52 protein-coding genes (1 of these 52 cut by a window edge) are annotated in these 57,136 nt (G+C 71.8%); 33 read left to right on the top strand and 19 right to left on the bottom strand.

Going from position 1 to position 57,136, the window contains the following annotated elements; all coding sequences use genetic code 11:
• Nucleotides 1–186: 186 nt before the first annotated feature.
• From ACLIN4_RS01615 to ACLIN4_RS01600, 4 genes are read left to right on the top strand one after another with little or no spacing between them, the layout of a single operon-like run.
• Nucleotides 187–939, top strand: coding sequence for a methyltransferase (locus ACLIN4_RS01615; RefSeq protein WP_411575419.1), 753 nt, complete (start codon nt 187–189; stop codon nt 937–939).
• Nucleotides 936–1,745 carry a Rossmann-like domain-containing protein gene (locus tag ACLIN4_RS01610; RefSeq protein ID WP_107480279.1) on the top strand — a complete coding sequence of 270 codons (810 nt, stop codon included), beginning with the start codon at nt 936–938 and terminating at the stop codon, nt 1,743–1,745. The genes ACLIN4_RS01615 and ACLIN4_RS01610 overlap by 4 nt, the downstream gene beginning before the upstream one ends.
• Nucleotides 1,742–2,794 (top strand): GHMP kinase, encoded by a 1,053-nt coding sequence (locus ACLIN4_RS01605; RefSeq protein ID WP_411575418.1) that lies wholly within the window; start codon nt 1,742–1,744, stop codon nt 2,792–2,794. The genes ACLIN4_RS01610 and ACLIN4_RS01605 overlap by 4 nt, the downstream gene beginning before the upstream one ends.
• On the top strand, nt 2,715–3,728 hold the full coding sequence (locus tag ACLIN4_RS01600; RefSeq protein ID WP_307653367.1) for a pyridoxal-phosphate dependent enzyme: 1,014 nt from the start codon (nt 2,715–2,717) through the stop codon (nt 3,726–3,728). Before ACLIN4_RS01605 ends, ACLIN4_RS01600 begins: the two co-directional genes overlap by 80 nt.
• 54 nt (nt 3,729–3,782) lie before the next feature.
• Here ACLIN4_RS01600 and ACLIN4_RS01595 read toward each other — a convergent pair whose 3' ends face one another.
• Nucleotides 3,783–4,805, bottom strand: coding sequence for an NADP-dependent oxidoreductase (locus tag ACLIN4_RS01595; protein WP_411575417.1), 1,023 nt, complete (start codon nt 4,803–4,805; stop codon nt 3,783–3,785).
• A 171-nt stretch (nt 4,806–4,976) separates the two neighbouring features.
• Here ACLIN4_RS01595 and ACLIN4_RS01590 point away from each other — a divergent pair, with 171 nt between their 5' ends.
• The 5 genes from ACLIN4_RS01590 to ACLIN4_RS01570 all read left to right on the top strand — a co-directional run bounded on the left by ACLIN4_RS01590 (nt 4,977) and on the right by ACLIN4_RS01570 (nt 11,500).
• Complete coding sequence (locus ACLIN4_RS01590; protein WP_411575416.1) at nt 4,977–8,300, top strand: BTAD domain-containing putative transcriptional regulator; 3,324 nt, start codon at nt 4,977–4,979, stop codon at nt 8,298–8,300.
• A gap of 44 nt (nt 8,301–8,344) precedes the next feature.
• A complete protein-coding gene (locus ACLIN4_RS01585) occupies nt 8,345–8,932 on the top strand; it encodes a helix-turn-helix transcriptional regulator (protein WP_107479860.1) in 588 nt (195 codons plus the stop codon).
• Between the two features lie 157 nt (nt 8,933–9,089).
• Nucleotides 9,090–9,983: a class I SAM-dependent methyltransferase gene (locus ACLIN4_RS01580; protein ID WP_289907990.1), complete on the top strand. Its 894-nt coding sequence runs from the start codon at nt 9,090–9,092 to the stop codon at nt 9,981–9,983.
• 123 nt (nt 9,984–10,106) lie between these two features.
• Complete coding sequence (locus tag ACLIN4_RS01575) at nt 10,107–10,712, top strand: class I SAM-dependent methyltransferase (protein ID WP_411575415.1); 606 nt, start codon at nt 10,107–10,109, stop codon at nt 10,710–10,712.
• Nucleotides 10,713–11,038: 326 nt separating this feature from the next.
• On the top strand, nt 11,039–11,500 hold the full coding sequence (locus ACLIN4_RS01570; RefSeq protein WP_100045008.1) for an SRPBCC family protein: 462 nt from the start codon (nt 11,039–11,041) through the stop codon (nt 11,498–11,500).
• Between the two features lie 225 nt (nt 11,501–11,725).
• On the opposite strand, the gene ACLIN4_RS01565 is transcribed toward ACLIN4_RS01570, so the two are convergent.
• The 8 genes from ACLIN4_RS01565 to ACLIN4_RS01530 form a co-directional block, all read right to left on the bottom strand.
• Nucleotides 11,726–12,172: a TIGR03618 family F420-dependent PPOX class oxidoreductase gene (locus ACLIN4_RS01565; protein WP_107479854.1), complete on the bottom strand. Its 447-nt coding sequence runs from the start codon at nt 12,170–12,172 to the stop codon at nt 11,726–11,728.
• Between the two features lie 415 nt (nt 12,173–12,587).
• Nucleotides 12,588–13,451, bottom strand: a complete 864-nt coding sequence (locus tag ACLIN4_RS01560) for an alpha/beta hydrolase (protein ID WP_179342719.1) — start codon at nt 13,449–13,451, stop codon at nt 12,588–12,590.
• 381 nt (nt 13,452–13,832) lie between these two features.
• Nucleotides 13,833–14,267: a VOC family protein gene (locus ACLIN4_RS01555; RefSeq protein WP_107479852.1), complete on the bottom strand. Its 435-nt coding sequence runs from the start codon at nt 14,265–14,267 to the stop codon at nt 13,833–13,835.
• Between the two features lie 52 nt (nt 14,268–14,319).
• Entirely contained in the window at nt 14,320–15,060 is a 741-nt protein-coding gene (locus tag ACLIN4_RS01550; protein ID WP_107479851.1) for a class I SAM-dependent DNA methyltransferase, read from the bottom strand.
• A 132-nt stretch (nt 15,061–15,192) separates the two neighbouring features.
• A complete protein-coding gene (locus ACLIN4_RS01545) occupies nt 15,193–16,131 on the bottom strand; it encodes a sigma-70 family RNA polymerase sigma factor (RefSeq protein WP_289907996.1) in 939 nt (312 codons plus the stop codon).
• 10 nt (nt 16,132–16,141) lie between these two features.
• Nucleotides 16,142–17,335, bottom strand: a complete 1,194-nt coding sequence (locus ACLIN4_RS01540; protein ID WP_411575414.1) for an NAD(P)/FAD-dependent oxidoreductase — start codon at nt 17,333–17,335, stop codon at nt 16,142–16,144.
• 378 nt (nt 17,336–17,713) lie between these two features.
• Entirely contained in the window at nt 17,714–18,448 is a 735-nt protein-coding gene (locus ACLIN4_RS01535; protein ID WP_107477272.1) for a D-Ala-D-Ala carboxypeptidase family metallohydrolase, read from the bottom strand.
• 351 nt (nt 18,449–18,799) lie between these two features.
• Nucleotides 18,800–19,681 (bottom strand): NAD(P)-dependent oxidoreductase, encoded by an 882-nt coding sequence (locus tag ACLIN4_RS01530; protein WP_289907999.1) that lies wholly within the window; start codon nt 19,679–19,681, stop codon nt 18,800–18,802.
• A gap of 97 nt (nt 19,682–19,778) precedes the next feature.
• On the opposite strand from ACLIN4_RS01530, the gene ACLIN4_RS01525 reads away from it, so the two are divergent.
• Both ACLIN4_RS01525 and ACLIN4_RS01520 read left to right on the top strand, forming a co-directional pair.
• Nucleotides 19,779–20,153, top strand: coding sequence for a winged helix-turn-helix transcriptional regulator (locus ACLIN4_RS01525; RefSeq protein ID WP_100045014.1), 375 nt, complete (start codon nt 19,779–19,781; stop codon nt 20,151–20,153).
• 208 nt (nt 20,154–20,361) lie between these two features.
• Nucleotides 20,362–20,892 carry an SRPBCC family protein gene (locus tag ACLIN4_RS01520; RefSeq protein ID WP_381913786.1) on the top strand — a complete coding sequence of 177 codons (531 nt, stop codon included), beginning with the start codon at nt 20,362–20,364 and terminating at the stop codon, nt 20,890–20,892.
• Nucleotides 20,893–20,957: 65 nt separating this feature from the next.
• On the opposite strand, the gene ACLIN4_RS01515 is transcribed toward ACLIN4_RS01520, so the two are convergent.
• The gene (locus tag ACLIN4_RS01515) at nt 20,958–21,863 is read right to left on the bottom strand and encodes a helix-turn-helix transcriptional regulator (RefSeq protein ID WP_107477273.1); all 906 of its coding nucleotides are present in this window, start codon (nt 21,861–21,863) and stop codon (nt 20,958–20,960) included.
• 233 nt (nt 21,864–22,096) lie between these two features.
• On the opposite strand from ACLIN4_RS01515, the gene ACLIN4_RS01510 reads away from it, so the two are divergent.
• The 9 genes from ACLIN4_RS01510 to ACLIN4_RS01470 all read left to right on the top strand — a co-directional run bounded on the left by ACLIN4_RS01510 (nt 22,097) and on the right by ACLIN4_RS01470 (nt 31,937).
• Nucleotides 22,097–22,657 (top strand): quercetin 2,3-dioxygenase, encoded by a 561-nt coding sequence (locus tag ACLIN4_RS01510; protein ID WP_107477274.1) that lies wholly within the window; start codon nt 22,097–22,099, stop codon nt 22,655–22,657.
• 48 nt (nt 22,658–22,705) lie between these two features.
• A complete protein-coding gene (locus ACLIN4_RS01505) occupies nt 22,706–23,671 on the top strand; it encodes an amidohydrolase family protein (protein ID WP_289908003.1) in 966 nt (321 codons plus the stop codon).
• A gap of 297 nt (nt 23,672–23,968) precedes the next feature.
• Nucleotides 23,969–25,312, top strand: coding sequence for a PP2C family protein-serine/threonine phosphatase (locus ACLIN4_RS01500; protein ID WP_289908004.1), 1,344 nt, complete (start codon nt 23,969–23,971; stop codon nt 25,310–25,312).
• A 204-nt stretch (nt 25,313–25,516) separates the two neighbouring features.
• Nucleotides 25,517–27,220: an amidohydrolase gene (locus ACLIN4_RS01495; RefSeq protein WP_411575413.1), complete on the top strand. Its 1,704-nt coding sequence runs from the start codon at nt 25,517–25,519 to the stop codon at nt 27,218–27,220.
• Between the two features lie 31 nt (nt 27,221–27,251).
• Nucleotides 27,252–28,025 (top strand): helix-turn-helix transcriptional regulator, encoded by a 774-nt coding sequence (locus ACLIN4_RS01490; RefSeq protein WP_107477278.1) that lies wholly within the window; start codon nt 27,252–27,254, stop codon nt 28,023–28,025.
• 238 nt (nt 28,026–28,263) lie between these two features.
• Nucleotides 28,264–28,869, top strand: coding sequence for an SMI1/KNR4 family protein (locus ACLIN4_RS01485; RefSeq protein WP_411575412.1), 606 nt, complete (start codon nt 28,264–28,266; stop codon nt 28,867–28,869).
• Between the two features lie 360 nt (nt 28,870–29,229).
• Nucleotides 29,230–29,733 carry a M15 family metallopeptidase gene (locus tag ACLIN4_RS01480; protein ID WP_411575411.1) on the top strand — a complete coding sequence of 168 codons (504 nt, stop codon included), beginning with the start codon at nt 29,230–29,232 and terminating at the stop codon, nt 29,731–29,733.
• A gap of 116 nt (nt 29,734–29,849) precedes the next feature.
• On the top strand, nt 29,850–30,833 hold the full coding sequence (locus ACLIN4_RS01475) for an endonuclease/exonuclease/phosphatase family protein (RefSeq protein ID WP_373420286.1): 984 nt from the start codon (nt 29,850–29,852) through the stop codon (nt 30,831–30,833).
• A 330-nt stretch (nt 30,834–31,163) separates the two neighbouring features.
• Nucleotides 31,164–31,937, top strand: a complete 774-nt coding sequence (locus ACLIN4_RS01470; RefSeq protein WP_290012155.1) for a polysaccharide deacetylase family protein — start codon at nt 31,164–31,166, stop codon at nt 31,935–31,937.
• 59 nt (nt 31,938–31,996) lie between these two features.
• On the opposite strand, the gene ACLIN4_RS01465 is transcribed toward ACLIN4_RS01470, so the two are convergent.
• The 5 genes from ACLIN4_RS01465 to ACLIN4_RS01445 form a co-directional block, all read right to left on the bottom strand.
• Nucleotides 31,997–33,595, bottom strand: a complete 1,599-nt coding sequence (locus ACLIN4_RS01465) for a polyamine aminopropyltransferase (protein ID WP_107477282.1) — start codon at nt 33,593–33,595, stop codon at nt 31,997–31,999.
• 10 nt (nt 33,596–33,605) lie between these two features.
• Nucleotides 33,606–34,043, bottom strand: a complete 438-nt coding sequence (locus ACLIN4_RS01460) for a DUF350 domain-containing protein (protein WP_100045025.1) — start codon at nt 34,041–34,043, stop codon at nt 33,606–33,608.
• 64 nt (nt 34,044–34,107) lie between these two features.
• Nucleotides 34,108–34,512, bottom strand: a complete 405-nt coding sequence (locus ACLIN4_RS01455) for a DUF4247 domain-containing protein (protein ID WP_411575410.1) — start codon at nt 34,510–34,512, stop codon at nt 34,108–34,110.
• A complete protein-coding gene (locus ACLIN4_RS01450; protein WP_107477284.1) occupies nt 34,509–35,015 on the bottom strand; it encodes a DUF2617 family protein in 507 nt (168 codons plus the stop codon). Before ACLIN4_RS01450 ends, ACLIN4_RS01455 begins: the two co-directional genes overlap by 4 nt.
• Before the next feature lie 227 nt (nt 35,016–35,242).
• Nucleotides 35,243–35,794, bottom strand: coding sequence for an AAA family ATPase (locus ACLIN4_RS01445; RefSeq protein ID WP_411575409.1), 552 nt, complete (start codon nt 35,792–35,794; stop codon nt 35,243–35,245).
• A 279-nt stretch (nt 35,795–36,073) separates the two neighbouring features.
• Here ACLIN4_RS01445 and ACLIN4_RS01440 point away from each other — a divergent pair, with 279 nt between their 5' ends.
• The 7 genes from ACLIN4_RS01440 to ACLIN4_RS01410 all read left to right on the top strand — a co-directional run bounded on the left by ACLIN4_RS01440 (nt 36,074) and on the right by ACLIN4_RS01410 (nt 44,617).
• Nucleotides 36,074–36,670, top strand: a complete 597-nt coding sequence (locus ACLIN4_RS01440; RefSeq protein WP_107477285.1) for a dihydrofolate reductase family protein — start codon at nt 36,074–36,076, stop codon at nt 36,668–36,670.
• A 350-nt stretch (nt 36,671–37,020) separates the two neighbouring features.
• Nucleotides 37,021–37,956: an ADP-ribosylglycohydrolase family protein gene (locus tag ACLIN4_RS01435; protein WP_107477286.1), complete on the top strand. Its 936-nt coding sequence runs from the start codon at nt 37,021–37,023 to the stop codon at nt 37,954–37,956.
• Between the two features lie 244 nt (nt 37,957–38,200).
• Entirely contained in the window at nt 38,201–38,362 is a 162-nt protein-coding gene (gene lanA / locus ACLIN4_RS01430) for an SCO0268 family class II lanthipeptide (RefSeq protein ID WP_063484126.1), read from the top strand.
• Between the two features lie 85 nt (nt 38,363–38,447).
• Nucleotides 38,448–41,585, top strand: coding sequence for a lantibiotic dehydratase (locus ACLIN4_RS01425; protein WP_290012157.1), 3,138 nt, complete (start codon nt 38,448–38,450; stop codon nt 41,583–41,585).
• A 20-nt stretch (nt 41,586–41,605) separates the two neighbouring features.
• A complete protein-coding gene (locus ACLIN4_RS01420) occupies nt 41,606–43,006 on the top strand; it encodes a lanthionine synthetase C family protein (RefSeq protein ID WP_411576721.1) in 1,401 nt (466 codons plus the stop codon).
• Nucleotides 43,007–43,117: 111 nt separating this feature from the next.
• Nucleotides 43,118–43,867: a hypothetical protein gene (locus ACLIN4_RS01415; RefSeq protein WP_411575408.1), complete on the top strand. Its 750-nt coding sequence runs from the start codon at nt 43,118–43,120 to the stop codon at nt 43,865–43,867.
• 3 nt (nt 43,868–43,870) lie between these two features.
• A complete protein-coding gene (locus tag ACLIN4_RS01410; RefSeq protein ID WP_289908010.1) occupies nt 43,871–44,617 on the top strand; it encodes a phosphotransferase family protein in 747 nt (248 codons plus the stop codon).
• A gap of 70 nt (nt 44,618–44,687) precedes the next feature.
• Here the strand turns inward: ACLIN4_RS01410 and ACLIN4_RS01405 are convergent, their stop codons facing one another.
• Nucleotides 44,688–45,266 (bottom strand): dienelactone hydrolase family protein, encoded by a 579-nt coding sequence (locus tag ACLIN4_RS01405; protein WP_290012158.1) that lies wholly within the window; start codon nt 45,264–45,266, stop codon nt 44,688–44,690.
• Between the two features lie 433 nt (nt 45,267–45,699).
• Here ACLIN4_RS01405 and ACLIN4_RS01400 point away from each other — a divergent pair, with 433 nt between their 5' ends.
• Both ACLIN4_RS01400 and ACLIN4_RS01395 read left to right on the top strand, forming a co-directional pair.
• On the top strand, nt 45,700–46,521 hold the full coding sequence (locus ACLIN4_RS01400) for a hypothetical protein (RefSeq protein WP_411575407.1): 822 nt from the start codon (nt 45,700–45,702) through the stop codon (nt 46,519–46,521).
• A gap of 250 nt (nt 46,522–46,771) precedes the next feature.
• Nucleotides 46,772–47,365 (top strand): hypothetical protein, encoded by a 594-nt coding sequence (locus tag ACLIN4_RS01395; RefSeq protein ID WP_290012160.1) that lies wholly within the window; start codon nt 46,772–46,774, stop codon nt 47,363–47,365.
• Nucleotides 47,366–47,411: 46 nt separating this feature from the next.
• Here the strand turns inward: ACLIN4_RS01395 and ACLIN4_RS01390 are convergent, their stop codons facing one another.
• Complete coding sequence (locus ACLIN4_RS01390; protein WP_100046140.1) at nt 47,412–47,801, bottom strand: VOC family protein; 390 nt, start codon at nt 47,799–47,801, stop codon at nt 47,412–47,414.
• Between the two features lie 132 nt (nt 47,802–47,933).
• Between ACLIN4_RS01390 and ACLIN4_RS01385 the strand changes: the two genes are divergently transcribed.
• Nucleotides 47,934–48,827 (top strand): LysR family transcriptional regulator, encoded by an 894-nt coding sequence (locus ACLIN4_RS01385; RefSeq protein WP_107477289.1) that lies wholly within the window; start codon nt 47,934–47,936, stop codon nt 48,825–48,827.
• A gap of 20 nt (nt 48,828–48,847) precedes the next feature.
• Here ACLIN4_RS01385 and ACLIN4_RS01380 read toward each other — a convergent pair whose 3' ends face one another.
• Complete coding sequence (locus ACLIN4_RS01380; RefSeq protein ID WP_107477290.1) at nt 48,848–49,033, bottom strand: DUF1737 domain-containing protein; 186 nt, start codon at nt 49,031–49,033, stop codon at nt 48,848–48,850.
• Nucleotides 49,034–49,081: 48 nt separating this feature from the next.
• Nucleotides 49,082–50,323 (bottom strand): wax ester/triacylglycerol synthase domain-containing protein, encoded by a 1,242-nt coding sequence (locus ACLIN4_RS01375; protein WP_411575406.1) that lies wholly within the window; start codon nt 50,321–50,323, stop codon nt 49,082–49,084.
• A 431-nt stretch (nt 50,324–50,754) separates the two neighbouring features.
• On the opposite strand from ACLIN4_RS01375, the gene ACLIN4_RS01370 reads away from it, so the two are divergent.
• From ACLIN4_RS01370 to ACLIN4_RS01360, 3 genes are all read left to right on the top strand, one after another.
• On the top strand, nt 50,755–51,888 hold the full coding sequence (locus tag ACLIN4_RS01370; RefSeq protein WP_411575405.1) for an SDR family oxidoreductase: 1,134 nt from the start codon (nt 50,755–50,757) through the stop codon (nt 51,886–51,888).
• Between the two features lie 62 nt (nt 51,889–51,950).
• A complete protein-coding gene (locus ACLIN4_RS01365; RefSeq protein ID WP_411575404.1) occupies nt 51,951–53,534 on the top strand; it encodes a PfaD family polyunsaturated fatty acid/polyketide biosynthesis protein in 1,584 nt (527 codons plus the stop codon).
• A 44-nt stretch (nt 53,535–53,578) separates the two neighbouring features.
• On the top strand, nt 53,579–57,136 hold the 5' portion of the coding sequence (locus ACLIN4_RS01360) for an SDR family oxidoreductase (protein ID WP_411575403.1). 2,436 nt of this gene lie beyond the right edge of the window; the window shows 3,558 of its 5,994 coding nt (coding positions 1–3,558); its start codon is at nt 53,579–53,581; its stop codon lies beyond the right edge, outside the window.

The raw sequence follows: 57,136 nt of genomic DNA, 5'->3' as shown, positions 1-57,136 counted from the left end.
TCCTCGTCGGCCGTGGAGCCCGCCGACTCCTCCGGGCGGGCGGACGCGCGACGACCGTGACGGGGCCGCCGCCGGCTCCTCCGGGCGGGCGGCAGGCGGACGGCCACCCGTCACCGGCCCGGCCGGAGGGGACCTGACCACCCCGCACACCCGACGATCCGTCACTGACCAGGAAGGAACCCACGAATGGACCGGAACACGACCGGCCCCGCTCTTCTCGAGCAGTTGCCCCCACCGCTGCCCGCGGACCGGATCATCGCCCTGAACCAGCCGAAGGGCGACCTGCACACCACCCGCTCCTACGAATGGAACGGATGGACCTTCGACGTTCCGCCAGGCGTCTTCATACCCGGCTGGACCAGCCGCCTGATCCACGAACGGCTGCTCGACGGCCGCATCGAGACCCGCGGCCGCCGTTACGCCGCCATGGGCGTCGGCCTCGGCGTCGAGGCCGTGACAGCGGGCATCCGGGGCGCCCGCGAGATCCACGCGATCGACGTCCACCCGGAGAGCGTGGCCGCGACCACCGGCCACTACCGGCGCCTCGTCGGAGAGCGCCCGGACACCGCGTTCCTCCCCGTCGTGAGCGACGTCTTCGACGCCCTCCCGGACGGAGTCCGGCTGGACGTCGTCACCTTCAACCCGCCCGCCGTCAGCCAGACCGTCAGCGACGACCCCGACGTCGTACGCAACGTCTGTGTGGGCGCACCGCTGATCGCGAAGTTCTTCGCCCAGATCGCGGAGAAGGACCTCCTCGCGCCCGGCGGCGAGATCCACCTCATCGCCTCCAACACCGCGGACCTGCGTGCCCTCGTGCAGCACGCCGTCGACCACGGGATCCGCCCCCGGATCGACCACCTCCACGACTGGCGGGACGGCGTGCTGACCTTCCTGTTCCGCATCACCCATGACGTGCCCCGTTCCGGAGGACGACGATGAAGAACACCGACGAACTCCTGGCCGGCGTACTGAACGGCGATCACGGGCCCCCTCCCTCCGAACTGGTGGCCACCAGCGTGTTCTGGGTGCACCACGGAACCCGACTGGCCGGTGGCGACACCACCTACCTCAACCAGTACGTCCTCGTCCGCCTGGGCGGTTCGTTCGGCGGCTGCGCCTTCGAGGCGGGCGAGGTCGACCCGTCCCTGTGCCGCGACGCCTCCGGAGCCCCCCTCGACACCCTGCTGCGCGACGCGCCCCGCCCGCTGCGGACCGCCGCACTCGACGCCTACCTGAGCGCGGTCCGGCCGCACCGGGAGGCGGCCGAGGCGGAACCGGTCACCCTGCCCGCGGGAGCACCCGAGACCCGTGCCCGAGCCCGGGACGCGGCCATCGCCGGGCTCCTGGACATCGAGGCCGGTGCGCGCGTCGGTCTGATCGGCGTGGTCAACCCGCTCGTCGCGGCCATCCGCGAGCGCGGCGGTGCGCCCCTGCTCTGCGACTTCAACCTCCGCACCACCCAGTGGGGCGACCCGGTCACCGACGACATGCACGAACTCCTCGACACCGCCGACGCCGTGGTCGCCACCGGCATGACCCTCGGCAACGGCAGCTTCGACACCGTCCTGGCCCGTTGCCGCGAGCGCGAGGTGCCCCTGGTGGTCTACGCCCAGACGGGCAGCGCCGTGGCACGCGCGTTCCTCGGGGCGGGCGTGACCGCCCTGTCCGCGGAACCCTTCCCCTTCTCCCAGTTCAGCGCCGAACCCACGACCCTGTACCGCTACCGTGCGGCGGCCGGCGCATGACGTCAGCCACCCGCCGGCCGATGCCGCCGGACGCCGCGGCCCGTGGGACGGCGGGCACCGGACACGCCGCCTGCCATCACGGCGAGATCCTCCAAGGCGTCTTCCTCGACGAACGGCGCCACCCCTGCCACGGTCTGGTCACCCTGCCGATGACCGGCCGGGGCAGCACGGCCGGCTTCGTCCATCGGCCCGGCAGTTCACCCGACGAGGTGACGGTGACGCCCGACGGCCGGTCGAAGGCCCGGACGGCGGCCGTCCTCGCGATGCGGGAGTGCTCGGCGCGCCTCGGTGAGGAACCGTGCGGCGGGGAACTGACCCTCACCGGTGACCTCCCCGTCGGACTCGGTATGGGCTCGTCCACCAGCGACGTCATCGCCACGGTGCGCGCGGTCGCCGACTCGTGGGGTCTGCTCCTGCCACCGGAGACCATCGCCCGGCTCGCGGTGCGCGCCGAGGGCGCCAGCGACCCGCTGATGCACGGCTCCCGTCCGTTGCTCTTCGCCCAACGGGAGGGCCGCGTCCTCGAAGCCCTGGGCTCCGCACTGCCGCCCGCGGTGGTGGTCGGGTGTGCGCTCGGCGGAAGCGAACCGGTCGACACCCTCGCCCTGCCGGTCCTCGTCCAGGACGGCGACCTCACCGCGTACGAGCACCTGCGCCGGATGCTGCGCCGGGCGGTGACCGATGCCGACACGGCCCTGCTCGGCAGGGTGAGCACGGCCAGCGCCCGCCTGCGGCAACGCGTCCTGCGGCACCAGGAGTTCCCGGCACTCACCGGCATCGCCGACAGCGTGGGTGCCGTCGGGGTGCAGATCGCCCACAGCGGCAATGTCGCCGGCATCCTCTTCGACCCCCGCGTTCCCGGCCTGAGGCGCCGGCTGCGCCGTTGCGCCCGCGCCCTGGAGCGCGAAGGCATCGCGTCGACCCGGACCTTCACCACCTTCGCGACCCCCACCAGCGAGGAGTTCCCCCGTGGACGGACACATCTCGGAAGCCATCGGCCGACCGGACCTGATACGCCTCGACGACTCACTCGTCTGCCTGCGGTTTGAGACGATGAAGGTCGTCTCCGCCCTGGCCGCCGTACGCCACCTCCTCGACACCGGAACCGTACGGCGCGGCGACACCCTCATCGACAGCTCCAGCGGCATCTACGCCTACGCCCTCGCCCTGGCCTGCCACCGTTACGGCATGCACTGCCACATCGTCGGCTCCACCACCGTCGACCACACCCTGCGCACCCAACTCGACGTCCTCGGCGCGCACCTGGAGCAGATGCAGCCCAGCACGGACCTCAAGCTGGACCAGAGCCGCCGCGTCGCCCGCGTCCGGGAGATCCTGCGTGAACACCCCGACTACCACTGGATGCGCCAGTACCACGACGACGTCCACTACCTCGGCTACGAGGCCGTGGCCGAACGGATCCAGGAGGAGACCGGCGCCGGGTCCCTGACCCTCGTCGGCGGAGTGGGATCAGGTGCCTCCACCGGCGCCCTCGCCCACTACCTGCGCAAACGTTCCGTCGATGTGCGACTCGTCGGCGTCCAGCCGTTCGGCAGCGTGACCTTCGGCAGCGACCACGTCGCCGACCCGGAGATCATCATCGCCGGCATCGGCAGTTCCATCCCTTTCGGCAACGTGCGCCACGACCTCTACGACACCGTCCACTGGCTCGCCTTCGACGCCGCCCTCGCCGGAAGCGTCGACCTGCTGCGCCGGCACGCCGTCTTCGCCGGCCTGTCCAGCGGCGCCGCCTACCTCGCCGCCCGCTGGGAACGCGGTGAGGAGCCCGAGCGGACGGCTGTGTTCATCGCCGCCGACACCGGTCACCGCTACGTCGACACCGTCTTCGTCCGGCACACGGAGGCGGCGCGGGTGGAGGACCTGGCACCCCGTCAGGTGTCCGGCACGGACGAACTCGCTCTGCCGTGGTCGCGCCTGAACTGGAACGGCTCGCCCGCTCCCGGGGCAGCGGTCCTCAGGTAGCCGGTGACGGAAGGCGGCGCCGCGCCGCGCCCGGCACGGCGCGCCGTCGCTGTCTCACAGCCGGACCAGCATCTTGCCCGTGTTGGCGCCCCGCATCATGGCGACGAAGGCGTCGGGGGCGTTCTCGATGCCGTCGACGACGGTCTGCTCGGTGTGCAGAGTGCCGTCCGCGAGCCAGGCCGCCGCCTTCCCGAGCCATTCGGGGAAGAGGTCGAGATGGCTGGTGACGAGCATGCCGCGCAAGGTGACCTCGCGGGCGGCGGCCTGGAAAAGGTTGTGGGGGCCCGGGGCCGGCGCGGTGGCGTTGTACCCGCTGATCGCGCCGACCATGGCGATGCGCCCGCCGGTGCGCATCGCACCGATCGCCGCCTCCAGGTGGTCGCCGCCCACGGCGTCGAGGTAGACGTCGATGCCGTCGGGGGCGGCTTGCGCGAGCTGTTCGGGCAAGCCGCCCTGGCGGTGATCGATCGCCGCGTCGAAACCGAACGCGTCGAGAAGCGTCCTGGTCTTGCGCGGTCCGCCGGCCGAACCGATCACCCGGGAGGCGCCCAGCTGCCGGGCCAGTTGCCCGGCGACGCTGCCGACCGCCCCGGCCGCGGCGGAGACGAAGACGACATCGCCCTCGCGCACCGGCGCGGTACGGGTGAGTGCCGCGTACGCGGTCAGCCCCGTGGTGCCCAACGGTCCGAGGTACGCGGGCGCCGGCGCGGGCGCGGTGTCGGCGACGGTTGCCGCCGCCGCGTCGAGGACCGCGTGTTCACGCCAGCCCAGGAAGTGGGAGACGGTCGCCCCGACCGGTACCGACCCGGCCCGGGAGGCGATCACCTCACCGACGGCCCCGCCGTCGAGGGCGGCACCGAGAGCGAAGGGAGGAATGTAGGAGGGGGCGTCGTCCATGCGGCCGCGCATGTAGGGGTCCACGGACATCCACGTGTTGCGGACCACGATCTGTCCCTCACCCGGCTCGGGCACCTGGGTGGTGACCAGCTGGAAGTTCTCCGGCGTCGGCTCGCCGACGGGACGGGAGGCGAGCCGGACTTCGCGGGACAGGGGTGTGGCGGAGCGGGTGGAGTTCACGGAGCTGATTCCTTCCGGTGCGGACGGCGGGTGGCGCGATGCGACAGGACGGCCTCGCGGTGCCCGGCGGTGATCGCTCTCGATCACGGGAAACACGATGCGACCGCCCGCGCACGGACCACTGACGGAATGCGCACGACCGCCCACGGCCCACGCGTTAGCGTGACGGTCATGCGTTTCGAGGTGCTGGGTCCGCTGGTGGTCCGTACGAGCGACGGGGAGCCTGTGCCCGTACCGGAGGTGAAGGTTCGAGCGCTCCTGGCCGACCTGCTGATACACCATGGACGTCCGGTGCCGGTGGACCGGTTGATACACGACCTGTGGGACCGGTCGCCGCCCGGCAACCCCGCGAACACCTTGCAGACCAAGGTCTCCCAGCTGCGGCGCGCCCTGACGAAGGGCGGGGCCGACGGGCGGGCGCTCGTGGAACACGGCCCGGCGGGGTACGCGCTGCGGGTGCCCGAGGAGGCGGTCGACTCCGCCCGGTTCGAGGGAATGACGGCACGGGCCCGGACGGCGGCCGACCCACGCGCCAAGGTGTCACTGCTGTCGGAGGCGCTCGGGCTGTGGCGTGGGACGGCGTTCACCGACGTGCGGGACGAGCCTTTCGCGCAGCCGGCGATCGCCCGCCTGGAGGAGCAGCGCCTGACCGCACAGGAGGATCTGGCCGAGCTGCGACTGGAACTCGGAGAGCACAGCCTCCTGGCCGACGAGTTGGGGGATCTGGTCGCCGCGCACCCGCTGCGCCGGCGGCTGCGGGCGGCTCAGATGCTCGCCCTCTACCGGACCGGCCGGCAGAGCGAGGCGCTCGACACCTACCGGGATCTCGAGCGCCGGTTCGCCGACGACCTGGGCATCGACCCGGACGCCGAACTCGCCGCACTGCACCTGGCGATTCTGCGGCAGGACCCCGGGCTGGCGCCGGCCACCGCGCCCGCCACCACCAGCGCCCGCCCCCGGACGAACCTGCCGACGCCGGTCAGTTCCTTGGTCGGCCGGCGCGAAGAGGTGGCGCGGGTGTGCGCGCTGGTCCGTGAGAACCGCCTGGTCACCCTCACCGGGCCCGGCGGCGTCGGCAAGACCAGGATCGCGCTCGCGGCGGCTTTGCACCTGGCGGAACCGGCCGATGACCCGCCCGCACCGGCGCCGGAGCAGGACACCGACGCTGTGGGCGCCGACGGTGTATGGCTCGTGGAACTCGGCGGCACCAGCGGTGGCGTCGACGAGACAGTGGCAGGCGTACTCGGTATGCGCGACGACGACGCGGGTCGTACGGCGGGCCGTCCACACGGCGGGGGCACGCCCGTGGACCGGCTGGCGGACGCGATCGCACAGCGCCGGCTGCTGCTCGTCCTGGACAACTGCGAACACCTCGTGGAGCAGGTGGCCGTGTTCGCCGATCACCTGCTCCGCAGGGCTCCCCGGCTCCGCATCCTCGCCACCGGCCGGGAGCCGCTGGCCGTCTCCGGGGAGACGCTCCACCCCGTTGACCCGTTGGCAGGCCAAGAGGCGATGGCACTGTTCGCGGCGCGTGCCGCCGCCACCGCTCCCGGCTTCGCCCTGACCCCGGAGACGCACGAGGCCGTCGCCCTGATCTGCCGCCGCCTCGACGGGATACCCCTGGCCCTGGAACTGGCCGCCGCCCGCGTACGGACCCTCGGTGTGCACGCCTTGGCCGACCGTCTGCACGACCGCTTCCGCCTGCTCAACCAGAGGCGTCGCGACGCCCCGGCACGCCAACACACGCTGCGCGCGGTGATCGACTGGAGCTGGGAACTCCTCTCCCCGTCCGAGCGGATCGTCCTGCGCCGACTGGCTGTGTTCGCCGGTGGTTTCACGCTGCACGCCGCCGAGCGGGTGTGCGCAGACCCGCCCGCCGCGACAAGGGGCCAGGAGAACATCGCCGCGGACGACATGATCGACCTCGTCACCCGGCTCGTCGACCGTTCCCTGGTCTTCGCCGCGCCCGACGGCGACGGCCCCCGCTTCCGGATGCTCGAGTCGGTCACCGCCTATGCGTCGGAACGGCTCGACGAGGCGGGCGAGACCAAGGAACTCAGAGGGCGACACGCCCGCCACTGCACCGACATGGCCGAGCACGCGGCAGCCCGGCTGCACGGCCGCGACCAGCGTCACTGGCTGCGCGTCCTCGACGCCGAGACGCTCAACCTGCGTGCCGCGCTGGACCACGCGGTGACGGACGGCGCCGTCGACCTCGCCCTTCGCCTGGTCAACGCACAGGCGTGGTACTGGTACCTGCGCGGCCGGATCGGTGAGGCCGTCCGCTCCCTCGGACGCGCGCTGGAGGGCACCGGGCATCCGGGGACGGAGTACGCCCACGACGGCGGAACGGGCGGCGCGCCCCGAGAGACGTCTCCGCGGCGGAGCCCGTCCCATGGCACGTCCGCCCCGGACAGCCACGGCGCGGCCCGCGCCGGCGCCCGCGTCAGACGGGCCGCGTTCGCCCTGCTCACCGGGGACGACACACACCTCGACGACACCTTCGAGAGTGCCGACGCGCGGGGCAGGTGGCTCCTGGTGCTCGCCCGGTGCGGCTTCTCCGCCCCGCCCGCCCGTGAACTCGATGTACTGCCGGCCGAGTTCCGGGCCGCAGGCGACCGCTGGGGCGAGGCCGCAGCCCTCAGCACCCGTGCCACGTCGGCCGTCTACGAGGGCGACCTCGCGGCCCTGCGGAGGAACGCGGAGAGCAGCGCGGACCTCTTCGCCGAGCTGGGTGACCTCTGGGGCAGCCTGCAGGCGTCGGAACAGCTGGGGATACTCGCCGAGATCGCCGGCGACTACGAGGGCGCGGCACGCCTGCACCGGCACGGTCTGCGCAGCGCGGAGGAACTCCAGCTCTGGACGCAGGTCTCCTTCCGGCTGGCCAGGCTGGGCCGCGTCGCCCTGCTCACCGGCGACGACGCGCGGGCGACTGAGCTGCACGAGCGCGCCCGGCGCCTCGCCGCGGAGCAGTCGCACCGCCCGGCCGAGCAGTTCGCCGCGACAGGACTGGCGCTGGGCGCCCGCCGACGCGGCGACCTGGATGCCGCCGAAGCCCGCCTTCATCCCTGGCTGGAGTGGAATCGCCGCCTCTGTGTGGCCTCCGGCGAAGCCCTGATCCTCGCCCAACTCGGTTACGTCGCCGAGCAGCGAGGAGACGCGGAACTCGCCGAGAAGCTGCACCGGGAGGGCCTCGCGGCGGCCCGCGCGACGGGCGACCCACGCGCCCTGGCGCTCGCCCTCGAAGGACTGGCGGGGGCCCGGGCCGTCGCCGGGCACATGGACCACGCCGCGTCGCTGCTCGGGACGGCCGCCGCCGTCCGGGAATCCGTGCACGCGCCTCTCCCCGGGAGTGAACGCGCCGACGTGGACCGGGCCACGGCCCGCGTTCGCGATGAGCTGGGCGAGGACGCGTTCGCCGCCGCGTTCGACCGCGGACGGGGCCTCACGGCGAACCACCAGATCCACCTGCTCGACGGGCCCGGTGAAGGGTGACGGTGCCGACCCCCGTTTTGCATCACCGGCATAGCATGTTGCACATGACGCAAGAAGACGGTCAGCTGGACAGCCTCGTACGCAAACGGATCCGCGCGCTGCGTGTCGCACAGGGCTGGTCGCTGGAGGAGCTGTCCTCCCGAGCCAACATCAGCCAGTCCTCTCTGAGCCGCATCGAGAACGGCCGACGACGACTCGCCCTGGATCAGCTCGTGACCCTCGCCCGCGCCCTGGACACCACCTTGGACCAGCTCGTGGAGAACGCCGCCGACGACGTCGTCATCAGCCCGATGATCGACGGCGCCCATGGTCTGATGCGCTGGCCCGTGAAGGGTGACCCCGGTATGAGCGTGGTGCGTCAGAGGATGACCGAGCCGCCGCCGGACAATCCCGCCCGCATGCGCGCCCACCCGGGCCGCGAATGGCTCGTGGTGCTGTCCGGCACCGCCGTCCTGATGCTCGGCCACCGGCGCCTTCGCATCGAGACCAACCAGGCCGCCGAGTTTCCCACGATGATGCCGCACGCCATCGGCGCGGAAGGGGGACCGTGCGAGATCTTGGGGATCTTCGACCGCGACGCCCGCCGCGGCCACCAGAAGGACGCCGGCGCCGACGGTGCCGAAGCCGACTGAGGAAGTGCCCGGGGTTCCTGCGAACAGCGGGCCGTGCCCGCGGCTCAGACCACGGTGCAGTGGCTGATGTTGCGCGGCGGGCAGCACGCCCGGCCAACGTATTGCGTATTGCGCAAGAATCCGTGCGGCGTGCGCATGACCGGCTTACGGTGTCGTCATGACCCGAACGCATCGGCACGCCTCCCACCAGGGAGAAGACGGCCACCACCCCGACCACGGCCATCGTGGCCACCGCGAGCACGGTGACGCCGGCCAGGCGGAGATCCTCGACCTCGACGCCGAAGTGCTCGCCGAGCACATAGCGTCCATCACCGCCTGGCTGCCGCTGAGGAACGAGCCGAGCCAGATCGTCGACCTGGGCTGCGGCACGGGAGCGGGCACCTTCGCTCTCCTCGAGCGCTTCCCGGACGCGCACACAACCGCCGTCGACACCTCGGCCGGGCACCTCCAGCTTCTGCGCGAGAAGGCCTGCGCCCGCGGCGTCGAGAGGCGCGTACGGACCGTGCAGGCAGACCTCGACACCGACCACTGGCCCGACCTCGGCACACCGGACCTGGTGTGGGCCTCGGCCTCGATGCACCACATGGCCGACCCCGCCCGCGTCCTGGCCGACGTCCGCGACCTGCTCGCTCCCGGCGGCCTGTTCGCCGTCGTCGAACTCGCGGGCTTCCCCCGCTTCCTGCCCGCGGACGCGCCCGAGGACCGGCCCGGCCTCGAAGCGCGCGCCCATGCCGCGGCCGACAGCTTCCACGCCGAGCACGTCCCGCACCGCGGCGCCGACTGGGGCCCGATGCTGACCGCGGCCGGGTTCGCCGTCGAGGCCGAGCGCACCATCACCGTGCACATCGAAGGCGGGCGCAGCGAAGCGATCGGTCGCTACGCCCACGGCAGCCTCCAGCGCATCCGCGGCGTCGCGGCACCCGCACTCGGTCCTGAGGACCTCGCCGCGCTCGACGCGCTTCTCGACACGGACGGCCCGCACAGCATCCTGCGCCGCGACGATCTCGCCGTACGCACCGAGCGCACCGTCTGGGCCGCCCGCCGCGCCTGAACCGGCCCGGAGGGCGCGCCTGCCGCGACCGAGCGAGCACCGGCCTGAGCCGGTACCGGCGGGCGGACCGGAGGCGGGGGCGTCCGCGCCGTACGGGCAGGCCGTCACATTAGGGTTGCCACCATGAACCGATGGGAGCAGCTGACCGGTGGCAGGTCGGGTGAGGAGTACGCCGCCCGATTCGCCGAACTCGCCGAACGCGGACAGGACGTCCACGGCGAGGCGCGCTTGTGCGCCACGCTGGTGCCTCCCGGTGCACGGGTGCTGGACGCCGGCTGCGGCACCGGGCGGGTCCTGATCCAACTCGCCCAGCTCGGCTACGACGGGGTGGGCGTGGACCAGGACGCTTCCATGCTGGCCGTGGCACGTCGCAACGCGCCACGGCTGACCTGGCTGCAGGCCGACCTCGCAGACTTCGACCCAGACGCCGCGGGCGTCGGTTCCGGCTTCGACCTCGTCATCGCGGCAGGCAACGTCTTCCCGCTCCTCGCGCCGGGCACGGAGTCCGCCGTCGCCGCGAGGCTGGCCCAGGCACTGCGCCCGGGTGGCCTGCTCGTCGCCGGTTTCGGCCTGGACCAAGAGCATCTCCCCGTGCCTCCGAGCCTCACGCTGGCGGATTACGACGCCCACTGCGCCGAGGCCGGCCTCACGCTCACCGACCGCTTCGCCACCTGGGACGCCGACCCCTACGACGGCGGCGGTTACGCGGTCAGCGTCCATCGGCGCTGACGCCGAGAGGGAAGCCGGAGCGGCCCCGGAGCTGCTTCACGAAGCACTACCGGGGCGCGCCCGGCCGCCACGCTGCTCACCTCGGCGTTCGACGAGCCCCGGGCACGGGCGCCCATGCCGCCGCGGACTCCTTCGAGGGCGCATCGTGCGGCCGGGCGGGCACCTTCGACGCAGGGGTGTTGGAGCGGTCCCGGCCGGGGCGCGCGATGAACATCGCTGATCGGACGTTATCTGAGTGGTCCTCGGGTACTCGCGTCGGCAAGCCGAGGCCGCGACCTGGTCTCGGCGACCGCTGTGACGAACCCAGCAGAGAGGAAGGTTGTCGGATGAGCACGGTCAAGGAAGCGGTGGAAGTCGGAGTTCCTGTGCACACCGCCTACAACCAGTGGACGCAGTTCGAGGAGTTCCCGCAGTTCATGGAGGGAGTGGAGGAAGTCAGGCAGCTCGATGAGCGCCGCAACCACTGGACCACCACGGTCAGCGGGGTGAAGCGCGAGTTCGAGACCGAGATCGTCGACCAGCTCCCCGACGAGCGGATCACCTGGCGCACCACCACGGGTGACAGCAGGCAGAAGGGCACGGTCAACTTCCAGCGGCTGGACGACACGCACACCCGAGTCGAGCTCGTCATGGACGTCGAGCCCACGGGCATCGCGGAGAAGACCGGTGACATGCTGGGAGTGATCGACCGGCGGGTGAAGGGCGACATGCAGCGCTTCAAGGAGTACATCGAGGGCCGCGGCGGCGAGACCGGAGCCTGGCGCGGGCGCATCAGGCCGGGTGACTGACCGCCGACGAGGTGCACGCTCCGACAACTGCCCCTGCCGGCACGCTCGAAGTCCGGCACGAGTCCCCGGTCGGGGATGTCAGGGGCGCAGGGCGTAGCAGCGGAGTACGTCGAGGTCGGCGACGCGCACGGCGGACCAGCAACGATCCCACGCATCCCAGCGGACGCCGGTCATCCTCCCGAAGGAGCCCGCCGACAGCGGGGCCGATGACGACCACGCCGACCGTCAGGGAGCGGGACGGGGACCACCGGGCCGGAACCGCTCCACCCCGACGATGTGCCGCACCTTGACCGGACGCACGATCACCGCGACTCGTCGTTCCCCCGGCATGATCCACTCGAATCGTTCGCTGCCCAGGTACTTACGGGCCAGCCGGTCCATCCGGTCGTGTGCCTCCTGGCCCTCGACGAAGCGGGCCACCACCCCGCTGATCTGTACTCGGTCGAAGGGATCGGCGGCGTCCGCGTGCGAGAGATACACGCGGGGATCGCGGCGCAGATTCTCTTCCTTCACCCGGCCCACCGACGTGTTGAACGTCAGCTCACCCTCTCCCTCCAGATCCACCCACATCGGGCTGACCTGCGGTGCTCCGTCGGCGAACACAGTACCGACGTACCAGATATTGGGGGCCTGCAGCCGGGCGCGGACGGCATCGTCGAAGGTTGCACTCATCCGGGGAGGTTATCAACCATGATCGACGGAGCGAAGGCGAGTGGGCGGCCGGCGCTGCCGTCCTGCACCGCGGTGAGCGACCGCCGCACCGGGACGGATTCGCCCACGGAACACACCTGCTGGCACCCCGGGTTGTGCTGAGCGACGGCGTCGTGGTGGACGGCCGCGCTGCCGTACTTCGAGGCCCCGCCAGGGCGTTGTCCCGGCGAGGTCCGTGCGGCGGGGCGGGTTCAGGAGACGTCGACGCCGACCGGATCGCCGAGCAAACCGTCGGAGAAGGTGACGTACTTGGGGGTGAACGTGCTCTTGCCCCAAGTCGGCGACAGTCAGCCGATGGCGGGGTGCGCGCTCGCCGGAGCCACGCCGAACCCGCACCGGTGGATGCGCTCGGGGAGGCGGCAAGGTCGCCGGACGGTCAACTCCTGGGAGCGGTGAGCGCGGCGAGCTCCGCGAGGACGAGGGCCGCCGGTCCAGGGGCGACAAGCCACTTCAGGTGGCTGCCGTCGAGGGTGCGGACGTCGTACGGGTTGTCCGGTGTCAGCGTGTTGCCCTCGCGGATCAGTCGGTCCTGCATGGCGAGGGGCATGCTCGCGTCGTCGGCGAGGCGTACGAAGGTCTTCGGGACGCGGCCCCAGGTCGCTGCCTGCGCGCGGTCGGCGGAGGTGCCGACGTCGAGGTTCTCGTCCGGCTGGAAGGTGTTGAGGAAGGTCAGGAACTCCTCCTCCGTGCCGTCGGCGAGGAAGGCGGCTTTGAGCGCCGCGAGGGCGTCACGGTCGGCGGTGCGGAAGTTGACGCGCAACAGCCCGAGTTCGGCCGGGTTCCCGACCATCGCCAGGCCGAGCGAAGCGGCGTCGACCGTGGCCATCTCCGGTTCGGCGTAATAGTCGTTGACGTCCAGGTCGACCGGGCACCAGGCGGAAACGTAGACGACGCGGTCGATGAGGTCCGGGCGTGCGTTGGCCGCGGCGGTGGCGGTGACACCGCCACGGCTGTGCGCGACGAGGATCACCGGCCCGTTCTCCTTGGCCCGTTCCAGGATGCCGATGAGATGGGCGACGTTGTCGGCGAGCGTGACTCCCTTGATGGAGCCCGGCGCGGTGGCGAGACCGACGAGATCCTGCGGCGCCTGATAGGCGTGGGAGTAGGTCGCCATGAACCCGTGGCCGGGGAGGTCGACGGCGACCGAGCGGTGTCCCAGAAGGCCGAGTTCGGCCTGGAGCGGTGCGAAGGAGAAGGAGTTCGCGAAGGCTCCGTGCACCAGTACGAACGTCGGCTGCATAGGTCTACTCACTTTCTGGCCCCCCGTGGGCGGCGAACAGCTGCCCGATACGACATGGAGCCTACGTAGCCGTAGATCATCGGTGCAACCGGTTCTGGGCCGTCCCTTCGCGCGGTCCGCTCGAGCGCTCTCACCTGGCTGATGATGCCGCTCGCCATCCTGCTGGCCTGGACCGTCGATCGCTCGACCCCGGCGGTAGCGCCCACCGGCCGCGGGTCCCGCCCACCCCCCCCGGGGGGGGCGGGGCCCGCTATCCCTGGGGGGCGGTGAGTGAAGCCCGGTCGGGCCGGGCCCCGCCCGCACCCGACCGGATCCGCGGCCGGCTCCCCTGGACGCGGGGAAGCCCCGTCGACTCGGCCGCCTCGGTATCCAGGAGGAGGGTCAGTCGAGGCAGAACTCGTTGCCCTCGACGTCCTGCATCACCAGGCACGACTCGTTCTCCTCGTCGGCGGTCAGCAGCCGCACGCGCACCCCGCCGAGCGCGACCAGTCGCGCGCATTCGGCTTCGAGCGCGGCCACGCGCTCCTCACCCACGAGTCCGGTACCGGCCCGTACATCGAGATGCACCCGGTTCTTGACGACCTTCCCCTCGGGAACGCGCTGGAAGTACAGTCGCGGGCCCACACCTGAGGGGTCACTGGCCACGAACCACGCGTCCCGCTTCTCCGGCGGCAGCGAGCGATTGAAATCGTCCCACGTGGCGAACCCCTCCGGGGGCGGCGGCGGGACGTACCCCAGTACCTCGCACCAGAAGCGACCGACCCGCTCGGGAGACGCGCAGTCGAAGGTGACTTGGACCTGCTTGACCGATGGCATCGGGCCACCATAGCAACGGGGTTCCGAGGTGGCCCGCGGCCCGATGGCGACCTCAGACCGGCTTGCGCCACACCGAGATGTGCTTCGCGGACTCCTGCGTGAACGGCGCCCCGTCCCAGTCCGCGACCCGACGTTCCAGTTCGAGTCCGGCGATGCGAGCCATCAGGTCGAGCTCCGCCGGCCAGGCGTACCGGTGCCGCGAGTTGCCGCGGCGATAGCGGCCGTCGTCGCCGTCGCGGGTGAAGTGGTGCGAGGTGAGGATCTGTTCGACGAGGTCGAAGGTGTCGAAGCCGAGGTGGCGCTCGGATACGTCGAACGGCACCGCGACCTGCCCGGGAGGCAGGCACCGCAGTGGCGGCACGCCCAGTTCGATGACGAATCGGCCGCCGGGCCGCAGATGGCGTGCGGCGTTGCGGAAGCACTCGACCTGTTCGTCCTGCGTGAGCAGGTTGGTGATGGTGTTGTAGACGAGATAGACCAGGGAGAAGTCGCCGGGGACGGTGGTGGTGGCCATGTCTCCCATCGCCACCGGAAGCGCGTCCTCGTCGACCTTGTGCCGCAGGACGGCGGCCATGTGCTCGGACAGTTCGATGCCCACGACCGGGACGCCGCGCTCCCTGAGCGGGACGCCCACGCGTCCCGTCCCGATCGCGAACTCCAAGGCCCGGCCGTCTCCGGCGAGTCCGGCGAGGAAGTCGAGAGTCGGACCGAGGACGGCGGCCGAGGACATCTCGGTCTCCTCGGCGTCGTAGCGGTCGGCGGTCTCACGGGTCCACAGTTCGCTGCTCGTCACGGGCGGCCACTCTGCCGGGTACGGCGGGGCGTTGTCGACGCATTTTTTCCTTTCGCCGGGGCGCCGACGGGGCGTCCGCGTCCGCCACTGCCGGGACACGGCCGTCGGTTCACCGCACTCGGGTGGCTCCGGTCACCACGCGTCGATGACCGGCACGTCGGGTTCGTGCCGCCGCCAGGCCTCGCCGAGACGCGCCAGCCGGTCCGCGGCGGCGATCCCGTGCAGCGATGAGACCCTGCCGTCGCTGACCCCGAACGCCACGGCGCCCACGACCCGGTCCTCGACCACGGCGATGACGGCCGGGGAGCCGTTGACCAGCGCGATGTGGAACGCGGGTGAGCCGCCGGCCAGCCGACGCTTCGCCGCCGTGGGCTTGAAGCCGGCCCGGACGAAGGAGGCGACGCGCTCGCGCGTCGTGTACCGCAGCAGCCGCCTGGCCAGTCCGGCGCCGTCCGAGACCGCCGTCACGTCGTCGGTGAGCAGTGCCACCAGCCGCTCGGTGCGCCCCGACGTGGCGGCAGCCAGGAACTCCTCCACCACCCGGCGCGCGGCCGCGGGGTCGGGCTCGCCGCCGCGGCGGCGCTCGGCGGTGACCCGGGCCCGGGCCCGGTGGGCGTGCTGCTGGCTCGCGGACTCGGTGATGTCGAGAATCCCGGCGATCTCGGCGTGGCTGTAGGAGAACGCCTCACGCAGGACGTACACGGCCCGCTCGACCGGCGAGAGCCGCTCCATCAGGGTCAGTACGGCCAAGGACACCGATTCGCGCTGCTCGAAGGTGTCGGCGGGGTCGAGCATCGGGTCGCCCTCGAGGAGCGGCTCGGGCAACCAGGCACCGGCGGCACGCTCGTGCCGTGCCCGAGCCGAGCGGAGCCGGTCGAGGCACAGGTTGGTGAGGACCTTGGTCAGCCATGCTTCCGGGACCTCCACCCGTTCGCGGTCCGCGGCCTGCCAGCGCAGGAACGTGTCCTGAACGGCGTCCTCGGCGTCGGCGGCCGAGCCGAGCAGACGGTACGCGAGCGAGGCCAGCCTGCCCCGGCTGGCCTCGAACCGATCGATGGCTGCGCTGTCCATGCGGCACAGCCTAGGCGGCGGCGACCCTCGTACCGGACCGGTCGTCCGTGGCGGCCAGGCGGCGCCTGCGCTTCGGCACGCCGAAGGTGGGGTGGGCGATGCCGAACGCGGCCCCCTTGAGCACGCCCGCCTTGAGCCGCGCGGCGGTCCGGCCGCCCAGGTACCAGGACTTCGAGCGGACGTCCCCGTCCACCATCTGGAAGATCGCGTCCCGCCGCCCGAGGCTGATGTGGTTGCCGTAGTACTTCAGCCCGGTGGTCGGAATGCCGCCGCCCGTCAGGCGCGCGATGATCGCGGCGGTCGCCTGCATGTTGGTGAAGCCGGCCGAGGCGCAGGACATCGGCAGTGGGCGTCCGTTGTCGCCGATCGCGTAGGCGCAGTCACCGGCGGCGTAGACGTCCGGGTGGGAGACCGAGCGCATGGTGCGGTCGACGACGATCTGGCCGGTCTCGGCCACCTCCAGGCCGCCGGCGGCCGCGAGCGGATGCACGGCGAACCCGGCCGACCACACGGTGACGTCGGCCGGGACGGTCGTCCCGGCGGCGGTGAGCACGCGTGCCGGCTCCACGGCGGTGACGCGGGTGTGTTCGTGGACGGTGACGCCGAGCCGGTCGAAGGCCTGGCGCAGGTGGCGGCGGGCCTTCGGGGAGAGCCAGGCGCCCAGCTCGCCGCAGGCGGCGAGCGAGACCGAGAGGTCGGGCCGTGACTCGGCGAACTCGGTGGCGGTCTCGATACCGGTCAGTCCCTCGCCGACGACCAGCACGGTGCCACCCTCGCCCAGGCCGGTCAGGCGCTCGCGCAACCGCAGGGCCGAGGGCCGGCCGGCCACGTCGTAGGCGTACTCGGCCACGCCGGGGACGTCGTGGTGGGCCACGGAGCTGCCCAGCGCGTAGAGCAGCGTGTCGTACCCGATCTCGCCGTCACCGTCCTCGCCGGTCACGGCGACGGAACCGCGCCCGGGGTCGATGCCGGTGACGCGGGCGAGGCGCAGGTGTACCCCGGTGCCCGCGAAGACGTCGGCGAGCTTGGGGAACGCGACGTCCTGGCCGACGGCGAGCTGGTGGAGGCGCATCCGCTCGACGAAGTCGGGCACGGCGTTGACGACGGTGATCTCGGTGTCGGCGGGGGAGAGCCTGCGGGCCAGGTTGCCGGCGGCGAAGGCTCCGGCGTATCCGGCGCCGAGGACGACTATGCGGTGCTTCATGACAGCGCTCCTGTCTCGTTCGCGTGCCCCCTGAACGAGACGGCGCCCCGATTGCTGACAGGAGTCGGGTGTGACGTGAGTCACCGTTTTCCAGTGTCAGTCTCTCCCTAAAGTGGAGGTTGATGGTTGAAACGTTCAAGCGCGGGTGGCGCTGCCGAACGGGCGTGTGATCGCGAGCGCATGGGACCCGGGCGCGCGGCCCGGAGCGGGTCTTGGCCTCGCGAGGCAGCGGTGCGTCCACTTGCCCGTCCGCCGTCCGCCGTCCGCCGTCCGCCGTCCGCCGGTTCCGGCGTGAGTCTGCGGTGGGGCGCGAAGGCCCGCGTGGCCGGTGAAGGCTCGACACCTCCACCGTCACGCGGGCCTGCGCCGTGGGTGCCGTCAGATGCCGCAGGTGGGAGCCGACCAGTACGGTGACGGGTCGAAGGCGACGTGGGTGTGGTCGTTGTGGCCGGGGTAGCCCGGGCCGAGGATCTCCGAGAAGCCGTGCGTCCTGGACTGCTGGGCGAGCCGGCACAGGGACGGTGAGCCGACGAGGTCCGCCGCGTCGCCGTAGAGGTGTCGGCTGGTGGCGGAGCCGCCCACCGCGTTGTTGCAGGCGCGGGAGCGGAAGCCGCTGGAGATGGTGATCGGGACGTCGCCGAGGGCGTGGCGCATCGCCTCCAGCTTCCACATGGTCTTGAGGGCGTTCGCCTTGGCGGTGGTCGCGGAGACCGCGCCGCCGGACCAGTCCGAGTTGCACTTGTTGAGTTCGGCGTAGCTGAAGTGGACGGGCGTGCAGTCCGCGTCCTGGAGGGCGTAGATCTTGCTGAAGGTCGCGGGGCCGGCGACGCCGTCCGCGCTCAGTCCGTACGCGGCCTGGAACTTCTTGACGGCTGCGGCGGTCCGCGCGCCGTACTGGCCGTCGTAGGAGAGCCGCTCTCCGGAGGTCACCCAGCCGGCGACCCGGATCTGGAGCTGGGTGACGTCGCTGCCGGAGGACCCCTGGGAGAGGGTGCGGTTCCAGGTGTAGCAGGAGTCGGCGTGCGCTGTGCCGGCGGTGGTGCTGACCCCGACCGCTGCACCAGCCATGAGCATGACAAAGGAGAGGAGCAGGCGTGACGCGCGTCTGAACATCCCGGCCTCCCGACCGTTGAGTCGACAACAACCGGAGCCCAGCGTGCGGCAACGAGCTACGCGCGTCAATGGCGCCCCGGTGAAGTCGAGTCGACGGTCGGGAACCCTGTGGGGTCGGCCTGCGCGACCGAAGGCCCTGCAGGCCGCGCGGGAACCTCCGATGGAGGCCCCGCTGGTCGGCCGGGGGCAGTGCCCACCGCCGGACGGGCAGCGCGTCCAGCGCCGCGCCTGCGGCCGGCGTCTGCGTGCAGACCTGCCGGTTCGACTTCATCGGTACCGTCCGGTCCTCGGCCGGCGCGCGTCGTCGACGGTGATCCACGTGCCGGAGCCGAGCACACGCGTGCCGCCCAGTCAGCGCGCCAGCAGGTCGATCACACCTGTCAGGTCCTCCTCGCCGCTTCCCTCCGACAGGCGTCGGCGCATCAACTCGAAGTACGGATCGAGCAGTTCCGTGCTGACGCCCTGCTGTTCGGCGGTGCTCAGGAAGGTCGGTGTGCCGGCCACCTGCATGGCGAGATTGGACACGACACCCTTGGTGTAGTCACCGCTCTGCAGCTGGTCGGCGGTCTGGTGAACCCCCGGGGCCATCGCGACCAGCCAGTCGGCCAGCAGCGGCGCGAACGAGACGGGGTCGATGTCCTCCTTGCGGATCAGCGCGAAGGCGTGGGCGGCACCGGCGAACATCCCGTACATGGCGCTGAGAAGCGCCACGTCGTGGAGAGCCGCGAAGCCCGCGTCCTCTCCGACGTAGGTGGTGCCGACCGGGACGCCCAGCGTCTCCCGGTGCCGCTCGAACAGCTGCGGCGAGCCGCTGTAGAAGACGTAGCCGCCGGCCTCCGGGACACCGATCATCGGAGGGACAGCCATGATTCCGCCGTCCAGGTAGCGGGCGCCGCGTTCGCGGGCCCACTCGTCACGGGCGCGGGCCTGGGCGGGCGTGCCGGTGGTCAGGTTGACCAGGTCCTTGCCGGTCAGGTCGCTGCCGGCCAGGACCTCACCGACTGACGCGTCGTCGAGCAGGCAGACGACGACGAGGGTGTTGGCCGCGACCGCCTCGGCGGCGCTGTCCGCGACCAGGGCCCCCTCGGCGGCGAGCGCCGCGGCGCGGGCCGGGTTGCGGTTCCAGACCGTGAGCCGGTGACCGGCGGCGAGCCAGGTACGGGCCAGAGCGGTCCCCATCGCGCCGAGGCCCAGCAGCGTGAGGGAGGTCTTCTCAACGGTGTGCTTCGTCATGCGGATCAGGCTGGTCCGAGACGCGAAGTCGATCAAGTACGCACTTTCGAGTGGGTGGTTACCCTGGGGTGAGTGAGCACGTCACGAGGGGTGGGGCATGACGACGCTGAACCGGCCGGGTGCGCCAGACGGGCACGTCTGCGGGATCGACACCGCGATGGAGGTCATCGGCGGCAAGTGGAAGGTGCTGATCCTCTGGGCACTGCACGAGCATCCCTACCGCCGCTTCGGCGAGCTGCGCCGACTGATTCCGGGCATCACCGAGAAGGTGCTCGCCTCCCACCTGCGTGAGATGGAGGCGGACGGGATCGTGCGTCGTGTCTCCTACGACGAGGTGCCGCCGCGCGTCGAGTACTCGCTGACGGAGGACGGCACGCGCCTCAACGACGCGCTCGAGCCGCTGGCCGTCTGGGGACGCGAGCGGCTCACCGCCCGACCGGCACAGCACGGCCCGGCACCGGTGACGGGGTGAGCGGACGGCCGGCCGCCCCGACGGCGATCGTCCGAGCCGCGACGCGCGCGTGACGGTCGGACACACAGCCTCACAACCGGGACCCCGGCACGTCGACCTCGCAGCCCGGTACGAACGGATCGAAGCCGTGCCTCGTGCGTGCCCGTGCCGGTTGCGTACGTGAAAGCAAGTCGTGAATGATCGGGCGACCTGGCATTGAGGGGGCGACGTGCGATTCTCCGACGGTCCGACCGTACATTGCGATGTCCAAGTCGAGGCGGCCGTGCCGCGGGTCTGGGAACTGGTGACGGACATACGTCTGCCCGCCCGGCTCAGCCCGGAGCTGCGGCGGGTCGAATGGCTCGGTGGCGCGGAGCGGCCCTCAGTGGGTGCCCGCTTCGCGGGCTACAACCACCACCAGCAGCTCGGTGAGTGGCGGACCGTCTCTCAGGTGGTCGAGCTGGACGAGCAGCGGGTGTTCGCCTGGGCCGTCATGGATGCGGACGGCCGATATGGAGAACCGACGCTGGACCCGGCCGGGCCCATGGCGTCCTGGCGCTACGAACTCGAGTCCGAGGGCGGGGGCACCAGGCTGCGGCAGTCGGTCCTCGTAGGGCCGGGCCGCAGCGGAGTCACGCTGGCCCTCGAGCGCTGGCCGGACCGGGAGGAGGAGGTCATCGCCTTCCGCATGAAGGAGTTGCGCGCGGGGATGGAGGCCACCCTTCGCGGCATCAAGGCGCTGGCCGAAGAAGGCGTGTGAGACCCCTTCCCATCGAGTGGATCGCCAGGACGGCCGGTCACAGCGCGGCGTGACCCGTCGCCGGTTCAGGGCTTCGTCAGGGACCGGAACTCGGTCGGCGTCATCCCGGTGTGCTGGCGGAAGAAGGCGCTGAACACCGTCGGGTAGGCGAAGCCGATGCGTTCGCTGATCGCGGCGGGCGGCAGGGACGTGTGGATGAGCAGGCGTTTCGCCTCCAGGAGCACCCGGTCGTCGATGTAGCGCTTGGCGCCGCACCCGAGGGCCGCCCGGGTCGCCCGGGTGAGCGTGCGGGCGCTGTATCCGAGCTGGTCGGCGTAGTCCTCGACCCGGTGGGTCCGTCCGAAGCCCTCCTCGACGGCCTGGCGGAACAGGTGGAACGGCTCGCTGCCGGCGGAGCGCGTCTGCTTCCGCGGGTCGGCGAGGTGGGCGAGCCGGATGAGGATCACCGAGAGCAGGTCGCGCAACGTCTCGATGTACGCCTCCAGCGTCAGACCGGGCAGCTCCTTGTGCTCCTCGACGAGTGCGTCGAGGTAGCGGAGCAGGGCCGCCTGACGCGCCGCGCCCGGCGAGACGAGGCGGTACGGGGCGTGCTCGCCGTCGCGGATCAGGGCGTCGGTCGCGGCGCTGGGGAAGCCGGTCGGGAAGACCAGCACGGTGGCGTCGCAGTCCCCGGGCCCGTCCGGGAACTGGAGGACCTGCCCGGGCCACACCCACAGCCAGTCGCCGGCCCCCGCGGTGCAGGAGGTGAAGTCCACCGAGCACGCCAGCCGCCCGCCGCGCACCGCGACGATCAGATGGAAGGCGGGCCGTGCGGGCAGGGTCAGCGGCAGCTCCCGCTCGGCGGCACGGGCGGCGAGCCCGGACAGGTCGAGGACGTCCAGGCCCGGAGGTCTGCCCGGGGCCGGGCGGTACGGCACCCTCGGGATTCCGCTCGGCCGACGGTCGGCCGCGAACTGTCCGTTTTCCTTCATCGCGTGCCCGAGTGTATGCGGATCAGTCCGTCGTGGCGGTCCTAGGTTGGGGCGGAAGGAAGCGCGACCGCGGACGAGCCGTACGGGTCCCGGTCCTGCGGCTTCCGGTACGCCGTCCCGACGACGCGCGGTGCCGCGGGCGCCTGCCCACGGCCGCGTCCCGTCGCTCCCGCGGCATCCCCGGCCGAGTGCGCCGCGCGTTTCCGCGATTCCCGCGATCAGCAAGGACCACCATGACCATCGAGTTCGCCACCCGCTACCGCGAGCGCTCCCACATCCCCACCGAGCCGGGCAAGCCCTACTTCATCGAGAAGGGCATGGGTGACCGCGCCCACCTCTTCACGGACATGTTCACCGTCTATGCCGGCGGCGAGCAGACCGAGAACACCTTCAACTTCTTCACCTGCGAGGGGCCCAAGGGGGACGTCATCCCGGCCCACTCCCACCCGGACACCTACGAGGTCTTCTACATCACGGACGGTGCGGTGCGCCTGTTCGTCGAGGATCTGGAGGGCGAGCAGTACGAGAGGCTGCTCACGGCGGGCGACTTCGGCTTCGTACCGAAGAACTGCCCGCACGCCTACCGCATCGAGCGCCACCACAGCCGGATCGTCGGCGTCGCCGCCGGCCCCGGCGGCACCTTCGAGCGGTTCTTCGAGAACCTCGGCACCCCCACGGACGAACTCACCGTGCCCCAACGGCCGTACGTCCCCGAGCCGCACAAGTTCGCAACCGTGCCGCAGCAGTACGACGTGAACTTCCTGCCCGACCACAAGTGGCGCACAGGCAACTGACCACCGTCGCCCCGACTCCCGTCCGTCCGCCGCAGAAGGGAAAGCCGCGTGACCACCGCAGCCCCCGGCTACCTCGACGTCCACGCCCACTTCGTCACCGACTCCTACGTACGCCGGGCACGGGCCGCCGGTCACGAACTGCCCGACGGTGTCCCCGCCTGGCCCACCTGGTCGGCTGCCGCGCACCTGGAACTGATGGACCGCTGCGGCGTGGAGACCTCGATGCTCTCGATCTCCTCCCCGGGCGTCCACTTCGGCGACGACGACGCAGCCCGCCGGCTGGCCCGTGAGGTCAACGAGGCCGGCGCCGACACCGTCCGCGAGCATCCCGGCCGGTTCGGCCTGTTCGCCTCGCTGCCCCTCCCGGACGTCGACGGCGCGCTGGCGGAGATCACCTACGCCTACGACACCCTGAACGCCGACGGCGTGGCTCTGGAGACCAACACCCACGGCACCTACCTCGGCAACCCGGACCTGGAGCCGGTGTGGGCCGAACTCGACCGGCGCGGCGCCGTCGTCTTCCTGCACCCGACCTCACCGGTGTGCTGGGAGCAGTCCGCCCTCGGCCGTCCCCGCCCGATGGTCGAGTTCGTCTTCGACACCGCCCGCACCGTCACCGACCTGCTCATGTCCGGCACCCTGGACCGGCACCGCGGCCTGACGGTGATCGTGCCGCACTGCGGCGGCGCACTGCCGGTCCTGGCCGACCGTATCGACGGGTTCATGAAGATGTTCATGCCACCGGGCACCGAGGCCCCCGGCGCCGTCGAACAGCTCGGCCGCCTCTACTACGACCTCGCCGGGCCCGCCCTGCCCCGGCAGCTTCCCGCTCTGCTGGGACTCGTGGGCCCGGACCGGCTGCTGTACGGCAGCGACCACTGCTGGACCCCCGCCGCGAGCGTCGAGGCGCACGTCGCTAGCCTCGACACCGCCCCGGCGCCCGACGGCGCCGACGGCTGGCGGGCGCTCACCACCGCCAACGCCCACCGCATCCTGCCCCGCACGGCCGCCTGAGAGAAGCAGTCCCACCGCGGCCCGGAGCGCCGCCGCGCCCGGCTCCGGCCATGGCCGGAGCCGGGCGTTCTGCCCCGGCTCCGCCACCCGCGCCTGAGCCGTGGCGGCACGGAGCGGATTCGCCTGACGGACGTGCCGGGACGGAAGACGAGCCTCCCCTTCACCCACCGTGTTTTCCTCCGCCCTTGGCACCTGTGGCTCGGTATCGCGACAATGACCGCAGTGAGTGGGGACAACCTGCTCCGACGTCGGCCGGAAAGTCCTGCGCCGAGCACGTGTAGGACCAGGGGAGCGGTCATGCTGGACAACACCAGTCGGGTCTGCGCAGACGCGGAGCCGCGTTCGAGCACGGTCCTGTCCGAACTGGAGCGGCTCGCCCTGCTCGCCGAGACCACGGCCCAGTTGATCTCCAACAACGATGTGGACGAGGCCCTGCAGCGGGTAGTGGCACTGATGGTTCCGCGGCTGGCGGACTGGGCCGTGGTCGACCTGGTCACCGAGGACGACGAGGTGTCACGGCACCTGGTGGTCCATGCCGAGGGCGGGACGCTGATCCGGCGCGAGGATCTGCAGGGCCCGATGCCACGGGTCTCCGCCGCCTCACCCATGCCCCTGTCCCGGGCCCTGCGCGGTATCGCCTCCTACCTGGCCGGTCCGGAGACCTACCAGGGACCGCCCGACACGGGAATCGCCGTGGAACAGCGCAGGCTCTTCGAGGCGACGGGAATGAAGACCGCGGCCATCGCGCCGATTCGCGGGCCGCGCGAAGTCCTGGGAGCCGTGACGCTGGGGCGCTCCGGAGAGGACGCCCGGGCCTTCACCCCGGACGATCTCGGTCTGCTGGAGGACATCGTCCGGCGCATCGGCCTGGCCCTGGAGAACGCCCGCCACTACACGAGGCAGGCCCAGGTCGCCGAGACCATGCAGCGCTACCTGCTGCCCCAGCTCCCGAGCCTGCCCGGCCTCGCCATGACCGCCCGCTACCTGTCCGCGCCGGACGCCTCGCACGTCGGAGGGGACTGGTACGACGCCTTCCCGTTGCCGTACGACGGCACCGCGCTGGTCATCGGCGACGTCGTCGGACACGACCTCGAAGCGGCGGCCGGGATGGCCCAGCTACGGAACATGCTGCGTGCCTACACCTGGTCCCGGAACCAGCCGCCGCACCGCATCGTCGAGGAACTGGATCAGGCCATGAGGCACATCACCGACGTCCGCATGGCCACCATGATCCTTGCCCGGCTCAGCTCGGGCCCCGCCGGTACCTGGCGCCTGCGGTGGACGAGCGCCGGCCACCCGCCCCCGCTCCTCGTCCACCACAACGGCCTGACGAACTACCTGGACGGGGCGAACGGCCTGCTCCTCGGCACCGGGACGCGTCGGCCCCGGCCCGACGCCACCGTCACGCTGCCTCCCGGCGCCACGCTCGTCTTCTACACCGACGGCCTCATCGAAGGTCGCAGGCGCCCCTTGGACACGGGGATGGAGGTACTGCGACGGCACGCGGCGGCTCTGGCCCACCGTCCTCTGGAGACCTTCACGGATCAGTTGCTGCAGCGCTCCCGCCCCGCCGACAACGACGACGACGTCGCCCTGCTCGCCATACGCATCCCCCTCGCGGTGGACGAGCAGGAGTACTGAGCCACACGTTCCCCCTCCACGGGCGACGAGAGCCGTCAACCGCCGGCCGCCGAGGCCACCGGGGCGATCTCCCTGGCACAGCGCACCGACGCCGAGCGCGTATCGGTGGAATGACCGATGTGCCGGCCACCGGGTCCTGGCCATAGTCCTCAGGAGACTGTTTCGCGGGTGGCCGTGGTGCCCCCGGTGTGGAAAGGACCTTCTGTGGACGCGTACGCGGACCTGGTGTTTCTCGGTGGACGGGTGGTCACGGTCGATGCGGAGTTCTCCGTCGCCTCGGCCCTGGCGGTGACCGGAGGGATCATCAGCGCCGTGGGGGAGAGGGAAGACGTCGCGCCGCTGGTCGGTCCCGGCACCCGCGTGATCGACCTGCGCGGGGCGACGCTGCTTCCCGGCATCAACGATTCCCACCTGCACGGATGCGCCTTCGGCATGGCGACGCCGCCGCTCTCCCTCGACCTCGGCCATCCCGCCGTGTCCTCCCTCGCGGACGTGGCCGAGGCGGTACGGGAGGCCGCCGGGCGGGTTCCGGACGGGCAGTGGATCACAGGGCACGGCTGGGACACCGGGTACCTCGACGAGTGCGTGGGTGACCCGTCGCGGCTGCCCTCGCGGAGTGACCTCGATGCCGTGAGCCCGGGCCACCCCGTCGTCCTGTACTCCTTCTCCGGGCACGCCACCTGGGTCAACTCCAAAGCGCTCGAGCTCATCGGGATCGACCGTCACACCGTCGCGCCGCCCGGCGGCGCCATCGTCGTGGACGAGACCGGGGAGCCGACCGGGCTCCTCCACGAGGGGGCCCAGGCTCTCGTCCAGAACGCGCTGCCACCGCTCAGCAGGCAGGAGCGGACCGACGCGATCAGGTCGGCCCTCGCCAAGCTCGCCCGCCTCGGCGTGACCAGCTACACCGAGCCCGGGCTGGGCCCCGGCGGTGACGGCATCATGCGGGGCGCGCTCGGCACGGAGACCCTAGACGTGTACCGCGGGCTGCTGGCCGACGGCGAACTGACCGCTCGCCTCGGCGTCCTGCTGCTGCCCAGCGGAATGGCGAGCACCGCCGAGGAGTTCGCCCGCGGCCTCACCGCCCTCGCCGACTCCGGCGACGCCGATCCGCGCCGACTCGCGATCCACGGGGTCAAGATCTTCGCCGACGGCGTCGTCCCCAACAAGACCGCGTGGATGCACGAGCCGTATGTCGGCGGAGGCTGCGGATCCCTGTGCGTCGGCGGTGAGACCGACGCCGAGCGGGTCGCCGAGATCGAAGCCATGATCCGGCACGCCCACGCCGCCGGGTACCAGCTGGGCGTACACGTCACTGGTGACCGGGGTATCGACACCGTCGCGGACGCCTTCGCCGCGGCCATGACCGAGCACCCGCGGCCCGACGCCCGCCACTACGTCATCCACGGCGACTTCCTCACCGCGCACAGTATGAAGGTACTGGCCGCGCACGGCTTCGGCGTCAACATGAACCCCACCATCAAGTGGACCGTCGCCGACATGGAGGAGGCGTTCGTCGGCGCCGGCCGGGCCGCGTACGCATGGCCCTACCGCGATGCCATAGACGCCGGGGTGCGGGTCGCGAGCGGGTCCGACGCACCCGTGACGTACCCGGACTGGCGGCAGGGCGTCGCCACGATGGTGCTGCGCGAGTCGAAGGCCGCCGGGCGGGTCAGCGGCCCCGAGCAGCGCATCGGCCTGGCCGAGGCGCTCCGTACGTACACGATCGACGCGGCCTGGCAGGACTTCGCCGACGACTGGAAGGGCTCCCTGGAGCCGGGCAAGGTCGCCGACCTCTGCGTGCTCGACGGAGACCTGCTCACCGCCGACCCCCACGACATCCCGGAGATGCCCGTCGTCCTCACCGTCGTGGACGGGCAGGTCGTCCACGACACCCTTCGCGATTGACGTACGCCCGGTACATGATCATCCTTGGAGGATGGCAGCGGAGCGGAGCACGGCGGACATCCTGGACGCGGCCGTCCACGTCCGTGAGGCCGCCAGGAGCGCCACGAGCGGCGCGGCCGGCGTCGACGGGGTCCTGGCGGCGCTGTCGGAGGTGATGGAGTACGACCACGCCTCCCTGGCCCGGTGGGATCCGCTGCGCCGGCGCCACACCACCCTGGCCGGGAGCTACCCGGACGACGCCACGGCGTACATCGAAACCCGCCTTCACCACGACCCGGTCTTCCCCGTGCTCCGCAGCCCGGCCCGAGGCGGTCTCTGGCTCATGGACGTCCCCCGGCAGCTCCTGGCGGCGTCACCGGGTTTCCAGCAGGTGCTGCGTCCCCTCGGCATCGAGGACGGCGTGGCCCAGTGCCTCTTCGCCGCCGACGGCAGGTACGTCGGCATGCTGAACGTCAGCACCCGTCGGCCGCGGCGCGCGCCCGATCCCGCGCGCGCCGTGGTCATCCTGCTCACCGAGGCCCTCGCCGCGGCCGTCGATTCCCACGCGGGCCCTCCGCCCGAGGCCCGCGCCGCGGCCGACCGCGCCGCGGACGGGCGGCGACCCGGCGGACTCTCGCCGCGGGAGCTCCAGGTGCTTGCCGAACTGACCGCCGGCCGCACCAACCGGGAGATCGCCGGGCGGCTGTACATCACGCCGCGCACCGTAGGGACCCACATCGAGCACATCCTCGCCAAGCTCGACCTCCCCAACCGCGCGGCCGCCGCAGCCCTGGCCGCCACCTGGGGAATCGAACCCTCCCGCTGACGCAAGCCGGCACCGCGGAACGCCCGGACCGCGGGCGCGCCCCTGCGGGACACTCCGCTTCCCCACCTGCGCCGAGCGCACCCGGCCGATCAGTTCGGCGGAGGTCGGTTCGGGGACGAACAGGGGCACCGGGACGGCGCGGCCGGCGGACGAACTCGCCGCTGCTCACCCGGCCGCACCTGCCGGCGTTCGGCCGGATATCGTGCACCAGCACCAGGACCATCAGCCAGGAGGACGGATGGGCAGTCGAACCGGCATAGAGGCGCTGCAGCGGATCCTGCCCCACGAATGGGGCGCGGACGAGCAGGTGGACTGGACGGCAGCCGAGGCCGACCTGGGCACTCCTCTCCAGACCGACTATCGAGACTTCATGGCCGTCTACGGTGGCGGCTGCATCGATGGCCTGATCGTCCTCCCGCCTCTGCCGACCGGAAACGGCTGGCAGGCATCCATCACCGGTCACGTGGCCGGCTTCCGCGAAATGTGGACCATGGAGGGCGGAGTACCCGGCGTCGGACTGGGCGCTGACCGAGTTCTGCCCTGGGGCAGCGGATGCAACGCGAACGAACTCGGTTGGCTGATGACCGGACCGGACCCCGACCGATGGCCTGTGGTCGTCTGGAGGAGACACGACGATCCCCACTGGGCCCTGTTCGACTGCGGTATGACCGAATTCCTGCGGCGCGTCATGACCGCCGCATTCGACGAGTGCCCCCTGAGCGACCTCTCACTGTGGGGACGAGTGGGCACCTTCGTCCATCACGCGGAGCAGGAACGCCGGTTCCACGCGGGCCTGGACCCGATGACCGGCGAACCGGACCCCTACGCGGGGATGTTCGGCTGACAGCCAACCGGCATCCTGCTCGAGTGGAACGCTCGACCCGGGCCGCCTGTGAGGGGTTCCTCCTCGAACGATCAACGCACGCAGGTCGTTGACGCTACGAGTCGGCGCATATTGTCGGCGTATCGAAAACCGCATACGTGTCGGCAACACCGCGCTGTCTTGACTGGCGGTATGCATCGACCCGCACCGTCAGCAGGAGCGACGACCCACCGGATTCGCAGGGTCCTCGCCGTCGGCCTGACAGCCGCCACAGCAGTGACCGCCACAGCCTGCGTCTCCCACGAGCAGAAACCCTCGGGCTCCCGGTCTGCCACCGACTCCCCGCCCTCCGCCGCTTCCCCGGCCGCGTCGCCCAGGCAGGTGCCTCGCCGTGACCATCGCGACGCACTCCGCGAGGCCAGGGGTGGAATCGGCGAGGCCGACGGCTTCGTCCCCGGCGGCGTGACCGTCTTCGACGACGCGCTTCCAGCGGTGGCCAGGCTCGACCCGGATCTCCTCAGTGCCCTCCGCCGGGCCGCGACGGCTGCCGCGGACGACAGCGTCACGTTCTACGTCAACACCGGCTGGCGTTCCTCGGCGTACCAAGATCAGCTTCTCCGTGAGGCGGTCTCCAAGTACGGGTCCCGGGAGGAGGCCGCCCGCTGGGTGGCCACCGCGGACACGTCTCCTCACGTGTCGGGGGACGCGGTCGACCTCGGGCAGTCGGATGCGACGGCCTGGCTGTCCGGGCACGGCGCCGAGTACGGGCTGTGCCAGATCTACCGCAACGAGCCCTGGCACTATGAACTGCGCCCCGAAGCGGTCGACGACGGCTGCCCGAAGATGTTCGCCGACCCCACCCAGGACCCGAGGATGCAGCCGTGACCGGCAGTGAGCGAGGACGCACGATGACGCCGGTCGAGACGGTGGAGACCGGGCAGGGAGGCGCCGGCCACCGGGACACCGGCTCCGGTGCCGGGCGCGCGGGCGCCCGCCGGGCCATGGGCGCCGTCTCGCGGCCCGGTCCCTGGCAGCGCGGCCGGGTGCCGGCGGTGCTGGCACTGCTGCTCGGCCTGCTCATGCTGCTGCACGCGTGGATCACGGATCGAGGGGGCCTCGGCAGCCTGGTGGAGACCTTCCTGCCGTGGTTCGGCCTGCTCATTCCCGTACTGCTGGCCGGAGCGCTGTGGCGCCGTTCCGCCTCCGCGGCGGTCGCGCTGCTGCTGCCGGTCGTGGTGTGGCTGCACCTCTTCGGCGGGCTGCTCGGTGACAAGTCCCATGCCGGGGCCGACCTCACCGTGGCCCAGCACAACGTCGGCGACGCCAACCCCGACCCTTCCGGTACCGCCCGTGACCTGGCTGCCTCCGGGGCGGACGTGCTGGCCCTGGTGGAGCTGACCGAGCAGGCCCGGGGCACGTACGAGGAGGAGCTTGCGAAGACGTATCCGTACCACGCGGTGCGGGGCACGGTGGGGCTGTGGAGCAAGCTGCCGTTGTCGGACACCCGGCCGGTCGACACCATGATGGACTACGGGCCGCTGGCGGCCACCAAGCCGGCCGACGTCAAGCTGACTGACAACCGGGCGCTGCGCACCACGGTGGCCACGGACCGGGGGCCCCTGGCCGTGTACGTGGCCCACCTCGGATCCGTACGGCTGATGCCCAGGGAGGGCTTCTGGACGGACAGCCGGGACCGCAACGCGAAGGCCCTCGCCGAGGCCGTCGCCGGCGAGCGGAACGAGCGGGTGGTGCTGCTCGGGGACCTGAACGGCACCACGGACGACGGCGCGCTCGACGGCATCACCTCACAGCTGCGCTCGGCCCAGGACGAGGCCGGGGACGGCTTCGGCTTCACCTGGCCGGCGGCGTTCCCGGTGGTGCGGATCGACCAGATCCTGGTCCGCGGAGTGAAGGCGGAGAGCTCCTGGGTGATGCCGGCCACCGGGAGCGACCACCTGCCGGTGGCGGCGGGCATCAGCTGGTGACACCGTGCGGAGCCGCCGGGCCGTGTTCGCGGCGCTGAAGGCGGAGGCTCTGAACGGATCAGGCTCTACCTGGCCCGCCGACCGGGAGACCGCGCCGCCGCTCACCATCCGGGGCCGCGTCAACAGCGGGGCCCCGACAGACTCGACAGGGGCCCCGCGCCCCCGCACAACCTGCCGACCATCGAGGCCGGCCGCCGAGTTGTCCGCGAACGTCCTCGGGATTGTCCGTGATCGGTAACGGACGCATCCCGCGGCCACCGTCTCCCGTCCTGCCAAGTGGTCCCGATGGGACCGGGGAACGGCGAGGAACTACGCGAAGGCGGGGCGGACATGGCACGGCACGGTGGCGGACGGGCCTGGTACGGCAAGGTGGCCGGGGCGGCGTTCGGGGTGACGCTGCTCGCCGTCGGTGCCTCCGTGTGGACCGCGCAGGCCGACCCCGTGGGCGGCGCGGCACCGCAGGCGACCGCGTCTGCCACGCCGGGCAGTGACATCGCGCCGGTCGACGTCACCATCGCGCACGCCTCGGACAAGGGGGCGCGCGGTGTCAACATCACCATCGACGACGGTCCCGACCCCGCCTGGACCCCGCAAGTGCTCGACCTGCTGCGCGAGTACGGAGTGAAGGCCACCTTCTGCGTCACGGGTACGCAGGCCCAGGCCCACCCGGACCTCGTGAAGGACGTGGTCGCGGCCGGGCACCGGCTGTGCGACCACTCGGTGTCGCACGACACCGCCATGGACAAGAAGTCCGAGGCGTACCAGTCCAAGGAGATCCTCGACGCCGAGCGCATGATCACCGAGGCGTCCGGGGGAGTACGCCCCATGTACTACAGGGCCCCCGGCGGCGCCTTCACTCCCCACAGCCGTGAGCTGGCCGCGTCCCGGGGCATGCGCCCACTGGGCTGGAACGTGGACACGAAGGACTTCGAACGGCCGGGCGCGGACGCCATCGTCGCCACCGTCCAGCGGGAGATCCACAACGGACCGACGATCCTCTTCCACGACGCCGGGGGCGACCGTACCCAGACGGTCGAAGCCCTGCGCAGGCTCCTCCCTTGGCTCAAGGAGCAGGGCTACTCCTTCGGCTTCCCCGTGCGCTGACACGCCCCGTCAGCGGGCGTCCCCGATGCGCCGGGTGCCGCTCGCGGGTGAACCGGGACTCAGTAGTTGCGCCACTCGTCCAGCACGTAGTCGAGCACGGCGGGGTCCATCAGTGTGCTGGCCCGTACGTCGGTGCGACGGCGGTCGACCGGGAACACGGTCGCCGCCCTGAGAACCGCGTCGTCCAGGTACCGCAGGTCGGGGACCTCCGAGGCGAGTCGCAGCGGCGGGGGTTCGGTGCCGCGGCCGGCGAGGACGAACCCCCAGTTGCCGAAGCTCGGCACGTCGACCTGGAATTCCGTGGTCGCGTATCCCGCCGTCTCGATCGTCTTCGCGATCGACCAGTACGTCTTCGGGGCGAAGAACGGAGATCCACTCTGTACCATCACCTTGCCCTGCGGCCCCAGGACCCGGCCGAGCAGGTGGTAGAACTCCACCGAGTACAGCTTGGCCAGCGACGCCGAATCCGGATCGGGGAAGTCGATGATCACGGCGTCGTACTGCTGTCGGGCACCGCGCAGCCAGTTGAAGGCGTCGGCGTTCACCACCTCGACCCGCGGGTCGTCCAGCGCGTCCCGGTTGAGCGTGCGCAGCGGTGCGTAGGTCCGCGCCAATCGGGTCATGGCCGGGTCCAGTTCGACCAGAGTGACGTGCCGGACGTCGTCGTACCGGAGAACCTCGCGCAGCGCGAGCCCGTCGCCGCCCCCCATGATCAGCACGTTGGAGCGACGGCCCGACAGCGCGGGGTGGACGAGCGACTCGTGGTAGCGGTACTCGTCGACGGAGCTGAACTGGAGATCGCCGTTGAGGAACAGCCGAATGTCGGGGCTCCCGGTGAAGGCGGTTGACCGGGTGATCACGATGTCCTGGTACGGGGTGGTCTCGGCGTGCACGATGGGGTCCGCGTACATGTGCTGACGCGCCGTGACCTCCAGGTCGTCGGCGAACACGTACGTCGCGCCGAGCACGGCGAGGACGGCGACGACCCCGGCCAGCAGGCCGGCCCGTACCGTGCGGCGGATCTCGCGGCGGAAGATGAACACCACGACGATGACGCCGGCGACCGCGTTGACCACGCCGACCACCAGCGCGCCCTTCAACTGGCCGAAGGTCGGCAGCAGGAACAGCGGGAAGCACAGGCCGCCGACGAGGGCGCCGATGTAGTCGACGGCGAACATGTCGGCGACGGCACTGCTCGCCTCCTGTCGGCGGATCCGCTGCAGGAGGGTCATCAGCAGCGGGATCTCGGCGCCGATCAGCAGGCCGACCACCAGGGACACCACGATCATCGCGGGCATGTAGAGCTGAAGCCAGGCGAAGGCGGCGTACAGCACCAGGACGGACAGGCCGCCGATCAGTGCCAGTACCCCTTCCAGCACCGCGAACGCGACGACCGCGCGGCGGCGCAACGGCTTGGCGGCCAGTGAACCCACGCCCATGGCGAAGACCATCACGGAGATGACCACGGAGGTCTGAAGCACCGAGTTGCCGATGAGGTAGCTGCCCAGCGCGGTCAGCGCCAACTCGTAGACGAGGCCGCAGGCGGCACAGAGGAAGACGGCGAGCAGCAGAAGGAACCGCGCCCCCCGGGGAGGTCGGGCCACCGGGGGGCGGGAGGGAGCCGCGGTGTCGCGGTCGTCCTGGATGGTGGAGCTCATGGGTGGTGTCCTAGGAAAGGGCCGCGCCGACCATGAAGGCGGTGCCGAGGTACATGCCGGCCTGGACCCACGCGGCGGGGTGCGGTCGGTCGCCTTCGTCCTCCAGGGCGACCGCACCCATCTGACCCGGTGTCAGCACACCGATCACGATGCCGACCAGCGTCATCACCAGCACACCGGCCAGGCCGTAGAGGAGCGTGCTCAGCAGGCCCTGGCCCAGTCCCTGTTCCGACTCGCTCGCCCGGATGGCCTCCATGATGACCAGGCCCACCGCTACGGACTGGCTGCCCAGCAGCACGGCCGCCCCGCGGTTGCGGTCCCGCCAGACCACGTGGAAGAGCTTGCCGGGTGTGACGAGGTCGAGGGCGAGGAAGCCGACGGCCATCACGGCGAGGCCCACGACTCCGTAGAGCAGTGCCTGGCCGGTCGACTCGAAGATCTCGGTCACTGGGGTGCCTTTCTGGAGAGCGTCGTCAGGGTGGGGAGGTGGTGCCTGGCTTCACGCGCCGGTGTCACTTGCCTTCGCCGGGGCCGCCACCGCGATAGCTCTGGCTGTTCGGGTTGGGCCAGTTCACGAGGTGCTGCTTGTACCGCCGGTATCCGTTGCGGTAGTCCTCGATCTCGATCAGGCTGCCGCCCTTGTACGGCGAGACGGTCACCATGTCGTCGCCGTAGCGCAGGAAGCTCATGCCGCCGCCGGCGGACCGGTCGAGGGACTTGCGGTGGTCGTGGATGGCGTCGGCGACCCGGTCCGGGGAACTGTCCTTGTCCAGCCACCGGGACCCGCCGCCAGCGGTGTACGTGTCGCGGATCCAGGAGCGAGGGACGCCGTCGTCCCCGTCGCTCGAGCAGGACGAGAGCACGAGCGTGACCAGCACGGCCGCCACCGCACTGCGGACGAATCGGACACGGTTCATCGGGCCTCCAGCGTGGTGTGCGTCGATACGATCTGCCCGTCCTGCGGGTAGGTGTGCCAGGTTCGCCAGGACAGTCGGGTGCGGCACGATTTCTCGGACGCTTCGACGACCACTGCCGTCACGGCCTCCGGTGAACCGGGAAAGACTCCGCACAGACTGTGCTCCGCCTCGGCCGCCCGGCCGAGGATGCCCGCCACCTGTGCGCTGAACTCGCGAGGGTCCAGTCGCGCCGTGGTGGCACTGAAGTCGTAGGTCCAGTCGCCCTGTTGCCGCGTGAGCCTGGCCGGCAGGCCCCGGTCGGCGCCCGGAAGGCATGCCACCGTCTCCCTCACGGGCCCGACGAAGACCTGGTGCGAGGCGCCGAGGAGCCTCATGCGTACGCTCATTCCGCCCACAAGCACCTCTCGTTCGGCGAGCGACGGCCGTTCGGTCAGGTCGAGTGAGAAGCAGAGCTGGTCCGCGGCCGTGTCCAGGTAGGGAGCTGGCAGAGATAGAGCGTGCACGCGGCCCCCGGTCCGATATTGCTATGAGCGGCGCCGAGTATGGCACATGCGTCCCGGGGCGCATGAACGGCGGGGGCTCCCGTCGTTGCACGGCCCGACGTTCGCCCAGGGGTACGGAAGCACCGGCTGAGGGGCCGACTTCGCGCCCCCGGCTCCGCATGGTCTTCCTCAACCGGCTGACCGGCAGAACGGACCGCTCCGACCGAGCGCACACGACGGGCTTGCGGTCAGCTCGCCATGGCCCGGTGGCCGGCCTCCTGGATCACGCGATCAGCGGTCTCCTCAGGAGTGAGCGCCGCGGTGTCGAACCACCAGCCGACGCCGCCTAGCTCACGCTTCATGCCGAGATCGAGGTCTTCGTAGCCGTCGAAGTCGAACCGCTCCCGTGGAGCACGGATGGTGTTGCGGTACCGGCAGGCTTCGATTCCCGGCGCCAGGACGACGAACAAGACGTGCAGGTCGGGGAGGAGAGAAATGAAGAAGTCCAACTGCTCGCGATCAGGAATCACCCAGTCGATCACGGGCGTGAAGCCGGCGCCGGCGAAGTTGTTCGCCAGCGCGCACAGATTGCGGTTGCACAACTCCACTTGCCGAGCTGCCTCTTCGGCAGGCTCCCCAAGGGCGCCGACACGACCGCTGACAACCAGCCTGCTGATGAAGTCACCATCGAGCCGAGCAGCACGTGGCAGACGCTCGGCCACCAGCCGGGTAACCGTCGATTTGCCGGCTCCCGGCATCCCGGTCACGATCAGGCAGTCCGGCCTCTCAGCAGTGAGCACGCCCCAATAGTGGCAGCCCCGTTTTCCGTAGCACAACCGCTCATGGGAACGTGACGGCCGCGGCTGCCGGGCCGCGTGGACCGGCCGCGTCTGTCGCAGTCAATCGAGGAGCACCAGCTGCACGTCACGTACCTGAGGCGAATGTCCACGAGATTCGGCGGTACGGTGCACGCGCCGGGCGGACGGGTGCCATGATCGCTCAGCGGCATCGCGCCTCGGCACGCCACCCGGCGGACCGGGCCACCCCGCGAACAGCGTGGTCAACGGAAAGGACCCGGCATGCGCAGACTCGTCCACTACATCGCCACCACTCTCGATGGCTTCATCGCGGGCCCGGACGGCGCGGACCCCACCGGTCCCAACGGTTTCTGGCCCATACCGGAGGACTACGTCCGGCACCTCGTGGCCGAGTACCCGGAGACGCTGCCCGTCCAGGCCCGGCAGGCCCTGTCCGTCACGGCGGAGGGCACGCACTTCGACACCGTGCTGGAGGGGCGGCGCAGCTACGAGATCGGTCTCGCGGCCGGCATCACCGACGCCTACCCGCACCTGCGGCACCTGGTATTTTCCCGGACCCTGACCGAGAGCCCGGACCCGGCCGTGGAATTGGTGGCCGACGACCCGGTGGCGACCGTGCGTGAACTCAAGCGACAGGACGGCAAGGACATCTGGTTGCTGGGCGGCGCCGAGCTCGCGGGCTCCCTGTACTCCGAGATCGACACGCTCGTCCTCAAAGTCGGCCCGCTGACCATCGGCGACGGGATCCCGCTGTTCTCCCGCAAGGCCGCCTTCGACCCGCGCACCTGGACCCTCGCGGACCACACCGTCCTCCAGAGCGGCGCGGTGTTCCTCACCTACACGCGCGTCGGCAGCTGAACGCCTTGGGCGGGCGGCGCTCCTGAGAGGGGCAGGGCGCACTCGGAGGGCCACGCATACGCCTTGTCCTGTCGGTTGTAGCACACGGTCGGGGGAGGTGCCTGTACCAGGCAGGGAGCGCTGCCTGGTGCGGTGCCACGCGCCATCGCCACCACCCTCGAACACCACCCACGCCGAATGGGCGTGGATCGGATCGCGTCCATGATCTCGTGGCGAGCGTGCTTCTCCGGCCGGCTCCACCGCGTGGTCTCGCGAACCGGCGCGGGCAGCGGTGGCTCAGGAACCGACAGAACAAGAGGCCGCGGAGCGAGAGGCCGCGACCGTCTTCGCAGTACGGATAACCTGCGCCGATGAAGCGGATTCAGCGGGCCGCCGGTGCGGTCGTCGGCTCGGCGGTGGGTGACGCGCTGGGCGGTCCCTTCGAGTTCGGGCCCCAGGGGGCGTTCTCCGCGCGGTTTCCCGCGTCCGGTGTCGGGGGCGAGATGTGCGGAGGCGGTGGCTGGGACCCCGGCGAGGCGACCGACGACACGCAGATGGCCATCCTGGTCGCGGAGTCGCTGCTGGAGCGGGGCGGACTGGATCCGGCGGACATCTTCGCCCGCTTCCAGCGGTGGGCAGCATCAGAACCGAAGGACATCGGCCTGCAGACCGAGGACGTCCTGACCAACGGCATGCCCTGGAACCTCGCCGCCGCGATCCATTTCCAGCTCAACCACCGGGCGGCGGGAAACGGTTCCTTGATGCGGGCTTCCACCTCCGCGGTCCACTTCGCTGCCGCCGGCCAGGAAGCCACCATGGACGCGGCCCGCCGCATCGCCGCCCTTACCCACGGCGACCGCGCGGCCTGGGAAGGCACTGCGATCTTCCACGAACTCATCCGCGTCACGCTCGAGGACACCGACCCCCTCACCGCCCTCCCGGACATCCTGGCTCACGTGCACCCCGACCACCGTGGCCGCTATGCCACCGTCCTCTCACCCGACTGGCACCCCGATCAGGCGACCGAGTTCAACGGCGCCGTCTGGCCCTGCCTGGGCTCAGCCGTCTGGGCGCTGCGCACCACCACCGGCTTCGAGGACGCGATACGCGCGGCGATCGATCTCGGCGGTGACACGGACACGGTCGCCGCGGTGACCGGAGGTCTCGCGGGCGCGTACTACGGGCTGGACGCAATCCCCGCCCGCTGGACCCAGCCGCTCCATGTCCCCCTCCCAGGATTCGACGGACGGGTGCTGCGCCCGGCAGATCTGCTCCACCTTGCACACCGCTTGCTGGAGGGCCGGTGATGAGACAAGTGGCCGAACAGTGCCACTCCCGGCAGTCCGGGTCGTGATGGCACGCGGTGCTGCCTTCTTGATCATGCGAGGGATCAGTCTCCCGCACCCCGCCCCCGGCAGTGGCCGGTCCCTTGATCAATGGCTCGAATTCGTCTACCGACCGTCAGTGGCGTGAGCAAAGGTTGCGCATGTCCGGGCCTCGACCGGGGCCCTGGATGTCGAGTCCGTGCACCCCACCACCCAAGGGAGAAGCATGCGTACCGAGATCGTCCTGTCCCACGAAGCCCCCGAGCTCGACCTCGACCTGGATCTGCGCGTCTCCGACCTCCCGGAGCAGGCCGAGTCGTTCGGCCAGGGCACTTTCACCTCGCCGAGCAGCTACGCGATCGGCACGCGCTGCCCCATCTGTTGCTGACGGACTGAGACCCCCTCGGGGCTCTTCCGAGCGGGGCGGGCCCGGGTCCGCCCCGCTCTTCCGTACGACGACGAGGAGGACATACGTGGCGCCGGAGCCCGAAGCCCACCGAGCATCCGCAGCGTTCGAGGTACGGGAGCCGGTACTCGTCCGTATGGCGAGCCGGCCGCGCGGCGCCGCTCTGGCCACGGTCGACGCGGCCGAGCCGGTTTCCGGGGCGCGGCAGCTCGCCTCCGATCCCCTGCTCGGTCAGGCGGTCCGGGTGGCCAGCGGCTCACTGGCCCACAGCCTGGCCGGCCTGACCAGCGACGAAGGCGCGACCGCGCTCGGCCGCAAGCGGACCCTGAGCGCCGCGCGAACCCTGACGCGGTACGCCCGCCGCGCCGGGGCGCGCCCGACGCCGTTCGGCCTGTTCGCGGGTGTCGGTACCGCCCGGTTCGGTTCCGCGGCCAAGGCGGAACCCGGCACCGGTGAGGTCGCGGTCCGGCTCGACGGCGCGTGGCTGCGCCGCCGGGTACTGGCCTGGCTCGCAGAGCCCTCCGTCCGTCGGCGCGTGGACGTCGTACTCAACGACCTGTGTTTCCTGCGGGACGGCCGGCTGTACCTGCGCACCGGCGGTCAGGAACAGTCGGTGCGCGACAACGCGCTGGTCGGCGCCGTGCGCGAGCGGGCACGGACCCTGGTGCCGTACGCCGATCTGCTCGTCTGGCTGACGGAGCGCTTTCCGGCGCTGGACACCGAACGGCTCGACCGTCAGCTGGCCGGACTCCTCCAGCACGGCTTCCTGCTCACCTCGGTCACCCCGCACCGCATCGACACCGCGCTGCTCGACGGCATCGAGGCGGTCCTGGACGCGGCGCTTCCCGACGACGCGCAGGCGCTGCGGGACATCCGGGCGGCCTGCGCACGGCATCAGGCGGACCCCCCGGGTCAGGGCTGCGACTCCTGGCAGCAGCTCCTGGACGAAGTCCGACGGCTCGACGTTCCCGGCACGGACGGCGACGCGCACGCCCGGCCACCCCTGCACGTGGATCTGCACATACCCGGCGAGTTCGTGGTACCGGAGGCGGTCGGCCGGGAGGTGTGCCGGTACGCGGCCGCCATCTGGGCGATCACACCGGAGTGGACGACGCTGGCGTACATGCGGGACTACCGCGAGCGCTTCATCGAGCGCTACGGCACCGCCTGCGCCGTGCCGTTGGGCGAGCTGGTCGACCCGCACCGCGGACTCGGCCTGCCCCCCGAGTACGGCGCGGAGCCCGCGTACGCACGCCGCGGCCCCGGCGACGAGGCGGACGGTCCAAGGCGCGCGATGATCGGCGAGCTGCTTCAGGAAGCCGTCCTGTCCGGCGGCGACCTGGTGCTGACCGACGACGTCGTACGGCGTCTCGCCGAAGTCGCCGGGCACGATCCCGCCGCCGCGCCGCCCCGCAGCCTCGAACTCTGCTTCCAGGTGCTCTCCGAGAGCACCGCCGCACTGGACCGCGGCGACTTCCGGCTGCTCGGCAGCCCGCACATCGGAGCCTGGACGGCGGGCGCCACCGCGGGCCGGTTCGCGACGGCGGCCGGCCTCACAGCTGATCTCGCCCGGCTGGCCGCCGACACCGCCGTCACCCCCGACGACGCGGTGATCGCGGCCCAGCTCGAGTTGATGCCCCACGAGCCGCGCGGCCTCAACATCGTCCAGGTGCCCCGGCTGCTGCCGTACCGCATCCCCGTCGGCGTGCCCGACGACCGGGACGACCCCCGCTGCCTGGACTGGCGCTCGCTCCTCGTCGCCGCCGGCTCCGACGGGCTGCGGCTGCTGCACCCGGAGAGCGGCCGTCCGGTCCGCCCGGTGCTGCCGCACATGCTGGCCCTGGACACACAGGCGCCGCCGGTGGCCCGGTTCCTCATGGACCTCGCGACGGCGCGGCCCCGAGTGTGGTCGGGCTGGGACTGGGCCGGACACGACACCCTGCCGTATCTGCCGCGCGTCCGGTTCGGGCGGGTGGTGGCGATGCCCAAGCGCTGGCTGCCGGGCCGTCGGCTGCGTGACGCGGCCCGGGCGCGGGGCGCCGAGGCGTGGGAGCAGGGCCTCGACGCCTGGCGCCGGCGCCTTGCCGTACCGGACAGGCTGCAGATCGCGCGCAACGACCAGATGTACCCCGTCGACCTGCGCGACCGCTGGGACCGGGACCTGCTGCGCGCCGAACTGACCGCCGCCCGTCCCCAGTTCGTCCTCTACGAGGATGTGACGGCCGACGGTGCGGGGCTCGGCTGGAACGGCGGGCACAGCACGGAGATCGTGGTGCCCCTCGCGGGGGCGCGGCGGCCCGCCGGGCGTACCGCACCGGACAGCGCCGAGCCGGAGCGGACCGCCCCACCGGTCCGGCCTGTGCCCGCCCGGTTCCATCTGCCGGGTGAGGACTGGCTGTTCGTCAAGTGGTACGCGGAACCGTCGGCCCACGAAGCCCTGCTCGCCGAACATCTTCCGGCCCTGCTCGCCGAGGTCGAGGACGAGGTCGACCGCTGGTTCTTCCTGCGCTACCAGGACCCCGAGCCGCATCTGCGGCTGCGCATCCACGGCGACCCCGGGGCGCTGAACGGCCGGGTCCTGCCCGCGATCAGCCGTGTGTCCAGGGCCCTCGTCGAGAGCGGGGCCCTGCGCACGATGACCCTCGACGTGTACCGGCCCGAGAGCGACCGGTACGGAGGCGAGGCCCTGCAGGAAGCGGCCGAGCGCTTCTTCCGCACGGACAGCCTGTCGGCGCTCGTCCAGTCGCGCGCTCTGCGGGGCGTCGGGCGGGCGCTCCCCGCCGCCGTGCTCGCCGGCCTCGGGCACGCCGTGCTCCTGGAGTCCCTCGGCGACTGGGACTGGTGCGGCTGGGTCGACCGGATGTTCACGAAGACCGCGGAGCACGAGGAGTACCAGCGGCACCGCGCCCTCGCCGACCGACTGATCAGGCCGGGGAACGCGGTGTCATCGGCTGCGGAGGCACTCGGGGCGCCGTCCCTCGGCACGCTCTGGTCCGAGTCGCCCGAGCCGCGCGCGTACGGGCGGCTGATCCTGTCCGCTCCGGAGGCCGACCGGGACGAGGCCCTGCTGTCGCTCCTGCACATGCGGCACAACCGTCTGTTCGGCATCGACCGGGCGGCCGAGGCCCGCGGGTACGCGGTCCTGCGGGGCGCGGTGCGGACCCATGTCGGCCGACGGCGGCACGGGAGCAGGAGCGGACGATGAGCGGGACAGGGGAGCAGACGATGAGCGGGGCTGCCGAGGGCGGGACACGGGAGCACACGACGGGCGGGGCCACCGAGGGCGGGACGCGCGAGCGCCTCGCCGGCCGGTCCGCCCAGGACCTGCGGGAGCGTGCTGCCGCCGTCTCCGCCGAGATCCTGGACCGGCTCGCCGACCCCGCCGCCACGATGGCGGCCACGCGGATCCCGGCCCAGGCCGCGGACGACGGGGTCGCCGAGCCGATCTGGGCCGAGCTGACCCTCGGCAGCGGCAGCCCCGGACTCGCGCTCGCGTTCACGGGAGCCGCCCGGGACCCGGCGCGACAGGTGCCGCGCGCCCACGCGTATCTCACCGCGGGAACCCGCGCCGTCTCGGGCCGGGCCGGCACCGCGGGCGGAATCTTCAAGGGGCCAGGGGCCCTGGCGTTCGCCGTACTGCTCGCTCACCGCACCACCGGAGGCTACGTCTCCGCACTCCATCGCTTCGACGCCTACCAGCGCGATCTCGTACGGACTGTCCTGCCGCCCGTCGAGGACCGGCCGCTGCCCACCATCGGGCGCTACGAGGTGGTCCGTGGCCTGACCGGTGTCGGCCGCTATCTGCTGGCCCGGGCGGAGAGCTGTGAGGAACCGCTGACGGCGGTGCTCGACTACCTCGTACGCCTGTCGCTGGGCACCGTGGAGCACGTAGGCGCAGACGTGCCGCGCTGGTGGGCCCTGGACGCGCCCCGGATCGGCTCCGAGGCGGCCTTCCCCGGCGGCCACCTCAACCTGGGCCTCTCGCACGGCGTCGCCGGGCCGCTCGCCCTGCTGGCCCTGGCCTGGGAGCAAGGCGTGCGGGTGCCGGGGCAGCAGGAGGCCATGGAGGCGACGGCCGAACTCCTGCGGACCTGGGCGGTGCAGGACCGGTACGGCCTGTTCTGGCCCGGCTACCTCTCCTTCGCCCAGTGGCAACGGGGGCCTGCCGCCTACGACGGAGACGCGAAGTGGCCGGCCTGGTGCTACGGGGCTCCCGGAGTCTCCCGCGCCCTGCAACTGGCCGGACGGGCGCTCGGCCGGACGGACTTCTCGGACCTCGCCCGGGCCTCGGTGGACCGGCTGCTCGTCCTTCCCCGGTCGGCCTGGGGCATCGACGACCATGCGCTGTGCCATGGTTGGGCCGGCGCCCTGCACCAGCTCGGCCGGCTCGACGAACTGTGGCGGGATCCCCGGCTGGCCGAACTGCGGGACGCCATCGCCGCCGAACTCGTCTCCGCCTTCGACCCGGCAGTGCCTTTCGGACTGCGGTTCACGATGACGAAGGTGCCGTTCGGCTCCGATGTCTCCGGCTACCTCGACGGCGCCGCCGGCGTCGCGCTCGCCCTGGACTCGTACGCGACGGACGGCACACCGGCCGACTGGGACATGCCGCTGTTGCTGGCGTGAGGGACCGACCGGCTTTCCGTTCGGTTGTCGGGTCCGAGCCGGGGCGAGGACCGGGCCGGCGTGATGCCGGCCCCTTGTGGGCGGACGGTTCACGCTTGCGAACATGAGCGGGTGTCCGAGGAGTCGAACCTGATGTCAAGCCTGTGGCCGCTCGCGCCGTCCGGGGCCACCGACTGGCTGCTGGAGCGGTGCGGCGACGGCATCACCGGGTTCATGCCCCCGGCGATGCCCGACGCGGTGTGGGTGCTCAACGCCATGTACGAGCACGAGCAAGGGCCGGCCGATGTGTCGTACCACGAGTACCACCGGGCGCGGCTGACGGAGGGGAGTGCCCAGCCGCACGTCGTCGCGGGCATCGAACTCGACGCAGTGAGCGTCGCCACCGGAGGAGGGCTGGGCCGTGCCGGGCACCCGGGGCCCGGTTGGCGACGGCTGCGCTGGGCCGAGCTGTCCCATAGCCATGCGCGCGCAGGACCGCCTGCCCCTGCCCGGAGCACTCCCGCGCGGGTGCGCCGCTTCCACCACACGACTGCACCCGTGGCCGGCGACCTGGACCGCGCTGGTTCCCGCCCGCATCCGCCCGTGCAGGCTGTCGGTGTGCCGGGTCGAGCCGAACACCAGCGCACCGCCGCCGGGCCGGCGCAGCTCGGCGTGCCCGATACCACCGTGCTCGTCCGACACGGCGATCGCCTGCTCGAAGCCCAGTACGTCGACCAGGAAGCGCAACGCCGCCTTCGTGTCGCTCTACGACGACAGGGCTCTGGCCGACCCGATCACCGACTGGTACGACTGCGTCGAGCATGCCTGATGGCCTGGCGACAAATCCGACGACGACGGCGATCAGCCCCGGGATACTGGTGACCCATGGACGAGGTCGAAGTCGTTGTCGCCCATTCCGAGCGTGCGACGCTGCGCGTCGGTGATGTGTTCCTGAAGGTGGACGGCGATCAGGCGCGCATCGACGTCGAGGTCGAGGCGATGTCCCTGGCGCCGGTCCCGACCCCGGAGATCCTGTGGTGCAAGCCGCCCGTGCTCGCGATCGCCGCACTTCCGGGAACGACGCTCGGGCGCCTCGGTGGGCCGTCGACCGGGTCGCCGGCGGCGTGGGCGGCGGCGGGCGCGGCGATCCGGACGTTGCACGATGCGCCGCTGCCGTCCTGGCAGGGCCGGGCCGGCCGGAGCGTCGTCGCGCTGGCGGCGGAACTCGACGTCGAGTGCGAGTTGCTCGTGACGAACGGCGTCCTGCCCGCCGACCTGGTCACCCGCAACCGCCGGGTCGCCGAGGCCGCGCTCCGGCCGTGGACACCGGCGTTCACGCACGGCGACCTCCAGATCGCGCACGTCTTCGTCCGAGACGATGAGGTCACGGGCATCATCGACTGGTCCGAGGCGGGCCGGGGTGACGCCCTGTACGACCTCGCCACCTTCACGCTCGGGCACGAGGAGCACCTCGACGACGTCATCGCCGGCTACGGCACCGGCATCGACCTCGACGTGATCCACGCGTGGTGGTCGTTGCGAAGCCTGCTGGCGGTCCGCTGGCTGGTCGAGCACGGCTTCGACCCGTTCGCGCCAGGCTGTGAGGTCGACGTGCTGAGATCCCGGATGTGAGGACCTGGAGGCTCGTCCTCGTCCCGTGCGAACAGCCGCCCTGCCGCCGACGGGGCAGGTCCCCGATTCCCTACTCGACGCGGTCGAGGAAGCCGAGCACCCGATGCTTGACCCGCGTCGCGGCTTGTTCATCGTAGGACGGCAGGCTGCTGTCGGTGAACAGGTGCCTGTCGCCGGGGTAGAGGAACAGCTCGGCATCCGTCACCGTCTCGACGACCGCGCGGGCGGCGTCCGCGTCACCCTCTCCGGCGAAGAACGGATCTGCGTCCATGCCGTGAATCTGAACCGGGACGTCGTGGGGCCAGGGGGCGCCGAACTCCGATACCGGGACGCAGGCCTCGATCAACAGGGCACCCTTTGCTCCGGGGCGAGTCTGGGCCAGCTTCTGCGCCGGCAGGACGCCGAGTGAGAAGCCGACGTAGACGAGCTCCGCAGGCAGCCCTTCGGCGGCGGTGACTCCGCGCGCGGTGATCGTGTCGAATCCAGCGCTCTCGGCATAGGCGGCGCCCTCATCGAGGCTGTCGAAGACCTGCCCTTCGTACAGATCTGGAGTGTGGACGGTGTGTCCGGCCCGCCGCAACTGCTCGGCGAAACCGCGCATGCCGACGGTCAGCCCGTGTCCATGGTGGAAGACCAGCACCTCAGCCATGTTGCTCTCCTCCTACTGCGGTGCCCGGGTGGCGCCGCGGCACGAGTATGGACCGCGGCACTGACATCCACGTGCCTCGGCCGAACAGACCGGGACTTCAGTCGCGCGTCGAGAGTGCAGTGGTCCGTGGTGAGCTGGAGGGCGCGTTGCTCGCGGGTGGTGTGATCGGCCGACAGGGGGAGACGGATCGTTCTGTCGGCAGATGTCGCGCCACAGCGGTCGGTGCGAGGTTCGCTGCATGGACAGAGCGACGAGGACGACGAGGACGCCTTGGCGCGCGTGGTGGCAGCGGCCGAGCTGGGTGGGTCGGGTCGCGATGGCGTGGGCGGTGGCCTACGCCGGTTTCGGTCTGGCATGCGTACTGAGCGGGACGCCGCCTTTCCACCTGGGCGCAACCCCGGGGCCTTCGGCGCTGGGCTGGGGGGTCGTGGCGGTGGGTTCGCTGGCGGCGGTGGGCTGTGGCGCGGTGGTGCGGTCAGGGCTGCGACCGGCGCTGCGTGCGCTGCTGTGGGCGGCCTGCGTGCCGGCCGGGATCGCCGCGTTCGGTCTGCTGATGGACGTCATCACGTTGATGTTCGGTCAGGGAGTGGACAGTGGGGTGGCCGCTGCGAACCACGCGCTCGCGGCGACCGGGGTCGTGCTGCTCGCGGCCACTGCCCGGCCCGTCCGTCCGCCGTCCTCCAGGACCGTCGCGGCAGTGCCGTCCGCCGCCTCAGGGCCGGTTCAGCTCGCCGCCTGCGCCGGGACGGTGGCCTTTCTCCCGTACGCGGCGATGAAGCTCGTCTGGGCGTCCGGCGGCACCTTCGCCGGGGTTTCGGGAGCGGAGATGCGCGCGATCTCCGAGCGCAACGGTGCGTCGGGACTCTGGCTCACCTTGGAGTCCTGGGGGCTGGACGCCACCGTGCTGCTGGCCGCGCTCGGCGTCTTCCTGCTCTGGGGCTTGGTCCGCCCGTGGGGCCAGGCCTTCCCGCGCTGGACACCGTGGCTGCGCGGCCGGCGCGTTCCCCGCTGGCTGCCACTCGCCCCTGCCTTGATCGGCGCTGCCACCCTGGCTCCGTACGGAGTGTTCGGGGTCGGATACGCGGCCCTGGCCACGGCCGGCGTGGTCACGATGCGGCGCGGCGACTTCCCCTCCTCCAGCGATGCGTTGCTGGTCGGCTGGATCGGCATGGCCGCGTTCGCCGTCTACGGGGGCGCGCTGATCGTCGCCATCCGCTCCTACTGGCTCCGGACACGTTCCCTGTCGAGAGCTTGACAAGGTCACACCGGCCCGGTTGTGCCGGGATCGTCGGTGGTCGGGACAGTGGATCACCACACGGGATGCGGCTGTGGTGACCGGTACGCAGCAACGTCCCGGGCACCGCGGTCATCCGCCGGTCGCACCACTTCCTCGGCCGTCAGACGGAGCCGAGCCGACTGTCAGAGCGATGCCCGGAGCCCCCGTGGCCGGGATCTTCATCACTGAACGGACCGAACCGCAGTTCGTCCAAGCCGGAGGACCGCCCATGCAGCAGCTCCAGCACGCCGAAGAACCCGCCACCGTCCACTCCGGACGCTTGCGCGTCGCGTGGCGGGCGGCCCACGAGCCCGTTCCCGGAGTGTCACGACGGATCCGACTCGTCGCTTACGCCGTGCCCTTGGCCGTCCTTCCTTCCAGTATCTGGCGGCTCCCGGCCGCGTTCGACGACGGTCGCGGATTCGGCGATCGGACGTACGTCATCTTCCTGTCGGTTCTGTCCGCAGTCTTCGCGTTCGCTGCGATCGGTCTGATCGCCCGCTGGGGTGAGGTGTTCCCGCGCTGGATCCCGCTCCTTCGCGGCCACCGGGTGCCGAGAAGGGCAGCCGTCCTCCCGGCCGCCATCGGGGCCGCGAGCCTCACCCTCCTGTTCGCCCTCTTGTTCCTCGTGACCGAGGTCAGGGGTACCACGATCCGAGGTGACGCCCTGCCGGCCGACCACCCTAGCCGAGCCGGCGGCTGGGAAGCCGCCTGGTTCTACTTCTGCTACGTGCCGCTGACCCTGTGGGGGCCGCTGCTGGGCCTGCTGACCGTTGCGTACTGGAAGCGTCGTTCGGCGGCCGAGAGGGCACCTGCGGTGTGAGACCGCCGTCGGCTTCCGAGCACAGAACCCGACGGAGCCCTACTGGTCACGCGTCCTGCGGGTACCAGCGCAGCTCGATCGTGTTGCCGTCCGGGTCCCGCACGTAGAGGGAGAGCGCGGTGCCCCGCGCGCCGAAGCGCTTGCCCGGGCCGTCCACCACCGTGAAGACGCCGGAGTCGATGACCTCCTGCCAGTCGAGCGGCTCGACCACCAGGCAGATGTGGTCGACGTTGGTGCCGGCCGGACGGTCGTCGGGGCCCGTGATGAGGTCGATGATCGTGGTGGGGCTGACCCGCACGGACGGGAAGGGGGCCTTGCCGGCCCGCCACTCCTCCACCCGCACGGGCTCGAGCCCCAACGGGCCGGTGTAGAAGGCGAGCGAGCGCTCGATGTCGGCGACGTTCAGGACCAGGTGGTCGAAGGCGATCACGCGCATGTGGGACTCCGTGGGTGCGGGCGCCTGCGGCGCCGGGGTGGCTTCGGGGTGGTGAGTTCAGCATTGCCGAGCCACCATCGATCGGTCCAACACATGCTTGTCATGCGATCCATCGTGTTTCACGATGGATCGATGGATCTCCAGCAGATGCGGTACGTCGTCGCGGTGGCGGAGACCGCGAGCTTCACCCGTGCCGCCGAGCGGTGTCACGTCGTCCAGTCCGCGCTCAGTCACCAGGTGGCCCGGCTGGAGAAGGACCTGGGCGCGAGGCTCTTCGAGCGCACCAGCCGCCGGGTGCGGCTGACCGTCGCCGGGGAGGCGTTCCTGCCCGCCGCCCGCCAGGCCCTGGAGGCGGCCGAGCGGGCGCGGGCGGAGGTGGCGGCGGCCACGGGCGAGATCCGGGGCCGGCTGACCGTCGGGACGATCCCCACGGTGGCGGCCGTCGACCTTCCGGCGGTGCTGCGGGACTACCGTCGGCGCTATCCGCAGGTGCGGATCAGCCTGCGGACCGCAGCCAGCGAACGCCTCATCGAGCAGGTGCGCGACGGCGCGCTGGACGCCGCGTTCCTCGGGGTGCAGCCCGGCTTCCTGCCGCAGGGCGTCAACGACCGGCAGCTCGCGTACGGCGAGCACGTCGCCGTGGTCGCGCCGGAACACCCCCTGGCCGGGGAGCGGGAGGTGGGTCTGCCCCGCCTGGCAGAGGAGGTGTTCGTGGACTTCGCGGCCGGCAGTGCCGCCCGCGCCCAGTCCGACGACGCGTTCGCCGCGGCCGGACTGCGGCGCGAGGTCGCCTTCGAGGCCGGCGTCGACCTCATGGCCCGGCTGATCCGCCTGGGCCTCGGCGTCGCGCTGCTGCCCGCGGAGTTCGCCGCCGGACTGCACGGCCTGCGGTGCGTTCCGGTCCGCGACGGTCCGGTACGGGTCGAGCGCCTCGTCTGGAGCCGGTTCACCCCGTCCCCCGCGGCCGCGGCCTTCCTCGCGCTGCTGGACGTTCCCGGCGCGGACGACAGCCCACGGCGCTCCTGACGAGCTTGGAGCGACGTCCGCTACGACCGCGTCGGCCAGACCAGTGCCTGGGCGATGATGACGTTCTCCCCGTCGAAGGTGACGGCGGGGCCTTCATGCAGCCGGTAGCCGAGGCCCAACGCCTCGCTCACCCGGTGGCAGAACGCGGCGTCGTCCGGCCCGGTCAGGACTCGGTAGACGGGCAATCCGTCAGGCGGTGTGCTCATGGGTGAAGGATCGCATGCGGGTTCCGGGTCCCCATGAGCACCCGGGCATCATGCCGTCGATGCGAGGTCCTGCTCGAGTTCCTCCACGGCGTCCGTCCACAGGCCGGGCAACCGCTCGCCGTGAGGCAGCGCGTGGTCGACCGTGAAGGAGACCTCGGCCCAGTCTCCGAAGAAGGCCAGTCCCACGCCGCAGAGGTGGCCCGGCAGGAGCAACGGGAGCAGGGCGGCGCCCGTGACGTCGGTGGCGCCCAGCGCCCCGCCCTCGGCGAGCGGCACGGAGGTGGTCACCATCGCGGTGACGCTCGGTGAGGTGACCTGCCGCATGTACCAGGCCGTGGGCCGGGCGGGCATGTATCGGACCAGGTCGTGGATGGCCTGCCGTCGTGGCCTCCGCTTCACCGCGGAGGTCGCCGCCGCGACGAGATCGAGCCGCCGCGACGGAGAGGTCTCGGCCAGGGGGAGGCGCACCGGGACGGCGAAGGTGCGGTTCCCCCACGTCTGCTCCTCGTCGTGCCGACGTGCGTCCACGGGCAGCAGCGCCGACACACGAGGCAGAGGGACGCCGGCCTCTCGCGACCACCTGCCCATGGCTCCCGCCACCGCCGTGAGGTGGACGTCGTTCGCCGACGCCCCACGTGCCGTACCGATGCTCCGCAGCCTCTCGACGGGTACCCGGGCCCGCAGCAGTCTCCGCTCTCCACTGGGAACGAAGGCCGCCGAGGGCCGCCGGCCCGGACGGGGAAGGACGTCGAAGGCGTACTTCGCCGCGAAGCCCAGCGCCCTGACCGTCCTGCCCAAGTTCTCCCCGTGACCGCGCGGGCCGGGCAGCGGCCGGACGGCGGGCTCACCGGTACCGAGCAGGGTACGGAAGGCGAGGGCGGCAGCGATCCCGTCCTGGCACACGTGCTCGAACCGGTAACACACGGCGTACTCGTCGGGCGCCTCGCCGTGCACCAGCCACAGTCCCCAGGGCGCGTCGCGGGGCAGTGGGGCGCTGAGGGCCGCCTCCAAGGGGGACGGCGGCGCGTCAGGGCCGGCCGCCACTACTTCATGGACATGGCGCTCGAGAGTGAAGGCCTCGTCCGGGCGCCACACGGGAGGTCGTGCGGTCCGCTCCAACCGGTGCGTGAGCATGGGCAGTTTCGGCAGGTGCATGCCGACGTGGGCGCGGAAAGCCTCCAGACTCGGTGGCCGGCCACTGAGATACGCGATGCCCCCGGTGTCCCAGCGGGCACCGGGATGGGCCTCCTCCAGTCGGAGGTACGCGCGGTCGATCGGGTGAGTACGCACGTGGGCGGACATGGTCACCGTCTTCCGGTCGGGGCGGTCCGTGGAGCCGCGGAGCGGTCGGCGTCGAGGAGGGCCAGAGCTGAGCTGTGGACGGAGCGGGGCCGAAGCGGGGGGATCGCTCGAACGGCCGACATCCGGGTCGGAAGCACAAGGTAGGCGGCCCTCCGTTTGCGGTCGCGGAGTCCGGAGGCCCTTCACACGGCCGGACTAGGCGTTCGCGCGCCCGTTCGTCAATCTTCGGGTCGGTGCGGTGCCTTCGAGGATGAGCGTGAGCGGAAACGACTCCTGAGGCAGCCGTCGGCTGGCACTGTCCTCGATGTGTGTCGGAGCATCCGAGGGGGGAGGCCGGGGATGGGGACGGGCGAGTCGGTGGCGCGGATGCGACTGCTTCCGCCTGCCTTCCCGTGGTGTGGCCCGGGGGAGTCGTCGTCGTGAACATCGCCCTCACCGGTGCCACCGGTTTCCTCGGACTCCGTCTGCTGCGGTGCCTTCTGGAACGGCACGGATCGCTGACCCTGCTCACCCATGGGGCTTCGGGAGACGCCCTCGGTCGCATCAGGCGGTTCTTCGAGGTGACCGGAGCGCCCGAACGGCTGATCTCGGAACTTCCCACGCGGGTACGGGCAGTACCCACCGACCTGAGCCGACCACGCATGGGACTGCCCCCGGAGCGGTACGGGGAACTGGCCGACGCCTTCGACGCGATCTGGCACAGTGCCGGCTCCATCAACCTGGAGGGTGACCTCGCCTCGCTGCGCCGCGTGAACGTCGAAGGCACCAGGGCCGTACTGGAGTTGGCCGCCGCCGGCAGCCGCCGACCGTTGATCTACCACGTCAGCACCGCCTTCGTGGCCGGAGCACGACGTGAGGGAGTCGTCTACGAGGACGAACTCGACGACACCCACGGCTTCGAGAACGCCTACGAGCGGTCCAAGTACGAGGCCGAGACCCTGGTGCACGCGTGGTCGCGGACACACTGCAGGCCCGCCGTCGTCCTGCGGCCGAGCATCCTGGTCACGGACGTGCCACCGCACCCCGAACTGCCCCGGCACCCGATGCAGGTCATGGACCAGTTGGTGTGGGACGCGCTGCGCGCCACCGGTCTCGCCGACGCACGCCGCGCGCGGCCCGACCTGCCCGTCGTCCGGCTGGTCGGCCGACGCTACGGCCACCTCAACATGATGCCCGTCGAGGACGCGGCGAGGGTGATGGTGCGCCTCGCGGACCGGGAACCGTCCGGCCGGGTCGACACCTACCACGTCGTCCACGAACACGATGTTCCGGTGGCCGCGGTCACCGAACTCATGGAGCGGCTCGCGCCGTTGCGGACCCGACTGGTCGAGAAGCGACCCGACGACGTGTCCGCCCTCGAAGCCTCCATGGACTTCTACCCGGGCATCACGCCCTACCTGAGCCACCTCCGCCGTTACGACGACACCCGGGTACGCACCGCCCTCGGAGCTCCCCGGTCCGTCACACGGGTGGACGCCGACTACCTGTTGTCCGGTCTCCGCCCGACGCGCCCGGCACGTCCAGCGGTGGCGCCGGGACGGGCGCGGCACTGAGGCCGACCGGGCCTCTCCCTCGGCCGTCCCTCCGTACGCACGCCTCCCATTGGAGCCCGCCCTTGTCCGCTCCCGCCCTGCCCGGCCGCACCGACGCGCATCCGCCGGTCTTCTCACCCGAAGCGATCACCGCCGGTACCCGGCGGATCCGGGAGCACGTGCACATCGTCACCGACAGCACCCGCCGGCACCTCGGCCTGGCTCTCGGACCGAGGACGGACGGCGACGTCGTCGGCACGCTGCCGCCGCTGTATCCGGAGTGGCTCGGCGGGCGCACCTTCTGCGAGGCCCACGGCGTCCGCTTCCCCTACGTGGCGGGTGAGATGGCGAACGGCATCGCGACGACGCGCATGGTCACCGCGATGGCCCGGGCCGACATGCTCGGCTTCTTCGGAGCGGCGGGCCTCGGACTGCCGGAGGTCGAACGGGCCGTGCGCGAACTGGCCGACCGGCTCCGGGGCAGGACCAACTGGGGCGTCAACCTCATCCACTCACCGGCTGAACCGGAACTCGAACACCGGGCCGCGAAGCTGCTGCTCCACCACGGGGTGCCGTGTGTGTCGCTGTCGGCCTACCTGGACCTCACGCCGGCCGCGGTACTGTGCGCGGTCCGCGGACTGCGCCGGGGCGGCGACGGGCGGATCGTGCGTCCCACGCGGGTCCTCGCCAAGGTGTCCCGGCCGGAGGTGGCCGAGAAGTTCCTGTCACCCGCGCCGCCCGCCCTCCTGCGCCGACTCGTGGAGGGCGGCGAGCTGAGTGCCGAGGAGGCCGAGCTGGCCCGGCAGGTACCGGTGGCCGAGGACATCACGGTGGAGGCCGACAGCGGTGGCCACACCGACGGCCGGCCGCTGGGCTCCCTGCTGCCCCGCGTGCTGATGCTGCGCGACGACATCACCCGCCGCTTCGGTTACCGGCGCCAGGTCGGCGTCGGGGCCGCGGGAGGGCTCGGGACGCCCGCCGCGGTGGCGGCGGCGTTCGCGCTCGGGGCGGCCTACGTGGTGACGGGTTCGGTGAACCAGACGGCCACGGAGGCGGGCATCTCGGACGACGCCAAGGCACTGCTCGCCCAGGCGGACGTCGCCGACGTGGCCATGGCGCCGGCGGCGGACATGTTCGAGATGGGCGTCACGCTCCAGGTGCTGCGCCGGGGCACCATGTTCGCTCCCAGGGCCTCCCAGCTCTACGCCGCCTATCGGGCGCACTCGTCCTTGGAGGACATCCCCGCCCCACTGCGGGCGAAGCTGGAGCGGGACGTCCTGGGGGCCTCCGTCGACGAGGTGTGGGAACGGACCGAACGGTTCTGGGCGGCTCGCGACCCCGCGCAGATCACGCGGGCGCAGAGCGATCCCAAGCATCGGATGGCACTGGTCTTCCGCTGGTACCTGGGCAACTCCAGCCGCTGGGCCATCGACGGGGACACCGGCCGACGCACCGACTACCAGATCTGGTGCGGCCCGGCGATGGGAGCGTTCAACCGGTGGACCGCCGGAGGCTTCCTCGCCGAGCGGCACAACCGCACCGTGGTACAGATCGCGCTCAACCTCCTCGAAGGCGCCGCCGTTCTCACTCGGGCCCACCAACTGCGCACCTACGGCGTCCCGGTCCCGGCCTCGGCCTTCGCGTACACGCCGCGCAGGCTCGCGTGACCGCGCTCCCCACCCGGAAGACGACCCCCGACGAAAGGGAGCCCGTGTCCGAAAGCCACCCCCCGCAGGTTCCCGTCGCCGTGGTCGGCATCGGGGCCCTGGCCCCGGGTTCGACCGACCCCACGGAGTTCTGGCGGGCCGTGATCTCGGGCCGGGACCTGATCACCGACGTGCCGCCGTCACGCTGGCTCGTCGAGGACCACTACGACCCCGACCCCACCGCACCGGACAAGACCTACGCACGCCGAGGGGCGTTCCTGCCCGAGGTCGGCTTCGACCCGCTGGCCTACGGCATCCCACCCGCCACCCTCCCCGCCACCGACACCAGCCAGCTGCTCGCCCTCATGGTGGCCGACCAGGTCCTCGCGGACGCCGGCGGGCTGTCGGGTGTGGACCGCGACCGGGTCGGCGTCATCCTCGGCGCGGCCTCGCTGGAGCTGCTGAGCCACATGCAGGGGCGGACCCAACGCCCCGTGTGGCTGAAGGCCCTGCGGGAGAAGGGCGTCCCCGAGGCCGAGGCCCAGTCCGTGTGCGACGCCATCCAGGAGCACTACACGCCCTGGCAGGAGTCCACGTTTCCCGGGCTCCTCGGCAACGTCGTCGCGGGACGCATCGCCAACAGGTTCGACCTGCACGGCACCAACCACACCACCGACGCCGCGTGCGCGAGCTCGTTCGCCGCCCTGTCGACGGCGGTCGCGGAACTCTCCCTGGGCCGTGCCGACCTGGTCATCAGCGGTGGTGTCGACACCCTGAACGACATCGGCATGTTCATGTGCTTCTCGAAGACACCCGCGCTGTCACCCACCGGGGACTGCCGGCCCTTCTCCGACGAGGCCGACGGCACGATGCTCGGTGAAGCCGTCGTGATGTACGCCCTCAAGCGGCTGTCCGACGCCGAACGGGACGGCGACCGGATCCACGCCGTGATCCGGGGGATCGGCAGCTCCTCCGACGGCAAGGGAACGGCGATCTACGCACCCCTGCCCGAGGGCCAGGCACGGGCGCTGCGACGCGCGTACGAGCAGGCGGGCTACGACCCGGGCACCGTGGAACTCGTCGAGGCACACGGCACCGGCACCAAGGCCGGGGACGCCGCCGAACTCGCCGCGCTGCGGACGGTGTTCGAGGAGAGCGGACGTGGGGACCGGCAGTGGTGCGCGATCGGCTCGGTGAAGTCCCAGATCGGCCACACCAAGTGCGCCGCGGGCGCCGCCGGGCTGCTCAAGACGGTCATGGCCCTGCACCATCAGATCCTGCCGCCGACCATCAAGGTCGAGCGGCCCGCCTCCGTGCTGCGGAAGAGGGACAGCCCGTTCTACGTCAACACCGAGGCACGCCCGTGGGTACGCCCGCCCGGTCATCCGCGCCGGGCCTCTGTGTCGAGCTTCGGCTTCGGAGGCAGCAACTTCCACGTCACCCTGGAGGAGTACGTGCCGTCGGCAGGGACCGGCCGTCAGGCGTGGCGCAGCCGGTGCGCGCCCGCGGAGCTGGTGCTGTTCAGTGCCTCCTCGCCGGCCGCCCTGCTGGAGCGGACCGTCGACCGGGACCGCCCGCTCGCCGAGATCGCGCGGGAGAGCCAGGCCGGGTTCCGGCCCGCCGACGAGGTGCGCCTGGCCGTCCTGGCGACCGGCACCGACGACCTGCACGACAGGTTCTCGCAGGCCGCAGCGGCGATCCGGCAGCGCCCGCACGACGCGTTCTCCCTACCCGGCGGGGTGCACTACGGCGTCGGAGCGCCCGCTGTCGGGAAGGTGGCGTTCCTCTTCCCGGGACAGGGGGCCCAGTACGTCGGCATGGGCGCGGGTCTCGCCATGTTCGCCCCCGCCGCCCAAGCCGTCTGGGACCGCCTGGCGGGCCGCCGGTTCGAGGACCGCGCCCTGCACGCGGTGGTGTTCCCGCCTCCCGGCCTCGGCGACGCGGAGCGGGAGGAACAGGCCGCGGTGCTGAACGCCACCGAGTGGGCCCAGCCGGCGCTCGCCGTGCACAGCCTGGCCCTCCTGGAGGTGGTGCGCGGCCTCGGACTGCGGCCCGACTGCGTGGGCGGCCACAGCTTCGGCGAACTGGTGGCCCTGCACGCCGCGGGAGCATTGGACGCCGGTTCCCTGGTCGCGCTCGCCCGCAGACGGGGCGAGCTGATGCGCGCCGCGGCCGACAGCCCGGGGGCGATGCTGGCCGTGTCAGCGAGCCGCGAGCGGGTCACGGCCGTCCTCGCCGAAGCCGGGGTGAGGAACGTGTGGCCGGCGAACCACAACGCGCCGGACCAGACCGTGGTGTCCGGCGAGAGCGGGGCGATCGAGGCGGCCGAGCGGGAGTTCCTCGCGAGGGGTGTCACCGCGAGCCGGCTGGAGACCTCGCACGCCTTCCACACCCCGCTGGTCGCCTCGGCGGCCGAGCCACTGGCCGGGTTCCTGCGCGACATGACGCTCACGGCACCCGTGATCGACGTGTACGGCAACGCGGACGCGGCACCGTACCCGGGGGACCCCGACGACGTACGCCGCAGGATCGCCGCACACCTGGCCTCACCCGTGCTGTTCGCCGAGCAGGTCGAGGCGATGTACGCCACGGGTGTGCGGACGTTCGTCGAGGTCGGTGCCGGGGCCGCGCTGACCGGCCTGGTCGGACGCGTCCTAGGTGACCGCGAGCACGCCGCGGTCGCCCTGGACCGCAGGGGACAGGACGCGGTCACCACCCTGCACGGCGCGCTCGGCAGACTCGCGGCGCGCGGTGCGCAGTTGGACTACGGCTTCCTCTGGGCGCCGTACGGACCGTCAGGGACAGCAGTGAAGGAGCGCGAACCGCGCATGACCGTGCAGATCAGCGGTACCAACTACGGTCAGCCGTACCCCCCGGCGGGCGGGGCGGCCGAGCTGCCCCCACCGAATCCGCCTCGGACCCCGCCGGCGCCCACACCGGCCGCGACGCTCGCGCCTGCCCCGCCGCTGGTGCCGACCGGCGAATCCGCGCCGGCCCAGGACCCCGTACCGGGCGCGGAACCCGTACCGGCCCAGGACCCCGTACCCGGCGCGGGACCCGTACCGGCCGCACCGTCCCCGCCGGAGCCGATCGACCCGGCTCTCCCGGCGGACCCGCACTGGCTGGCCATGGTCGAGAGCGTGCAGCGGCACGCGGCGGAGGCCCACGCGGCCTGCCACCGCATGCTGGCCGACAGCCACATGGCGTTCCTGCGGATGACCGAGACGACCCTGGCCGCGATGCTGGGCGCGCCCCCGCGGGAGGACGTTCCCGCCCTGCCCACTCCACCCGCGTCCACCGATCTCACGGCGGCGCCGCACGCCGGGGTCCCGACCCCCGCTCCCGCAGGGCGGGCGCCCGACGCGGCTGACGGCGCCACCCCGCGGATGCCCGGCCCGCTGCCTCAATTCCCCGCCCCCACCGCGGCCCCCGTCGTACCACCCGCCCGCACCCCCGAGCCCTCACCGGCCCCGGTCCGCGCCGAGGCGGCGTCGGCCGCGGACCCGGCCCGGTTCGAGGAACTGCTGCTCTCGGTGGTGGCCGAGCGCACCGGATACCCGGTGTCCATGCTCAACGTGGACATGGCGCTCGACGCGGACCTCGGCGTCGACTCCATCAAGCGT

The sequence above is a fragment of the Streptomyces mutabilis genome (genome assembly GCF_046628145.1).
In the GTDB taxonomy this organism is placed as follows: domain Bacteria; phylum Actinomycetota; class Actinomycetes; order Streptomycetales; family Streptomycetaceae; genus Streptomyces; species Streptomyces mutabilis.
This window is presented reverse-complemented; position numbering and strand designations above follow the sequence as displayed.

Excerpts from the sequence above, each read along its gene's own strand:
- ACLIN4_RS01615 (WP_411575419.1), top strand. The coding sequence starts at position 187 with ATGGACCGGAACACGACCGGCCCCGCTCTTCTCGAGCAGTTGCCCCCA.
- ACLIN4_RS01610 (WP_107480279.1), top strand. The coding sequence starts at position 936 with ATGAAGAACACCGACGAACTCCTGGCCGGCGTACTGAACGGCGATCAC.
- ACLIN4_RS01605 (WP_411575418.1), top strand. The coding sequence starts at position 1,742 with ATGACGTCAGCCACCCGCCGGCCGATGCCGCCGGACGCCGCGGCCCGT.
- ACLIN4_RS01590 (WP_411575416.1), top strand. The coding sequence starts at position 4,977 with ATGCGTTTCGAGGTGCTGGGTCCGCTGGTGGTCCGTACGAGCGACGGG.
- ACLIN4_RS01585 (WP_107479860.1), top strand. The coding sequence starts at position 8,345 with ATGACGCAAGAAGACGGTCAGCTGGACAGCCTCGTACGCAAACGGATC.
- ACLIN4_RS01580 (WP_289907990.1), top strand. The coding sequence starts at position 9,090 with ATGACCCGAACGCATCGGCACGCCTCCCACCAGGGAGAAGACGGCCAC.
- ACLIN4_RS01575 (WP_411575415.1), top strand. The coding sequence starts at position 10,107 with ATGAACCGATGGGAGCAGCTGACCGGTGGCAGGTCGGGTGAGGAGTAC.
- ACLIN4_RS01570 (WP_100045008.1), top strand. The coding sequence starts at position 11,039 with ATGAGCACGGTCAAGGAAGCGGTGGAAGTCGGAGTTCCTGTGCACACC.
- ACLIN4_RS01565 (WP_107479854.1), bottom strand. The coding sequence starts at position 12,172 with ATGAGTGCAACCTTCGACGATGCCGTCCGCGCCCGGCTGCAGGCCCCC.
- ACLIN4_RS01560 (WP_179342719.1), bottom strand. The coding sequence starts at position 13,451 with ATGCAGCCGACGTTCGTACTGGTGCACGGAGCCTTCGCGAACTCCTTC.
- ACLIN4_RS01555 (WP_107479852.1), bottom strand. The coding sequence starts at position 14,267 with ATGCCATCGGTCAAGCAGGTCCAAGTCACCTTCGACTGCGCGTCTCCC.
- ACLIN4_RS01545 (WP_289907996.1), bottom strand. The coding sequence starts at position 16,131 with ATGGACAGCGCAGCCATCGATCGGTTCGAGGCCAGCCGGGGCAGGCTG.
- ACLIN4_RS01540 (WP_411575414.1), bottom strand. The coding sequence starts at position 17,335 with ATGAAGCACCGCATAGTCGTCCTCGGCGCCGGATACGCCGGAGCCTTC.
- ACLIN4_RS01535 (WP_107477272.1), bottom strand. The coding sequence starts at position 18,448 with ATGTTCAGACGCGCGTCACGCCTGCTCCTCTCCTTTGTCATGCTCATG.
- ACLIN4_RS01530 (WP_289907999.1), bottom strand. The coding sequence starts at position 19,681 with ATGACGAAGCACACCGTTGAGAAGACCTCCCTCACGCTGCTGGGCCTC.
- ACLIN4_RS01525 (WP_100045014.1), top strand. The coding sequence starts at position 19,779 with ATGACGACGCTGAACCGGCCGGGTGCGCCAGACGGGCACGTCTGCGGG.
- ACLIN4_RS01515 (WP_107477273.1), bottom strand. The coding sequence starts at position 21,863 with ATGAAGGAAAACGGACAGTTCGCGGCCGACCGTCGGCCGAGCGGAATC.
- ACLIN4_RS01510 (WP_107477274.1), top strand. The coding sequence starts at position 22,097 with ATGACCATCGAGTTCGCCACCCGCTACCGCGAGCGCTCCCACATCCCC.
- ACLIN4_RS01500 (WP_289908004.1), top strand. The coding sequence starts at position 23,969 with ATGCTGGACAACACCAGTCGGGTCTGCGCAGACGCGGAGCCGCGTTCG.
- ACLIN4_RS01490 (WP_107477278.1), top strand. The coding sequence starts at position 27,252 with ATGGCAGCGGAGCGGAGCACGGCGGACATCCTGGACGCGGCCGTCCAC.
- ACLIN4_RS01485 (WP_411575412.1), top strand. The coding sequence starts at position 28,264 with ATGGGCAGTCGAACCGGCATAGAGGCGCTGCAGCGGATCCTGCCCCAC.
- ACLIN4_RS01475 (WP_373420286.1), top strand. The coding sequence starts at position 29,850 with ATGGGCGCCGTCTCGCGGCCCGGTCCCTGGCAGCGCGGCCGGGTGCCG.
- ACLIN4_RS01470 (WP_290012155.1), top strand. The coding sequence starts at position 31,164 with ATGGCACGGCACGGTGGCGGACGGGCCTGGTACGGCAAGGTGGCCGGG.
- ACLIN4_RS01465 (WP_107477282.1), bottom strand. The coding sequence starts at position 33,595 with ATGAGCTCCACCATCCAGGACGACCGCGACACCGCGGCTCCCTCCCGC.
- ACLIN4_RS01455 (WP_411575410.1), bottom strand. The coding sequence starts at position 34,512 with ATGAACCGTGTCCGATTCGTCCGCAGTGCGGTGGCGGCCGTGCTGGTC.
- ACLIN4_RS01440 (WP_107477285.1), top strand. The coding sequence starts at position 36,074 with ATGCGCAGACTCGTCCACTACATCGCCACCACTCTCGATGGCTTCATC.
- ACLIN4_RS01435 (WP_107477286.1), top strand. The coding sequence starts at position 37,021 with ATGAAGCGGATTCAGCGGGCCGCCGGTGCGGTCGTCGGCTCGGCGGTG.
- lanA (WP_063484126.1), top strand. The coding sequence starts at position 38,201 with ATGCGTACCGAGATCGTCCTGTCCCACGAAGCCCCCGAGCTCGACCTC.
- ACLIN4_RS01420 (WP_411576721.1), top strand. The coding sequence starts at position 41,606 with ATGAGCGGGGCTGCCGAGGGCGGGACACGGGAGCACACGACGGGCGGG.
- ACLIN4_RS01410 (WP_289908010.1), top strand. The coding sequence starts at position 43,871 with ATGGACGAGGTCGAAGTCGTTGTCGCCCATTCCGAGCGTGCGACGCTG.
- ACLIN4_RS01405 (WP_290012158.1), bottom strand. The coding sequence starts at position 45,266 with ATGGCTGAGGTGCTGGTCTTCCACCATGGACACGGGCTGACCGTCGGC.
- ACLIN4_RS01395 (WP_290012160.1), top strand. The coding sequence starts at position 46,772 with ATGCAGCAGCTCCAGCACGCCGAAGAACCCGCCACCGTCCACTCCGGA.
- ACLIN4_RS01390 (WP_100046140.1), bottom strand. The coding sequence starts at position 47,801 with ATGCGCGTGATCGCCTTCGACCACCTGGTCCTGAACGTCGCCGACATC.
- ACLIN4_RS01385 (WP_107477289.1), top strand. The coding sequence starts at position 47,934 with ATGGATCTCCAGCAGATGCGGTACGTCGTCGCGGTGGCGGAGACCGCG.
- ACLIN4_RS01380 (WP_107477290.1), bottom strand. The coding sequence starts at position 49,033 with ATGAGCACACCGCCTGACGGATTGCCCGTCTACCGAGTCCTGACCGGG.